Genomic DNA, 57671 nt, shown 5'->3' on the forward strand with positions numbered 1-57671 from the left:
GTTATGTTAGAGCTTGGACAGCCAATGCACGCCTTTGATTTTGAAAATATAGAAGATAAAAAATAGTTGTAAAGATGGCGGAAAATGAAAAGTTTACTACATTAGACGGTGTTGAAAGACAGCTTGATAATTCGATGATAGCAATAAATGATGGAAAAAGACTGTTGCAATTGCTGGTGTAATGGGAGGACAAAATTCTGAGGTTACAGAATCAACAAAGACAATTGTTCTTGAGTGTGCAAATTTTGATGGTGTTACAACAAGATTAACATCTAAAAAGCTGGGACTTAGAACAGAAGCATCATCAAGATTTGAAAAGGATTTAGATCCAAATCTTGTTGATATTGCTCTAAAGAGGGCGTGTCACCTATTTGAAGCTTTAAAGGTTGGTGAGGTTGTAGGCGGTGTTATAGATTGCTACCAACAAAAATTAGAACCCCATTATGTTAAGGTAAGCCCAAATTGGATAAACGACTTTTTAGGAACAGATATTGAAGTTAATGAAATGGTAAAAATGCTTCAAAGGCTTGAAATGGAAGTTGAAGTAAAGGATGAGCTTATAATAAAGGTTCCAACCTTTAGACAGGATGTAAAAATAAAAGAAGATGTTGCAGAAGAAATAGCAAGACTTTATGGATATGATATAATACCAAATCAAAAATTATAGGTGAAGCAGTTGAGGCAGAGATAACAAAGGAACAAAAATTAATTGAGACTGTAAAAAGACAATGGTTTCTTCTGGATTGTATGAAACATTAACCTATTCCTTCTTTAGTCCAAAGGTGTTTGATAAGATTAACCTACCTTTAGACAGTGATCTTAGAAACGTAATAACTATATCCAATCCCTTAGGTGAGGATTTTAGTGTTATGAGAACAACCCTAATTCCATCAATGCTTGAGGTTATGCAAAGAAACATATTAAGGGATAATAAGGAAGTTGGTTTGTTTGACATAGGTAAAGTTTATTTAAATTTAGGCAAAGAACTTCCTGATGAAAGAATAAAGCTTTGCATTGGTATTGCAGGAGAAGTTGATTTCTTTAACCTAAAGGGAATAATAGAAAATCTAATAAATGCTCTATCAGTAGATAAGGTAGAATTTGAAAGAGAAACAGAAAATAATGTTTTCCATCCAGGAAGATGTGCAAAGCTATTAGTAAGGAAAAGATATGCTGGAGTTTTAGGAGAAGTTCATCCAGATGTTTTAGAAAACTATGATTTAGAAACAAGAGTTTATATAGCAGAAATTGACTTAGCTACATTATTTGAAGCTTCAAAGACTGAAAAGAAGTATAAGCCACTACCAAAGTATCCAGCAGTTTTAAGAGATATAGCTCTTTTAGTTAAGGATGAAGTTGAAGTTAAAAAGATTGAGGACATTATGTTAAAACAGGGTAAGGGAATAATTGAGGAGATAAAATTATTTGACGTGTACAAGGGTAAACAGATTCCAGAGGGCTTTAAGAGTGTTGCTTACTCAATTGTTTATAGAGCAGAAGATAAAACTTTGACAGATGAGGAAATAAATAAGGTTCACGATGCAATAGTTAAGGAACTTGAGGAAAAATTAGAGGCAAAACTTAGATAGGGTATCCTATCTAAGTTTTTTATAGAAAATAAAAAAGGTATAGTAATGTAAAATAAATTAATGTAAAATATAAGTAATTAAGTCTATTTAAACTTGAAAGGGTGCTTGGTATGGTTAATAAGGTTGTTGTTAAGATAAATGGCGTTGAATATACTTTAATGGGAGAAGACACAGAAGATTATTTATTCTCTATTGCTAACTTTGTTGATAAGAAGATTAAAGAAATACTTTCAAGCAATCAAAGCACAATACCACTTCTTCTGCGGTTTTAACTGCTTTGACGGTTACGGATGAAATGTTTAAATTGAAAAGGAAATGGAAAAACTAAGACAGAGTACTGTTGTTCCAAATGAAAAGCTAAGAGAAGCAGAGGAAAAATATAGGACACTATATGAAGAATTTAAAAGAGTAATTGAAGAAAACAATTCTGTTAAGTCAAAACTTCAAGAGGTAAGTTTAAAGGAAAAGGAGTATAGTGAAAGCATAGATAGGTTAAAGGCAGAATTTGAGGAAAAAATAAGGGAATATGAAGCAATCTTAAAGGAAAATGCATATCTTAGCGAAAGAAACGAAGAGGTAGAAAAGGAGCTTAGGGAGACTAAAGAAATTTTAGGCAGTGTAAAGGAACAACTCTTAGAAAGCCAGATGGAACTTGTAAGAGTAAAAAGGATTTAAAGGACTTCAAGGAACTTCAGAGCAAAAAGAGGAGTATATAGGGGCATTAGGCCCTTTTTAGTACATAAAATTAATTAATTGTGAATATATATTAGACATAGCAAGTATTATGGTTTTTTATGAATTTAGTACAATCTAAAATTATAAAATCACGTTACAATAAAAATCATTTGATTTTGGACAAGAAAATAATTTTTGAAGACGGACTGAAGGTTAGAAATATAATCTCACATAATGAATTTATTAATGTTAAAAGAGTAAAAAGAAATACAAAGTATTTTGATGTTGAGTTGTCTATAGAATGTATTTTAATGGTTGAGGTGTTAAAGGGTAATTTAGTAGAAAAGTATAATTTAACCTACAGCTTTGAAAGTAGTGTTAAGGTATTTAAGGAATATTTTGAACCTGTTGTATCCTTTTCGGATTTTCTTGAACTTGATTATATTATTAAATTTAAAAAAATTAATTTTAAATATGATATAAATTTAGAGTATAATACCTTATTTGTCTTAGGAGAATGTTCTATTATTATCAATCTTTTGGTGGAGAGGTGCCTTATGCTAAAGGAAGTAGAGGAAATGCAGGCATATTTACAGGTTGCTGCAGGATTAGATGATATGAATATAAAGGATGTTATAGGTAATTTAGACAATATAGTGAAAACATTATCAAATAGATTAAATGAAATAGAAGAAGAAAATCATTTTTTAAAAGAGAGATAGAAAGACATAAGGCAGAAATTGGAGTATTAAATTCTGAGCTTCAAAATGAGAAGTTAAAAAATATGAATTTGTCTTTAGAGTGTACAAGACTTACAGAAAAAATAAAGGACATTGAAGAAAAATTAGATAAGGAAAGAAAAAATGTTCTTTATTGGAAGTGGAAAATGCCAGAGCACTTGATGAGATAAAAAGATTAAAGAAGGAAAAAACAGAGATAACAAATGAGATTAAAAGGGATAAAATAAGTATAGGTAAAAAAATAGTTGAGTTTTTAAAAAATAGGGCAATTGCCCTATTTTTTGTGTCAAATAAATTAGAAACTGAATAATATATAATAGACTATTCTTGGGAGGATGAAATTTTGGTACGCAAAGAACAAAAACAGATTCAGTATGAATACAATACTGGTTGGCAAAAGGTTATCAAATCTGATAGTGAGAGCATATTTGATGATATAAATAGTAAAATACAAAGGCTAAACTTAGATGTTGATGAACTAAAAAACAGATAGACAATTTAAAGAAGGTTACTGTACAGAATTTAAATAGAAATCAGAGTGATGAGGCAATTGATAATCTAAAGGATGATATAAACAAGATAAATAGTATTGTTGATGATTTAAAATTGAACATAGAAGATGCAATAAAGGAAATTAATAAAAGTATAGATGATCAAAAAAGTTTGTTGAATCACAGATTTTGATATTAAATGAAACAATAAAACTTGCCCTTGATAAAATTAATAATTTAGAAGAGAAAATGCAGGTATTTTAAGATTTTTTAAAAGATAAAATCACATAAAATATATAAGTTGCATAGTATAAATTAGAATTTGAATTTATGGAATAATTTAGGGAGGGAAATATAATGGAAGACCTCTTAAGGAATGGAACCCCGCAGCAACTTGACATTTATGTAAAGAGGATATTAGCAAAATATGCAAATGAGGAACAAATACTATTTGCAGAAGAAATAGCTGGAACTCCACCAGCACCAAATGATACAAAAGTACCACTTCACTTCTGTATTGACAAAAGACTATAGGAGAAGAAGCATATGGAATTAAATGCATCAATGAAGTAAAAATAACTGATTGGACAGCAACACAAGAGATAATTTGTAATCACAAGGCAAGACTAACTATAACCTTTAAGGTTGTACTATGGGTAAAATACGAAGATAACAGCTTTGGTATAGTTGTTCTTCCAGACGATGTATATAAGCCAAATCCAACAGCTTGTTTTATTTCTGCAATGAATGTACCTCAGACTATTGGTCATACTGAATCTTTAGAAATTATAGGCATTGGAACAAATCCAAAGTTTAAGTGGGTTAAGGATGTACCATTAACCGAATTTGATGCTCCTATTCCACCAGAGTGCTTCGATGACCCAACTATTCAATCACATCTATTAATAAAGGCTGTAAAACCAGAATATGATATATTAAATGACTGCCCATACACTGTTCACGCAGTAGGTCACGACGAGACAGGAACAACTTGGCAACTTCAAGGTTACCACGCACCACAGGGAGCAACAGAAGTATATCTCAGCTTGTTTGTAGATGTTCTTGATAAATTAGGGGTAGATCAAGATATATTAATTGAAGGAATTCCTCTTGATTGCTAAAAAGGCTGCCAAGGCAGCCTTTTTATATATGGCTTTCTTGATTTTAAATATAATTGTAAAATAAGATAAATGGTGTATAATTAATTTGTTACAAATGTTAAGGGAGAGATATTTATGTTGGAACTTTTAGCACCGGCGGGTAATATGGAAAGTTTAAAGGCGGCTGTTTTAAATGGAGCAGATGCTGTATATTTAGGTGGAAAAGAGTTTTCTGCAAGACAAAGTGCTGCAAATTTTGATAGAGAAGAGCTTGTTGAGGCAGTAAGATTTTGTCACGCATATAATGTAAAGGTTTATGTAACTATAAATACACTTTTAAAAGATATAGAACTTAGAGGAGCACTCGAATATGCTTCCTTTTTATATTCAATAGGTGTTGATGCTGTTATAGTGCAGGATTTAGGTTTTTACACCTTCTAAGAAGATATCTTCCCGATTTTGAGGTACACGCAAGTACACAGATGACAGCTCACAATTTAGATTCAGTAGAGATGTTATATGATTTAGGAGTCAAAAGAGTAGTTTTATCAAGGGAACTTTCTCTTGAGGAAATCAAACATATATCTAAAAATACAAGGGCAGAGCTTGAGATGTTTGTACACGGAGCATTATGCATAAGCTTTTCAGGGCAATGCCTAATGAGCAGTATAATAGGAGGAAGAAGCGGAAATCGAGGACGATGTGCACAACCCTGCAGATTAGAATACAGGTTAAATGATAAAAAAGCATATCATTTAAGTCCAAAGGATTTATCTACATTAGAGTTTATAGATAAAATAAAGGAACTTGGTGTTTATTCTCTAAAAATAGAAGGACGAATGAAAAGGCCAGAATATGTTGCAACAGTAGTTTCGGCCTATAGGGCGGCTATTGATGGAAAACTTGAAAAATCACATATCAAGGATGTAACACAAATATTTAATAGAGGAGGCTTTACATCTGCCTTTATGTTTAGTAGACAAGGCAGTGAAATGATGAGCTATAAAAAGCCAAGAAATTGGGGTACATATTTAGGTAAAGTTATTAATGTTAAAGGTGATTTTGTAAAAGTTAAGCTTGATGCTATATTAAATGAGGGAGATGGGGTTGAAGTTTTTGATAGAGGTATTGGTGTTGTTGTCTCTAATATGAAAAAGGATGGCAAAGTAGTAGAGAGTGCCTCCTATAAGGAGGAGGTTGAGTTTTATTTTAAGGGAGCAAAAAGGAGATATAGTTTATAAAACATCTGACGTGGAGCTTATAAACAGAGCAAAGGAGAGCTTTGAAGGAAAGGATATTAAAAGAGTACCTATTGATGCTTATGTAAAAATAAAAAGAATCAGGAAGTAGTTTTAAGAATAAGGGATATATATGGAGATGAAGTTGAAGTTATATCAGAACCACCAGAGATAGCGGTAAATAAGCCTATTACCTTGGAAAAATTAAAGGATAGTCTATCAAAAACAAAGGATACACCTTATATATTAGCAAATTTACAGTCAGATTTAGATAATGATGTTATAATACCTGTTTCAAGGATAAATTCTTTAAGAAGAGAAGCAATTGAAAAACTTTTAGATAAGAAACAAAATAAAAAAGAAGAAGTTAAAATAGAATTTGATTTAGAAAAACATATAGACAGGATAAAAAGAAGTTAATACTTATTACAGGAAGACAGGATATAGTTAGAGAGGTACATAAATATTTTGATGAAGTTTATTTTGGAGGAGATAGCTTAAGAATAAATAACGGAGATATAGAATCCTTAATTGAAGAAGGGTTAGATGTTAATTTGTGGATACCTGAAATTGTTTTAGAGGAAGAAGAACAACTTAAGAAAAAATAAAGAACATCAAAGGAAAAGGTGTAAAATCTGCTCTTTGTGGAAACTTAGGTATGTATAAATATTTAATAGAAAATGATTTTGATGTAAAATTGGATAAGGGCTTTAATATTTTTAATTCAGTATCTACAAAAGTATTAAAAAATACAGGAACTTTAATTTCAAATGAATTAAACCTTAAGGAAATAAAGAATTTAATAGATTGCACAAATATAGATACAATGCTTTTGGTATATGGTAGAATAAAAATGATGGTTTCAAGGCAATGCTTTATTGGAAGTTCAGAGGGTGAAGGAAAAAAGATTGTAAATTAATTTGCCAAAATAAAATACATTATCTTAAGGATAGAATGAAGGAGGAATTTTTGATAGTACCTGATAGGTACTGCAGAAATCACATATATAATTCAAAGGTTTTAAGTATGCTCGACGACATAAAGGAAGTATATAAAACAGGTGCAAAATATTTTGTTATACAGTTTTTAGATGAAGATGTTGAAGAAGCAAAGCTGATATCAAAGGCCTTTAGGGAGGCTGTTGATATGTTAAATTGTGGTGATTTTAGCCAAACAAATAACATAAAGGAAGCCTTAGATATGTTAAAGGGAAAAACAACAAAGGGACATTATTATAGAGGTGTTTTATAAGGAAGGATGGGTAAATATGAATGAGAAAACATTAAGGTTACTTGAGTATAATAAAATTTTAGATATGCTTGAAAAAAGGGCATCAACTGAAATAGCAAAAAAATGATAAGAGAGTTAAAACCTTCGTGTAATATAAATGAGGTTAGAGAAAGGCTTGAGGAAACAAAGGAAGGTTTTGAGGTTGTTTTAAAATGGGGTAGTTTACCAATTAGCATTACCTATGATTTGCAGGGTACTCTAAAGAGGGCAAAGATGGGATATACCCTTCAACCTATAGAACTTTTGAGAATAAGTGCCCTATTAAAATGTACAAGACAGCTTAAGGAGTTTATGAAGGATGGTAATAAACAGGAAATATGTCCTATTATTTATGAAATAATAGAATCTTTGGTTGTAATTAAGGGGCTTGAAAATGAGATTGAAACTAAAATAATAAGTGAATCGGAGATATCCGATAGAGCAAGTGAGAAATTATATTCCATAAGAAGAGCCATAAGGGATAAAAATGCAAAGGTTAAGGAAAAACTTCAATCAATGCTTCAAAGTTACTCTAAGTATCTTCAGGATCCAATAATAACACTAAGAGGAGATAGATATGTTCTTCCTGTAAAGGCTGAATTTAAAGGTAACGTCCCTGGGCTTGTTCACGACCAATCTTCAAGCGGTTCAACTCTTTTTATAGAACCAATGGCTGTAGTTGAGCTTAATAATGAAATAAAGGAACTTATGTTAAAGGAAAAACAAGAAATAGAGAGAATACTAAGTGAATTAAGCGGTAAGGTTGCTGAAAATGCAGATATGTTAGAATACAATAATTTAAATATAGGCTATATAGATTTTATTTTAGCAAAGGGCAGATTTGGGCTTGATTTAGATGCTTCAATACCAGAAATAAACCAAAGAGGTCTTATTAATTTAAAAAGGGCAAGGCATCCTTTAATAGATAAAGAGGTTGTTGTGCCAATAGATATTAAATTAGGAGATACCTATAAAGCACTTGTTATAACAGGTCCTAATACGGGTGGGAAGACAGTTACATTAAAGACAACAGGACTTTTAACCCTTATGGCAATGACAGGACTTGCAATTCCAGCAAATTCTGGTTCGCAGGTATCTGTGTTTAAAAAGGTATTTGCTGATATTGGGGATGAACAAAGTATTGAACAAAGTTTATCAACCTTCTCTTCACATATGAAAAATATAGTAAATATACTAAAGGAAGTGGATGATTCATCTTTAGTTTTGGTAGATGAACTTGGAGCAGGAACAGATCCAACAGAGGGTGCTGCCCTTGCAATGGCAATACTTGAACATATTTTTGAGAAGGGTGCAAAGATAGTTGCAACTACACACTATAGCGAACTTAAAGTCTTTGCAATGGAGAAGGAAGGATTTGAAAATGCAAGTGTTGAATTTGATGTGGAAACTTTAAGGCCTACATATAGACTTTTAATTGGAATTCCGGGAAAGTCTAATGCCTTTGAAATATCAAAAGGCTTGGCTTAGATGGTGGAATAATTGAAAATGCAAAATCAAAAATTTCAAAGGATGCAGCCAGATTTGAGGATGTTATACAGGCTCTTCAAAACAAGACAATACAACTTGAAAGGGAATTTGAGGAGATTGAAGCAATTAAGAGGGAATCTCTTCAAATAAAAAGAGAGCTTTCGGAAAAGAAGTTTAAGCTTGATAATCAAAGAGAAAATATTATAAAGAAGGCTCAAGAGGATGCAAGAAGAATATTACAGCAGGCAAAATACGAGGTTGATACAATTGTTAAGGAACTTGTAGAACTTAAGAAAAACAGCGAAGCAATATCATTAAAGCAGGCAGAAGAGGCAAGAAGAAGACTAAAAGAAAATATTGATGAATTAAACAAAAAGACTATTGAAAAAAGGAAGAGGATTTTGAAGTATTAGAGGATGTAAATATAGGAGAAGAGGTATATGTAACAACTGTATCTCAGAAGGGTGTTGTTCTTGCAAAACCAGATTCAAAGGGAGAAGTACAAGTACAAATTGGAATTATAAAGATGAATGTCCCATTAAACAAATTAAAGAGGGTAGAAAAGGACAAAAAGGAAGTTAAAAAATCTGGAGTTTCTAATATAATAAAGCAAAAGGCACAAAACATATCAACAGAAATTGATTTAAGAGGTCAAACGGTAGATGAGGCACTTTATAATTTAGATAAATATTTAGATGATGCATATCTTGCGGGTTTAAATTCTGTTAGAATAATTCACGGTAAAGGAACAGGAGCTTTAAGAGAAGGAATAAAGCAGGCCTTAAGAAAGCATCAATATGTAAAATCAATGCGAATGGGTGATTTAAGTGAAGGAGGAAGTGGGGTAACAATTGTTGAATTAAAATAATATATTTTTAGGCTGTCTTGAAACTAACATTAAGACAGCTTTTTATGTAAGTTAAAAATTAAATTAATATTAAAAAACATTAAGGAAAATTTATATTAAATTTTTGAATAATTTATTGAAAAGTGTCGAAATTTAATATAAATTGTTAATTATTAAGGAGGTATTTTATGATTTTAGTTAGTGCCTGTCTATTAGGTGTATGTTGTAAATATAATGGTGATGACAATAAAAATAATAATCTTATAGAACTAATGAAAAAATGCACACTAATTCCAGTATGTCCAGAACAGTTAGGAGGATTACCTACACCAAGAAAACCTGCTGAGATACAGGCGGAAAATGCAGGGGATGTCTTAGAAGGAAGAGGAAAAATATTAAATATAAATGGAGAGGATGTTACAGAAAATTTTGTAAAAGGTGCCTATGAGACATTAAAGGTGGCAGAGTTATTTAGTGTTAACTATGCAATTTTAAAATCAAAAAGCCCCTCCTGTGGATGTGGTTTTGTATATGATGGAAGTTTTTCAGGAAAGCTTAAGGAAGGAAATGGCATAACAGCTGAGCTTTTAATACGTAACGGTATAAAGGTTTATACAGAAGATGATACAAAAGAATTACAAAAATTCTGAATAATGATTATTAAAAAATTTTTATAAAAACTTTCTTGAAATAAATCATTCTTTTTAGTACAATAATAAAGTCGAAAAAAGCAAAAATATATCGAAAATCGTAGGAAGGAAGGGTAGAATGCAAGCTTTAAAGGAACAAAAATATGAAGTACAACAAAAAAGAGTTTAGGACTTATTGAAGCAATCGCTGTAGTAATTGGTGTTGTTATTGGTTCAGGAATTTTCTTCAAACCTGCGAAGGTTTTTACTGATGCAGGAGCACCAGGACTTGGAATCCTTGCTTGGGTAGTTGGTGGAATTATAACAATGGCAGCAGGGCTTACCGTAGCAGAAATAGCGGCAGCAATTCCAAAAACAGGTGGATTGTTTGCATACCTTAAGGAATTATACGGAGAAAAATGGGCCTTTTTATTAGGATGGGTACAAACATTAGTTTACATACCAGGTTCAATGGCTGCACTTGGTATAGTATTTGCAACTCAAGCAACTGCCTTTGTAAACTTAACAGATTTACAACAAAAATATTGGCAGTTGCAGTAATAGGATTTTTAATGGTTGTAAATATGCTTTCAACAAAGTTTGGTGGAAAGCTTCAATCCGTAGCAACAGTAGCAAAGTTATTACCAATATTCGTATTAGTAATATTTGGATTAATTAAAGGTCAAGCTCATAATTTTACTCCAATAGTTTCAAATGCAAGTACAACTGCTGGGTTTGGAGCAGCTATACTTGGAACACTTTGGGCTTATGACGGTTGGATAAATGTGGGAAATATTGCTGGAGAAATAGAGAATCCAGGTAAGAACCTACCAAGAGCAATAATAGGTGGTTTATTACTTGTAATGGTTGCTTATATAACCTTAAATGTTGCATTGATAAATGTGCTTCCAGTTGAACAAATAATGGCATCAAAGAAGGCGGCATCAGATGTAGCAAAGGTTCTATTTGGTGAAGGTGGAGCTGCATTTATTTCAGCTGGTATATTAATATCAATATTTGGTGCATTAAATGGTTATATATTAACAGGTACAAGAGTACCCTATGCTATGGCTAAGGAAAAGCTTCTTCCTTACCACGAAGTTTTATCAAAGGAAAACGAAAAGTATGGAACACCTGTTAATTCAATGATTTTAACTTTAGTAATGACAACAATTTATGTTGCTACAGGTTCCTTTGATATATTAACAGAGCTTGTAGTATTTGTGCTCTGGATATTCTTTACTATGGCTGTTGCAGGTGTATTTATACTAAGAAAGAATTTTCCACATTTACACAGACCATATGAAGTACCGCTATTCCCAATAATACCTCTTATTGGTATAGCAGGAGGAGTATTTATACTAATAAATACACTTCTTACAAATACAACTTACGCACTATATGGTGTGGTTGTTACATTAGTTGGACTTCCTGTTTATAAATATCTTAGAAAGAACTAATTAAGTTTAAAGAACTGCCTTTTAGGGAAAACCTAAGGCAGTTTTTGCTTTTGTGGTATAATTATGCTAATGGTAAAGGAGGTGTTATATTGATTTCAGGAAAAAAGGTTTTTTAAGAGCAGTTGAACTTGAGGATTCAAGAATTATATCAGCGTGGCTTAATGATAGGGAGACAAATTTAAATTTAGATATAATTTATCCTTTATCAAAGCGATATGCAGATACTTATGTTTTATCTTCTGAGGAGGAGAGTAATAAAAGAATTTTTGTTATAGATAATCAGGATAGAAGGCCAATTGGACTTTTTATAATAGATAAAATTAAGTGGGAATACAGAAATTGTGAAATTGGCATTGTAATTTATGATAAAAACCAAAGGGGAAGGGACTTGGTGAAGATGCGTTAAGAACGGGATTGAATTTTATATTCAATGAGATGAATATGAATCTTGTATATCTTAATGTCCTTAGCGATAATAAAGTAGCATTGAACTTATATAGAAAACTTGGCTTTGAATTTGAAGGCGAACTTAGAGAAAGGATTTATAAAAATGGAAAATATCACAATTTAATTGTTATGAGTAAAAAAGGGAGGAAGATACAGTATGAAAATTGGTTTTATAAGTGACCTTCACGGTTATCCTAACAGGTTTAAAAGGGCAATGGAACTTTTAGGGGATGCAGATGCTATTCTTTGTGCAGGCGATGTTTTGTATCACGGACCAAGAAATCCAATATTAGATGGATATAATCCTCAGGGGCTGATAGAGGAATTAAAAAATAACAAAAAAGAACTTATAATAGCAAGAGGAAATTGTGATGCAGAAGTAGATTTAATGGTTTTAGATTTTCCAGTATTTACCCCTGTTGTTTTTTATGAAAAAGACGGAGTAAGGTTTATGGTCAATCACGGACACGAGTACAGTGATGATGAAATAAAAATGATGATTGATAGATTTAAAATTGATGTTATGCTGTTAGGACACACTCATATAAGAAGATTTGAGAGATATAAAAATTCAGTCATTGTAAATCCAGGAAGCATATCGGTTCCAAAGGGAGATGGAATTCCTTCTCTTGCATATTATGAAGATGGTTACATAGTGTTTGTTAATTTAGATAGTGGTGAAATAATAGAAAAAAATAAAATATGAATGGGGGTATATATGGATTACAAAGAGGTTTTAAAGAAGGCAAAGGAAAATTTAAATGGAAGCTGTAGGGTGTGTAGTGTTTGTAATGGTAAGGCCTGTGCTGGGGAAGTTCCAGGAATGGGTGGCACTGGTACAGGAAGTGCCTTTTAGCAAATTATGAGGCCCTTGATAGGGTAAAAGTAAATATGAGGGTTATACATAATGCTAAGGATCCTGATACATCAATAGAACTATTTGGTAAAAGCTGAGAATTCCTGTTATGGCAGCACCGGTATCTGGAACAACTTTAAATATGGGTGGTAAATTTACAGAAAGAGAGTATATTTCCTGGGTAATAAAAGGATGTTTAGATGGTGGAATCTATCCTATAGTTGGAGACACGGCTGTTGATGCCTTTCTTCCAACTAATTTAGAGGAGCTTAAAAAGTAGGAGGACAAGGAGTTGCAATAATAAAACCCTGGGAAAATAAAAATATAATATCTAAAATTAAAATGGCAGAGGATGCAGGTGTATTTGCAGTTGGTGTAGATATAGATGCAGCAGGACTTATAACATTGGCACTTTATGGAAAACCAGTAGGTCCTAAAACAGTTGAAGAGATTAAGGAGTTAGTTCAATCAACTAAACTACCATTTATATTAAAGGGAGTTATGACTGTTGAGGATGCAATGCTTGCTGTTGAAACAGGAGCAAATGCAATAGTTGTTTCAAATCACGGAGGAAGAGTATTAGACCATACACCAGGTGTTGCAGAAGTTCTCCCAGAAATTGCAAAGGCTGTAAAGGGGAAAATTACAATACTTGCAGATGGTGGTGTTAGAACAGGTGTTGATGTACTAAAAATGATTGCACTCGGTGCGGATGCAGTTTTAATTGGAAGACCGTTTGTAACAGCATCCTTTGGTGGAGCAGAAGAGGGAGTAAAGGCATATATCGATAAAATAGCAGGTGAATTAAAATCTGCGATGATATTAACAGGTTGTAGTAGTATAAAGGATATTGATGAGAGAGTAGTTAGATACTAAGGGGATAGTAATGATTACTATCCCCTTTTAATAGAAGTCAAATAATAATTATTATTGTCAGAAACTTAACAATATTATCTATATTTTATCAATATAACAGATTGATTTATGTACTATAACAGATTTAAAATAACACATAAAAATATTGAAAAATAAGCAAAAAAGGTATTGATACAGTTATCAAAAAGATATATAATAGACTCAAGAAGATGGTTCTACATAAGGAGGTAATGACAATGAGATTTAATGAATGGCAAGGTTTTGTTGAAGGTCGTTGGACTGAAGAAATAGATGTTAGGGACTTTATTCAAAAGAATTACACGCCATACGAAGGAGATGCGTCATTCTTAGCACCTATATCAGAAAAAACTGCAAAGCTATGGGATGAAGCAAAGGCTCTTATCATAGAAGAAATTAAAAAGGTGTAATAGACGTTGATACTGAAACTGTATCAGAAATAAATGCATATAAGCCAGGATATCTTGATAAAGAAAATGAAGTAATTGTTGGATTCCAAACTGATGCTCCATTAAAGAGAATTGTTAATCCTTGGGGCGGAATCAGAATGGCAACTCAAGCTGCTGAAGCGTATGGTTATAAAGTAAACCAAGAAATAGTTGACATTTTTACAAAATATAGAAAAACACACAACCAAGGTGTATTTGATGCTTATACAGATGAAATGAAGCTTGCAAGAAAGTCAGGGGTTATAACAGGTCTTCCAGATGCATATGGTAGAGGAAGAATAATAGGTGACTATAGAAGATTAGCACTATATGGTGCAGACTACTTAATAGAAAAGAAACAAGAGGACAAGAAAAAGCTTGTTGGTGCTATGACAGAAGAAGTTATCAGACTTAGAGAAGAATTAACAGAGCAAATAAAGGCACTTGAAGAATTAAAGAAGATGGCAGCTTCCTATGGATATGATGTTTCAAAACCAGCAAAGGATGCTAAAGAAGCAGTTCAATGGGTTTATTTTGCATACCTTGCTGCAATTAAACAACAAAATGGTGCTGCGATGTCACTTGGAAGAGTAAGTACATTCCTTGATATATATATAGAAAGAGATTTAAGAAATGGTATTATAACAGAACTTGAAGCACAAGAACTTATAGATCAATTTGTAATGAAGCTTAGAATGGCAAGACATCTTAGAACACCAGAATATAATGAATTATTTGCAGGTGACCCAACTTGGATAACAGAAGCAATTGGTGGTATGGGTGTAGATGGAAGAACGCTTGTTACTAAGAATAGCTTTAGATTCCTACACACTCTTGTAAATCTTGGACCTGCACCAGAACCAAATATGACAGTTCTTTGGTCAACTAAGCTTCCAGAAAACTTTAAGAAATTCTGTGCTGAAATGTCAATAAAAACTGACTCAATACAATATGAAAATGATGATGTTATGAGACCAATATTTGGTGATGACTATGCAATAGCTTGCTGTGTATCAGCTATGAAGGTTGGTAAGCAAATGCAGTTCTTTGGTGCAAGAGCAAACCTTGCAAAGGCACTACTATATTCAATAAATGGTGGTGTTGATGAAAAACTTGGAATGCAAATAGGGCCAAAGACAGATATACCACAAGGTGAATATCTTGATTATGAAGATGTAATGAGAAGATTTGATGAAACTATGGAATGGTTAGCAGGCCTATATGTAAATACTATGAATGTAATTCACTATATGCACGATAAATATGCTTATGAATCACTACAAATGGCACTACACGATACAGAAGTTGAAAGATTAATGGCCTTTGGTATAGCTGGTTTATCAGTTGCAGCAGACTCACTAAGTGCAATAAAGTATGCAAAGGTTAAGCCAATTAGAGTAGATGGAATAGCTGTTGATTTCGAAGTTGAAGGCGAATATCCAAAATATGGTAATGATGATGATAGAGTAGACCAAATAGCAGTTGAACTTGCTCAAAGATTTATAGAAAAGCTAAAGAAGCACGCAACATATAGAAATGCAATACACACATTATCAGTATTAACAATAACATCAAACGTTGTATACGGTAAGAAGACTGGATCTACTCAGATGGAAGAAAGAAGGGTGAGCCATTTGCACCAGGTGCAAATCAATGCACGGAAGAGATATACAAGGTGCACTTGCATCACTTAACTCAGTAGCAAAAATACCATATACAAGCTGTATGGATGGTGTATCAAATACCTTCTCAATACTTCCAGATGCACTTGGTAAGGATATGGAAGAAAGAGTAAATAATCTGGTTGCTATAATGGATGGTTATTTTGCACAAAATGCACACCACTTAAATGTTAATGTTCTTAACAGAGAAACTCTAATGGATGCTATGGAACATCCAGAAAAATATCCAACACTTACTATAAGAGTTCTCAGGATATGCAGTAAACTTTACAAGACTTACAAAGGAACAACAACTTGACGTTATAAAGAGAACATTCCACGAAAGAATATAAAGGGAGTATATAATGGTAAAGGCAAGAGTTCATTCCATTGAAACGATGGGACTTGTTGATGGACCTGGAATAAGAGTAGTAGTTTTTATGCAGGGCTGTAAGTTAAGATGTGCCTACTGCCATAACCCAGATACTTGGGATAAAAATGGTGGATTTGAAATAACTGTTGATGAGCTTTTGCAAAAAGTTAAGAGATATAGTATATACTTTAAGCATTCGGGCGGAGGTGTTACACTTTCAGGCGGAGACCCCCTCCTCCAGCCTGAATTTGTAATAGAATTTTTTAAAAGATGTAAAGAGGAAGGAATACACACAACCCTTGATACATCAGGCTATGGTATTGGGATGTATGATGAAATATTAAAGTATACAGATTTAGTGCTTCTTGATATAAAACATATAGAAGAATTAGAACATAAAAAACTAACAGGTTATGATAGACACGGTTTTTTAGAATTTTTGGATGCGTTAAAGAGAAACAACACAAAGCTTTGGATAAGACACGTGGTTGTTCCAGGTATAACGGATGGAGAAGAACATATAAGTGCTCTTGCTGAATATATAAATACCATCCCAAATGTTGAGAAAATAGAACTTTTGCCATATCACGTTCACGGAGTAAATAAATATAAAGAGCTGGGTATAAAGTATAGACTCGAAGGTGTAGAACCTCTATCTAAGGAGAGATTAGAGGAGTTAAAAAGAATAATGAATACTAAACTAAAGGATGTCCTTGTAAAATAGGGCATCCTTTTTCATAGGGGACGGTTACTTAATTTATCTAATTTTATTTAATACAAGTATAGGTATCATCAAACATTTTACCTTTTGTCATTTTTGTAGTCAGGACGTTTAAGAAGTTAAGTAAATTTTAAAGAGATAAATAAACAAAACCATATAGGGACGGTTACTTATTTTATTACATACATTTATGCTTGGGGGTAGGGATTACAGAATATTTTATTCTTAGAAATAAATTATAATAAGAAAAAAGGTGGTATATTAATTAAAATTATACGACTTGGTGAAGTAGCTTTATATTTTGTTTAGATAGATATAAATAATTTAGTTAGAAAATAATAATCAAAATAGACAATAAATAAGTAACCGTCCCCATCATAATTTAGATAAAATTAATGAGTAATTAACATACAAACAACATCACATTAATGTAAATTAAAGCGATTTTAACAATAATATCCTAAAATACTTATGAAAAAGTTATTTTGGGAGGTATTTGATATGAATCAAAAATTCAAAAGGCTACTAAGTGTAACGCTTTGTGGTGCTGCATTAGTTGGTTCATTAATGACAGCAAGTATAAGAAGTGTTATTAGTGTTAAGGCTGAAAGCCCCAGGAAAGTAAAAATGTTATTATGTTAATTGGGGATGGAATGAGTACGGAAGCAATAACACTTGCTAGATGGTACAATAATGGACAACCCCTAACTATGGATGAAATTTCTGTAGGTGCAGTAAAAACTTATTGGGCTGATGGACCTATTTCTGATTCCGCACCAGCTGGTACTGCTTATGCTGTTGGAGAAAAAACAAAGAACAAATATGTTGGTATATCAAAGGATAAAAAGCCGTTGACGACAATATTAGAAGCAGCTAAAGTGGATGGAAAGTCAACAGGTCTTGTGTTTACTTGTGAGGTTCCACACGCAACACCTGCAGATTTTTCAGCACATATAGACTCAAGAAGTAATTATGATGCAATTATAAAGCAACAGGTTTACAATAATTTAGATGTTGTTTTAGGTGGTGGAGATAAATATGCACAAACATATAGAAATGAATTAATTGCAAAAGGGTACGACTATGTTACAACTAAACAGGAAATGATTAGTTCAACTTCAAATAAAATATGGGGTATGTTTGCAGAAGTGGATTTGGCTTATGATATTGATAGATCAAAAATAGACCAGAAGAACCAACACTTGAAGAAATGACGAAAAAAGCAATTGAAGTTTTATCAAAGAATGATAAAGGATTTTTCTAATGGTTGAAGGAAGTAAAATTGACTGGGCGGCACACGCAAATGATCCAGCAGGAATTGTTTCAGATATAATGGCTTTTGATAGGGCTGTTAAAGTAGCACTTGATTTTGCTAAAAAGATGGAGATACAGTAGTGATAGTTACCACAGATCACGGTAATAGTGGAATAAGTATAGGAAATTATGAAACAGGATCAACAAAAGATAAGAGATTTACCTATGACAATGTTACTTTTAATGATAGTGTAAATAAGATTAAAAATGTAAAGATGACAGCACAAACATTCAATAAGATCATAACAGGTAAGACGGATTTAGAAATAAAGAATTTAGTAGAAGAAAATTATGGTATAAATGATTTAACAGACGAGGAAATTGTTAAAATAAAATCTAATAAAATAAATGAAGTAGTAAGTGCAAGAGTTAAAATAGGATTTACAACAGGTGGACATACAGGGGAAGATGTGTATTTAGGAATATATGCACCATTTGGAGTTGAAAAACTAAAAGGGGTTGTTGAAAATACAGAAGTTAATAAATATATGCAAAGAATTTTATTAGGAGAAGAAAAGTTAAATTCATTAACACAACAAATGTTTATTAATGGAAAAGAAGCCTTTGAGGCAAAGGGTGCAACAGTAACTATTACAATACCTAAAATTGCTGATCCAAAGGATCCTAATAAAGAAATTGATGATTTTAAAAATGCATATGTAACAGTTACAAAGGGAACAGACGAATTAAAACTATATCTATATACAAATATTTATGAACTAAATGGTTTAAAAGGAGAAATAAATTCAGTAATGCCTTATATTTCAGACAACTTCTATGTACCAAAACAAGTACTTGATTTAATTAAGTAAGGGGCTTTATTAATGAAGTTAAATATATTAACTAAAAAGATAACAAGTATAGCTATAGCAACGGCTATATCAGTTTCAGTTATTTCAACTTCACTATTAGAGAATTATAATAAGGTTGAAGCATCACAACCAAGAAAAGCAAAAATGTTATAATGCTTATTCCAGATGGAATGAGTATAGCAACAACAACTCTTGCAAGATGGTACAAAGATGCACAAGACGGTATAGTAGGAAATGATAAACTAGCATTAGATGAGATAGCAGCGGGATATGTAAAAACATATTGGGCAAATGGTCCTATAACAGATTCTGCACCAACTGCAACTGCTTTAGCTTTAGGTATTAAGTCAAATAATAAATTTGTAGGAGTAGATATAAATAAAAACCCAAAGGCTTCAATATTAGAAGCTGCAAAGTTAAGTGGTAAGGCAACTGGTGTTGTAGCTACAAGTGAAATAATGCACGCAACTCCTGCAGGTTTTACAGCACATTACCCAGATAGAAGTAATTATAATGCTTTATCGAAGCAACAAATATATAATAATGTAGATGTCGTTTTAGGTGGTGGTGATAGCTTTTTGCAAAAGAAGGTGGAGGCAAAAGAACAGATAACAAAGATTTAAAGGAAGAGATAAAGAGATTAGGATATGATTATGTTACTACTAAAAATGAAATGATGAATTCAAAGTCAAGTAAAATTTGGGGAGCATTTGCACCAAAGGATTTAGCTTACGATATAGATAGAGCTGAAACAAGACCAGAGGAACCTACTCTTGCAGATATGACAAAAAAGCTATTGAAATGTTATCAAAGGATAACGATGGTTTCTTTTAATGGTTGAAGGAAGTAAGATCGACTGGGCGGCCCACGCAAATGATCCTGTTGGAATGGTTACAGACACGCTTGCTTTTGATGAGGCTGTTAAGGAAGCACTTGAATTTGCTAAAAAGATAATAATACAGTAGTAATTGTATGTGCTGATCACGGGAATAGTGGTATTAGCATAGGAAATTTTGAAACAGGTTCAACATCAGATAAGAGATATAAATATGATGATATCTCATTTGTAGACAGTGTATTTAATATAAAAAATGCTAAGGCTACAGCAGAAAGATTTAATAAGATGATAGAAGGAAAAGATGATGCGACTATTTTAAGCTTAGTTGCAAATTATTATGGATATAATGATATAAATTCAGAGGAATTAGCAAAAGTAAAGGCAGGAAAAATTAATGAAGTTGTAAGTGCAAGAACAAGAATAGGTTTTACAACTGGTGGACATACAGGTGGGGATGTAATGTTGTATTGTTATGTACCGTTTGATATAGAAAGATTAACAGGTACAGTAGATAATACAGAAATTAATAGATATATGGTAAAAGTATTAGGATTAAATATAGATGAGGCAACAAATAAATTGTTCGTTGATGCTAAGGCAGAATATGAAAAAATAGGTGCGGAATATGAATTGGATTTAAAAGATAACGACAATCCAAAAGCAATAATTAAAAAAGATGATGTTAAGATGATTGTTAATGGCTATACAAATATTGTTGAAGTAAATGGTGAAGAGCAATATTTAAATGGTGTAACTGTTTTTAATGGAGAAAAATGTTTGTGCCAAAGCAGGCTGTTGAGCTGTTTGTTAAACAATATAACAATGCTAAACAAATAAAGGATAATTCAACGAATAATAATGAAGAAAGAAATAATCCAGATAACACTCAAAAGAATAAAAATACAATGTCACAAAATGGCAAGTTACCTAAGACAGGTTCTGCCTTTGACTTTGTAATAATTATGACTGGAGCGGTATTAATTATATTATTAGGTTCAATAATGATAGTTATTAGTGAAAGAAAATAAGGATAGTTAATTATATTTTATATTAAAAATTTAGTGTACAAATTGTAAAAACATCTTCAATTAGGTAAAATAAGATAATCTAATTGAAGATGTTTTATTTTTTATATAGGGACGGTTACTTATTTTATTACATAGGTTTGCATTTAGGGGATACGGAAAGGGATAGGCAATATTTTGTATTATGAGTATTTATATAACAATTAAATTATAAAAGGTATCAATAACGAAGTGGTTACTTCAAAATACGATCTTTAGTTTATTGTAAAGTATATTTTTATAACTGTGAAATAATAAGTAACCGTCCCCATTAAAAATAAGTGTTACTGTACAATAACAAAAATATAATTTAATATAAATAAAAAACAAAGGAGTGGTTGTATGGAAAGATATATTATTATAGTTTTTAAATTGATATTATCCTTTATATTAGGAGGAGTTGTTGGATATGAAAGAGAATTTAAAAATAGACCTGCAGGGCTTAGGACACACGTTTTGGTATGTCTTGGAGCAACTTTAGTTCAAATAATCTCTATTGATTATTATAGATTAAATTCTATTTATAGCTATGATCCTATGAGACTTGGAGCACAGGTAATAAGTGGTATAGGTTTTTAGGTGCTGGTACAATTTTGAAGGAGGGTGTGAATGTTAAGGGACTAACTACTGCAGCAAGTATTTGGTCTGTTGCCTGTATTGGTCTTGCTGTTGGTTCTTCACTATATTTTGAAGGCATACTTACAACTTTGTTTATTTACTTTTGTTTGAGATGGTTTAAAGGTATTGAAAAAGAATTATTCAAGGGAAAAGATATATAGTTTTTAAAATGATTGTAAAGGATGAACCAGGTGTTATAGGTGAAATAGCAAGTATACTTGGTAAGAAAAAAATTAATATAACTAATATAGAATTACAGAAAATAGATGACTATTATGTTGAAATAGAAATTGCAACAAACCTATTATATATGCAAAAACAACCGAAATAATTGAAATGATAGGCAATTTAAAAGGTGTAGAAACCATAAAGATGAAAGAAGAATGAACAAAATATTTTAAATATAAAAAATATTTGATAAAATAAAATTAGGTAAATTTATAGGGGTGAATGGCAGTGATAAAAAATTTTGATGAATTAATTGAAATTGTGAAACAACAACAAAGATGAAGCTTGCAGTAGCTGCTGCAGAAGATGAAGAGGTTCTTTTAGCGGTGGATGAAGCTACAAAACTTGGAATAATTGATGCTATTCTTGTAGGCAATAGGGAAAAGATAATAAAAATAGCAAACCAGTTAAATGTAGATATTAGTTCATATGAAATAATACATACAGATGTTTTAAAAGATGCAGCAAGAATAGCAGTTTCTCTTGTTGCTGATAATATAGCAGACTTTTTAATGAAGGGATTAATTGGAACAGCAGACCTTTTAAAGGCAGTTTTAGATAAGGAGAAGGGGTTAAGAGGAAGTGGACTTTTAAGTCACGTGATGGTATATAGTGTCCCAACATACCATAAATTATTATTTTTAACCGATGGAGGAATGGTTACATATCCAGATCTTTATCAGAAGGTTCAAATAGTAAACAATGCTGTTAAGGTGGCAAAGGCATTTGGAATAAATCCAATTCACGTTGCACCTTTATGTGCAGTTGAAGTGGTAAACCCTGATATGCAAGCAACATTAGATGCAGCAGCCTTATCAAAAATGAATCAAAGGGGACAAATTAAAGATTGTGTTATTGATGGGCCGCTGGCACTTGATAATGCAATTTCTTTAGAAGCAGCAAAACATAAGGGAATAGTAAGTCCTGTTGCAGGTCAAGCAGATATATTGCTTGTTCCTAATATTGAATCAGGAAATATTTTAGGAAAATCATTGACTTATTTTGCAAAGGCAAAATCAGCAGGGGTTATTATGGGAGCAAAATGTCCTATTGTTTTAGTTTCAAGAGCAGATACACACGAAGCAAAACTAAATTCCATAGCACTTGGAAGTTTAGTTGCAAATAATAAATAGCCTATATGGGGGATGAGGATGAAAAAAATAATGTCAGGAAATGAAGCCATTGCAAGAGGGGCTTGGGAGGCAGGATGTACGTTTGCAGCAGCATATCCAGGTACTCCAAGTACAGAGATATTAGAAAATATAGCACAGTATGATGAAATTTATTCAGAATGGTCTCCTAATGAGAAGGTGGCAGTAGAAGTTGCTTGTGGTGCATCTATTGCAGGGGCAAGAGCACTCTGTGCTATGAAACACGTTGGATTAAATGTAGCAGCTGATCCTCTTTTTACAATAGCTTATGAAGGTGCAAATGGAGGATTAGTTATTATATCAACTGATGATCCTGGTATGCACAGTTCGCAAAATGAGCAGGATAATAGATTATATGCACCTCACGCTAAGGTTGCAATGATTGAACCTTCGGATAGTCAAGAATGTAAAGATTACATAAAGTATGCGTTTGAAATAAGTGAAAAATATGATACTCCTGTTTTATTTAGAATTACAACAAGAATTGCACATAGTAAAGGGGTAGTTGAAGTTTCTGAAAGAGAAGAAGTTGAATTTAAACCATATGAAAAGAATGTTAAAAAGTATGTTATGATTCCTGGGCACGCAAGAATAAAACACGTTGAGGTTGAGGAGAGATTAAAAAGACTTAAGGAGTTATCTAATAATACTCCATTAAATAGAATAGAGTGGGGTGACAAAAAATAGGAATTATAACAAGTGGGATATCCTATCAATATGCTAAAGAAGTATTTGGGGATAATGCATCATATCTAAAGATAGGGTTTAGTTATCCTCTACCAGATGAATTAATAAGAAACTTTGCTAAAGAAGTTGATAAATTATATATTATAGAAGAAAATGAGCCATATCTTGAAAACTATATAAAGAGTATGGGAATTGATTGTGTAGGAAAGGATATAATACCAATCTGTGGTGAGTTAAATCCAGATATCATAAAAGAGGCCTTCTTTGGAAAAGAGGAAAAAGAAAAGTATAAATTAGATGTAAATGTACCATCAAGACCACCTGTATTATGTCCAGGTTGTCCACATAGAGGTATTTTCTATGTAGTAAGCAAATATAAAGATATTGTAGCTACAGGAGATATAGGATGTTATACTTTAGGAATGATGCCTCCGCTTAATGTGACAGATACAGTTATTTGTATGGGGGCAGGAATATCTGCTGCAATAGGATTTGAAAAGGTATATAAAATGGCAAATAGGAAGGGAAAGATATTTGGGTTTGTTGGAGATTCAACCTTCTTTCATTCAGGAATTACAGGTTTAATTGATGCAGTATATAATCAGAGCCCTATAGTTGCTGTTATATTGGATAATAGTATTACAGCTATGACAGGACATCAAGCAAATCCAGGAACAGGTAAAACAATAAAGGGAGAAATAACGCAGGTTGTTGATATATATAGTATTGTAAAAGCAGTTGGTGTTAAAGAAGAAAATATAAGAGTTGTTGATCCTTACGATTTAAAGGCCACTGAAGAGGCTGTAAAGGATGCATATAATTCAATAGAACCATTTGTAATTATAACAAAACAGCCTTGTGCTTTAATTAAAGAAGTGCAAAAAAGAGGGCAGGTAAATACTTAGTAATAAATCAAGAAAAATGTAAGATGTGTAAGGCTTGCTTAAGAACAGGTTGTCCTGCTATTTCAATAAGAAATAACAATGTAGTTATAGATAAGAATATGTGTAATGCTTGCACAGTATGTCAACAGGTATGTAAGTTTGATGCAATTGAAAAAGGGGAATTTTTAATGGTTAAAAGTATATTGTTTGTTGGTGTTGGTGGACAAGGAATTATTTTGGCATCAAAGATATTAACAGAGGGATTGCTAAAGTTCGGGTATGATGTTAAAATGTCTGAAGTTCACGGAATGGCACAACGTGGAGGAAGTGTTACAACACAAGTAAGATTTGGAGACAAAGTATATTCCCCTTAATTGGTGAAGGTGATGCTGATGTTGTTGTTTCTTTTGAAAAGGTTGAGGCAGTCAGGTGGATTAACTATTTAAAAAGGATGGTAAATTAATTGTAAATGATTATGAGATATATTCCTTACCTGTTCTTATAGGTAAGGAGGAGTATCCAGCAAATATTGAAAAAGAGCTTGAAAAGTCAAGAATACAATATAAATTGTTCAATGCTGCAAAAATAGCAGAGGATGTTGGCAATATTAAAACTCAGAATATGGTTATATTAGGTGCATTAGTTAAATCACTTGGACTTGAAAACTTAGATTGGGATGGAGTTATAAAAGATGTTTTGCCTGAAAAGTTAGTTGATATTAATATTAAAGCATTTAAAATAGGTCTCTCAATTTAGGGACGGTTACTTATTTATTTATAAAAGTAATCAACTTATGTTTAACTTAATCTATTATAGAAGATACCTACTTTTATAAGTTGATGATAAAATTTTTCTTTGACATAATTAGCAGTGGAAGAATATAAATAAAGCAAAAATAAGCTAAAATATTTAATGCAGTAAAACTTGGGAAACAATGTTGCTTTAGATATGGATAATCGAGTAACAGAAGTTACCTTGATCACGAAGTTGACTCTTCTTTAAGTGGTAGTAGTTCACAATTTAACTTTATTGATAAAGGTGTGGTTTTTACCACATCTTTTTATATATAAAAATTGTGATATTTGATCAACATAGGATAAACATACAATATTATTTATTAATTGATATTATAAACATAGTTTCAAATATAATGGTTATTATGGAATAAAGTAGACTCTACATTGGAAAAATAAGTATATAAAACAATGTGGAGGTGTTTTTATGCCAAGAATGGCAAGAGAAAAATCCTATGATTCTATATACCATATAATGGTAAAAAGCATTTCTGAGGTAAACCTTTTTAAAGATGATGATGATAAAATAAATTATATAAATTTTATTAAAAAGCACAGGAACAATTTGAATTTATTGTTTATTCATATTGTTTAATGGATAATCACGCTCATTTTATTATTGATGCAAATGGAGCAGATATTTCCAAAATAATGCATTTTATTAACTATAAATATGCAATGTGGTTTAATAAAAGGTATAGCAGACACGGACATCTTTTTCAAGATAGATTTAAAAGCAAAATTGTTAAGGATGAAAGATATCTTTTGCCTTAACGGCTTACGTACATTTTAATGCTACTGCAATTAAGGGGTATGAGGAACATCCAGAAGAATATCCTTTCTCTTCTTTAGGAATTTATTTAGGATTAAAGAAAGATGAATTTGACTTAATAGATGATAGGTTTGTTTTATCAATGTTTGGTTTAAATGATGTTAGTGCAAGGGCTCAATATAAAGACTTTATTTTTAAAGTTAAAAAAATTATTGATATACAAAAAGAAGAGTTTTTACAGGAACCTACAGAATATAGAAGTATGAGAAAGATTCTTGTAAGAGATTTTTCACCTGAGAAGATAATTATGATTATGATGCAAAGGCTTAATTTAAATAAGTATTCATTATTAAAGTATAGAAGGGATGGAGTTGAGGCTAAGGCTGTTTTGTGTTTTATATTAAGAAAGTTATGTGATTTAAAGTGTGCAGAGATATGCAGAATTTTTGGTAATATAGGTCAAGCCAGAGTTTCAAAATTATGTAGAATAGGAGCAGAATTAGTGCACAATCCAAAATATGAAAATATTATAAATGAAATATTCCAACAATCTATATAACTTAAATTATTATAAGGTATATGTATATTTTTATAAGCACATAGATTTTGAAAAATATAATAATAAATATAAAAATTTATCTAAGTAGAATGGACAAGCTATAATTAAAACAAACTCATATAATAATGGATTTATGTTAATTGTGCTTTAGGTTAAATGGATAATTTATGTGAATTAAATTGTTAGTATATTTTTCAATAGAATCAGATATTATTTGAATTTTATTAAAATGTTTTGTTTATTATTAAATATTATGTAGTGTTTTGGGGATTATATTAAATTTAAAATACAAGAAAAATAATAGATTTAATTATTTAAAAGTTTATAATGCAAATACATTTTTGTTTAAATAATAAGTAACCGTCCCTAATTTGAATAATTTGGTGATAAAAATGTGCTTAATAAATAAATTGAAATTTTGATATGACATTTATGATAAAAAGGATAATATTAAGTAGAAATTATAAAGATTAATAAATAAGTAACCGTCCCTTGATAAAACCTGGTCTTCTGCTAATATAAATAATAATAATGTTTCAAAAATAAGTAACCGTCCCTATGTTAATATAAATAATAATGTTTGAAAAATAAGTAACCGTCCCTATGTTAATAATGCTATAATAAAAATTATATGATAAAATAATTTAAAAACCCAAATCAAGGAGTGGTATATATGATAAAGATAATAGGTGACTATCATACACATACAATATACAGCCACGGTAAAGGAACAATAGAAGATAATGTTAAGGCAGCAATAAATAAAGGGTTAAAGGAGATCGTAATATCGGATCACGGTCCTGGTCATATGTTTTTGGTGTTAATTATAAAAAATTAAAGAAGATGAGGCAAGAAATAGATAAGCTTAATGAAAAATATAGAGATAAAATTAAAATTTATTTAGGAGTTGAGGCTAATATAATAAGTACTGAAGGAGATATTGATGTAACTGAAAGAGAATTAAAGTTAATTGATAAACTTTTAGTTGGCTTTCATAATGGAGCAAAACCTAAATCCTTCAAGGATTTTTACATACTTTATATTAAAAACAAAATGGCAAAGTACAACAAAATTTTACGAGAAGAATGTAGAAGAACAAATACAGAAGCTTTAATAAAGGCTATAAATAAGTATAAGATAGATATAATAACACATCCTGGTGCTAAGGTGGATATAGATACAAGAGAACTTGCAAAGGCGGCAGCAAAAGAGGAACTGCACTTGAAATTAATTCAAGTCATAGATTTTTAACATTAGATTATGTTAAAATAGCAATGGAAGAGGGTGTTATGTTTTCAATAGATAGTGATGCCCACAAGCCTCAAGATGTAGGGAACTTTGACTGGGCATTAAATGTTGCAAAACAGGCAAATCTTCCACCTACAAGAATAATAAATGCAGAAAAATAGTTAAGGAGGTCACTTATGCAATTTGTTATTGTTACAGGTCTATCAGGTGCTGGTAAAACTCAAACTATTAGGTGTTTAGAAGACATAGGATTCTTCTGTATAGATAACCTACCACCTGCATTAATTCCAAAATTTGCAGAACTATGTTATCAATCAAAGGGTAAAATAGATAGAATAGCAATTGTTGTTGATATAAGGGGTAGAAACTTCTTTGACAACATATTTACAGGGTTAAAGTCCCTTGAGGATATGGGATTAAAATATGAAATATTGTTCCTTGATGCACAGGACGATGTTTTAATAAAAAGATTTAAAGAATCAAGAAGAAACCATCCTCTATCATCAGGAAAAAGAATTGAGGATGCAATTTTAGAAGAAAGAAAACGACTTGAGGATATAAAATCAAAGGCGAGCCACATTATTGATACTTCAAGGCTTACAGTAAGACAGCTTAAGGAAGAAATAAATAAGATTTATATAATGGGTGAAAAATTTGAAAGTCTAATTATAACAGTTACATCCTTTGGCTTTAAATATGGAATTCCACTTGACTGTGACCTTGTTTTTGATGTAAGATTTATTCCTAATCCCTATTATATAGATGAATTAAAAAGACAGTCAGGAATAGATAAAGAAGTTTATGATTATGTCTTTAAATGGGATGAAACAAATAAATTTGTTGAGAAGACTACAGATCTATTAGAATTTTTAATACCTAACTACATAAAAGAAGGAAAGTCTCAACTTGTAATAGGAATAGGATGTACAGGTGGAAGACACCGCTCTGTTGCAATTGCAAATAGGATTTATGAAAATCTAAAAAACAATAATCATACTGTACTTATATCGCATAGAGATATAACAAAGGATTTAGCGGGAGATGGAAAGTGATGATAATATTCGAATGGTTTAGACCGGGTCTTAACATCAAAAGATGGATTTTGATGGGATTTTGTGGTCTATTGATATTTATTTTAGGTGTTTCAAAACTATTATTTAGAGGACTTATATACGACTCTTATTTTCTTTTGTTTTTATATATATCATTTATTGGAATAATACTAATGTATGCATCGATAAAACTTGCCTTTAAAAACCTAATGGAAATTATAACAGGTGTATCTGTAAATAAAGAGACAGTTTCAAATAAATTTTTGAGCAGAAAATGCAGATAAGAGGGCCTAAAATAGTTGCAATAGGTGGTGGAACAGGGCTGTCAACAATGCTAAGAGGACTTAAGGAATATACAACCAATATAACTGCTATAGTTACAGTTGCAGATGATGGTGGAGGTTCAGGTAAATTAAGAAGAACTTTAGGAATGCTTCCACCTGGTGACATAAGAAACTGTCTTGTAGCACTTGCACACACAGAACCCCTAATGGAAGAGCTTATGCAATATAGGTTTACAGAGGGAGAGTTAAAGGGACAAAGTTTTGGTAACCTTTTATAGCAGCAATGAATGGAATTTCTAATAATTTTGAGGATGCCATAAAAAGATGAGTGACGTCCTTGCAGTTCAGGGTAAGGTTTATCCTGTCACATTAACAGATGTTACTCTATGTGCAAAATTAAAAAATGGAGAAATAGTAAAGGGTGAATCTGTGATTCCTGAGGTTTGCTACGAAAAGAAGGAAAGAATAGATTACATTTATCTTGAACCTTGTGATGCAAAGCCACTGGATGAAGCAATTGCAGCCATTGAAGATGCAGATTGTATAATAATAGGTCCAGGAAGTCTTTATACAAGTATAATGCCTAATCTTGTAATAAAAGAGGTTGCAGAGGCTGTAAAAAAATCAAAGGCTATTAAGGTTTATATTTCAAATATAATGACACAGCTTGGAGAAACAGAAGGGTATAAGTTATCAGATCATCTAAATGCAATAGAAAAACACTGTGGAGGAAAATTTATTAACTTTATAATAGCGAATAATGGCAAAATACCAGAGGAACATTTCAAAAATATAAAGAAGATGGGCAAGAAGTTGTAGAAAATGATGTTGAGAATATTAGAGATACAGTTGATATAATATTTAAAGACCTTGTTTATATAAATGAAAATGGTCTTTTAAGACACAATACAAAGGTGCTTGCAAAAACAATAATGGAACTTATAATTAAATATGTTTTCCCTAATGATAGAAGAAGAGTGTTAGATTATTATTATTTAAGCGAAAGATTAAAGACAAAAGGTAGGTGATATAATGTCCTTTTCGTCTGTAGCAAAAAGCGAACTTTGCAGAATTCAGGACGAAAAGAGTTGCTGTCAGTTGGCGGAACTTTCTGCAATAATGAAGATGAGTGGAACAATTCAGATAAATGGTAAAAATGGATTAGGTTTAAGGGTTACAACTGAAAATCCAGCTATTGCAAGAAGGATTTTTTCATTGTTAAAAAATATATTTGGTGTGCATACGGATATAATGGTAAAAAGAATAGTACCTTTAAAAAGAATAATATCTATATGCTTTTGATTACACCAGAGATGGGTGCAAAGGATATATTATTAAAAACAGGAATACTAAAACAGCACTCAGATGGAACTTTAGGAATTTACCATAAAATTCATCCTGAAATTATTAAAAAATCCTGCTGTAGGAGAGCTTATGTTAGAGGAGCATTTTTAGGTGGAGGTTCTATTAGCAACCCAGAAAAGACCTACCACCTTGAGTTTGTAACAAACTCCCTTGAATATGCAGAAGATTTAATGAAACTTATAAATTCATATAACTTAACATCAAAGGTAATACAGAGAAAGAGCAATTTTGTTGTTTATTTAAAAGAAGGAGAACAAATTATAGACCTTTTAAATATAATAGGTGCCCATAATGCACTTTTAGAACTTGAAAATGTTAGAATTTATAAGGAAATGAGAAACAATGTTAATAGACTTGTAAATTGTGAAACAGCAAATTTAAATAAGACTGTTGATGCTGCAGTTAGACAGATAGAATCCATTAATTTTATTAAGGAAAAGGTTGGATTAAAAAAGCTTCCAGCAAATTTAAGAGAGATTGCAGAACTTAGACTAAACTTTCCAGATGTATCTTTAAAGGAGCTTGGGCAGATGTTAAATCCGCCTATTGGAAAGTCAGGTGTAAATCATAGATTAAGAAAAATAGAAAAAATTGCAGAAGAACTAAGAGATTCATAAGGGCTATGTTAAAAGCCCTTTTTTGATATAATTAATAGGCTCTTTGTCAATAGTTGGGGCGGGCATTAGATTAGAATGCCTGTCCTTTCTTATTTGATAATGATTTTAGCAAGATAGATAGGATGAGGGGAGTTTACCCTTAAAAAATTGCACGACAAAAAGACCAACGATAGTTGGATTTCCTAAAATACAATATTTAACAGATTATTTATTACAACAATGAAGAATTCTATTCCTGAATCTATCAAAATTTCTATAGCCGAAGGCTATTCTTTTAATAACTTTGATTTTATTATTAAATCCTTCTATACAAGCATTTGTATAAGGAATATCAAAAGAATTACAAATCTCATTAAAATATCTGATATAGGTATTTGCACATCTTTTCAATTCATTGATACCACTATTTTGTGCAAGTTTAATCCAATCTTTTAAGAGGACACGAGCTTCGTTAGAAGAAGGTGAAGCATCAATAATACTCAATAACTTTTCCTTTAAAGTGTGGGCAATTGCTAATTCACTATTATAAGAAAACATAACTTGTAAAGCTAACTTTGAATCTGTATCAAGTAAGCCATATCTTTTTAAAATAAGCTTTTTACTTCTTTTAAAGTATTTTCTTAATTTAATTGATAGTTCTCTTTGGATACGTTTTCTTACCGCTTCTACTGCCCATATGACTTGTCTAATATAGTGAAATTTATCTATAACAATTACAGCATTTTTGAAATAAGTTTTAGCTAAATCAATATAGGGTTGCCACATATCACAAATAAAGTGTGTAACGCTATCGCGATTTTTAATTTTTCTAAAATAATCTATAAGAATATGCTCTTTTCTATCTTTAATAATGTCTAGTATTTTATGATTAACAGGATCGACTATTGCACAATGATATTTAGAACCACCAGAGTTACCTTTAAATTCATCTATAGATATTATTTTAGGTAAATTAGTAGGAGAAGAGTAAGATACATTATCAAAAATACGTTTTATAGTATCGATAGATAGATTAGTTTTTCTAGCAACTGATGTCATACTATATTCATTAGATAATTCATAAATTACAAACATAGCTAATCTATTAGTTATTCTATGATAACGAGGTAAAAATTCTATATGTTCATAAAATTTTTGCCGCAGGCATTACAACGATATCTACGTTTTTTAAGAATGATAAAAGTATGTTTAAAGAATAAGGGTATGTCTTTAATACGCTGAATTCTATAATCGTGAACTCTTGTAACTTTGGAATTACAATTAGGGCAAGTACAAATTTTTTCTTAGTTTCTAAGTATATCTCAATGTACGTGTCATTATGAATAATCTTTTTATAATAACATCTTTAAAACCTAATAAATTTTTGATAGAATTATTAGTGTGCACTTGATGGATGCCTCCTTTCAGGTAAGGTTTTTGTTTGGTTATTTTAATTTTACCAGGTGTCTAATCAGGTGCACATATTTTTTGTAAAAAATATGCTGGGTCTACGCCCCAACATTTATTATAGAACCAATTAATATTAAGACTTAAGTTAAGGTTAGGGAGTGGAGCTATGTCAAAACACGAGGAGATTATAAAATATATTCAAAGTCTTAAGGTGGGTACAAAAATTTCTGTTAGGTCAATTGCAAATGCTTTAGATGTAAGTGACGGAACTGCATATAGAGCAATAAAGGATGCAGAAACATTAGGTATAGTAAGTACAATTCCAAGGGTAGGAACGGTTAGAATTGAAAAGGTAGAAAAAAGAATATAGAAAATTTAACCTATGCAGAGGTTGTAAATATAGTTGAAGGTTCAGTACTTGGGGGAAAAGATGGTCTTCACAAAACTCTAAATAAATTTGTTATAGGTGCTATGACTTTGGAAATAATGAAAAAATATATTTCACCTGGTAATCTTTTGATTGTAGGTAACAGAGAAGAGGCACAAAGGCTTGCCCTTGAAAGAGATTGTGCTGTTTTGATTACAGGTGGATTTACTTGTTCAGATGAAATAAAGCAACTTGCAAATAAAAGGGATTGCCAATAATATCATCAACCTACGATACTTTTACAACGGCTTCAATGATAAACAAGGCAATCTCAGAAAACTTAATAAAGAAGGATATAATATTAGTTGAAGATATAATGAAAACAGAAATATCCTATATTAATGTTAATTGTACAATAAAAGAACTTAAGGATAAGATGTTAAGTACAAAGCACGGTAAGTTCCCAGTAGTAGATGATTTTAACAAAGTTGTAGGTATAATTACAATTAAGGATATAAAACTTGATGCATTAGATGATGAACCAGTTGGAAGGTATATGACAAAGGATCCTATTACAGTAACACCAAAGACATCAGTTGCCTATGTTGCACATATTATTGTTTGGGAGGGCATTGAGCTTATTCCTGTTGTTGAAAATAAACAGTTAGTAGGTGTTGTAAGTAGACACGATGTTATTAAGGCACTTCAGTATGTAAATAGACAACCACAGGTTGGACAAACTATTGATGATTTAGTACTTAAAAACTTTACTTGTATAAATACAGAAAAAGGAATGAAGTTTACGGGTAAAATAATACCTGAGATGTTAAATCCAATAGGAACAGCAAGTTGGAATGCTCTTACTTTAGTTATGTCTACTGTTGGAACAATTGCACTAAGACAGAGAAATCACCTAAATATTGCGGTTGATTCCTTTTCGGTTTTTTATGTAAAACCAGTACAGGTGGATTCTGTTGTTACAATAAATACTTCTATAATTGATATGGGAAGACATTATTCAAAGGTTGAGATTGAGATGTATAATGAAAATGAAAGGGAACTTATAGGTAAGGCTATTCTTAGTGCAAAAATACTTAAGAAAAATTGATGGAGGTTAATATGTCAGGTTTTGTTCACCTACACGTCCATACAGAATACAGCCTGCTTGATGGTTCGGCGAAAATTGGTAAATTAGTAAAAAAGGCAAGGGAACTTAATATGAAGGCCCTTGCCATTACTGACCACGGCAGTATGTATGGAGTAATTGAATTTTACAAAAAGTGTAAAGAGAATAATATAAAACCTATTATAGGTTGTGAAGTATACATTGCACCAAGGGGACGCTTTAGAAAAGAAGGTAGTATTGACGCAGAAAATTACCACTTAGTTCTTCTTGCCAAAACAAATGAAGGATACAAGAACTTAATGAAGATAGTTTCTTCTGCTTTTATTGATGGATTTTACTACAAACCAAGGGCAGATTATGACCTTTTAAAAGAGAACAATAAAGACCTAATTGCCTTAAGTGCTTGTTTAGGTGGAGAAGTTCAGTTCCTTCTTTTAAAGGATGAGTATGAAAAAGCAAAAGAAAAGGCCCTTTTATACAATGAAATTTTTGGACAGGGTAATTTTTATCTTGAACTTCAAAACCACGGCTTTGATGAACAGAAAAAAGTAAACGATCTTCTTGTTAAATTATCAAGGGAGACAGGAATTCCTTTGGTTGCAACTAATGATGTGCATTATGTTGAAAGAGAAGATGCAAAGGCCCACGAGATACTTCTTTGCATACAAACAGGTAAAACAATTGATGATGAAGAAAGGATGAGCTTTGAAGTAGATGAGTTTTATCTAAAATCTATAGAAGAGATGAAGGAAATATTTAGGGGCTATGAAGAGGCTCTTTCAAATACACTAAAGATTGCAGAAGAATGTAATGTTGAATTTGAATTTAATGTGACAAAGCTTCCAAAGTTTGAAACCCCAGATGGAATACCATCAAATGAGTATTTAAGAAGGCTCTGTTTTGAAGGCCTATATGAAAGATATAAAAATGTGACTAAGGAAATAACTGATAGATTAGAATATGAGCTTTCAATAATTGAAAAAATGGGGTATGTAGACTATTTCTTGATAGTTTGGGATTTTATAAAATTTGCAAAGGATAACAATATAATTACAGGACCTGGACGTGGTTCTGCAGCAGGTTCAATTGTAGCATATACATTAGGTATAACCAAAATAGATCCAATAAAGTATAATTTACTTTTTGAAAGGTTTCTGAATCCTGAAAGAGTAAGTATGCCAGATATTGATTCAGATTTTTGCTATGAAAGAAGGCAAGAGGTTATTGATTATGTTGTAAAAAAATATGGTCAGGATAGGGTTGCACAAATAATAACCTTTGGTACAATGGCGGCAAGGGCCGTTATAAGGGATGTAGGAAGAGCACTTAATTATCCATATGCAGAAGTTGATAGAATAGCTAAAATGATTCCTATGGAATTAAATATAACTATAGATAGAGCCCTTGAACTAAATCCTGAACTTAGACAGGAGTATGAAAATAATGAAAGAATAAAGTATTTAATAGATATATCAAAATCACTTGAGGGACTGCCAAGACACTCATCAACCCACGCAGCAGGAGTTGTTATTGCATCAGCTCCACTGGTTGAGTTTGTTCCTCTCTCTAAAAATGATGAAGCAGTTGTAACTCAGTTTCCTATGACAATTCTTGAGGAACTTGGGCTTTTAAAGATGGACTTTTAGGGCTTAGAACTTTAACAGTAATCAGGGATACAATTGACCTTATTAAGAAAAATAGAGGCATTGATGTAGATTTAGATAAACTAACCTATGATGACAAGGAAGTTTTTGAACTTATAAGCCAAGGTAATACAGAGGGTGTATTCCAGCTTGAATCTACAGGTATGACAAACTTTATGAAGGAACTTAAGCCAAACTCCCTTGAAGATATAATTGCGGGTATATCCTTATATCGACCAGGTCCAATGGACCAGATACCTACTTATATAAAAATAAAAATAACCCAGAAGATATTGAATACCTTGATGAAAAATTAAAACCTATACTTGATGTAACATATGGCTGTATGGTTTATCAAGAGCAGGTAATGCAGATAGTAAGAGACATTGCAGGCTATTCTTTAGGCAGATCCGACCTTGTTCGTCGTGCTATGGCCAAAAAAGCACGATGTTATGCTTAAGGAAAGACAAAATTTCATTTATGGACTTGATGATGAAAACGGAAATATACTTGTTAAGGGTGCTGTAAGAAACGGTGTAAGTGAAGAGGTAGCTAATAAAATTTTTGACCTTATGATTGACTTTGCAAGTTATGCCTTCAATAAATCCCACGCTGCTGCTTATGCGGTAGTAGCATATCAAACTGCATATTTGAAAAAGTATTATCCAGTTGAGTTTATGACAGCACTTATTACAAGTGTGGTTGGAAATAATGATAAAGTTGCTTTTTATATTCACGCCTGCAAGAAGATGGGGATTGAGGTTCTTCCTCCAGATGTAAATGAAAGTGAATATTCCTTTACTGTAATAGGAAATAAAATAAGGTTTGGACTTGGAGCAATAAAGAATGTGGGACGTGGTGCAGTTGAGGCAATTAAGGAAGCAAGAATTAAAAAGGTGCTTTTACAGGTTTTGTTGATTTCTGTTATAAAGTAAACCTATCTGAAGTTAATAAAAAGGCTGTTGAAAGTATGATAAAGGCGGGTGCCTTTGATTCATTAAAAATAAGAAGATCACAGCTTATGGCTTCCTATGAACGAATAATGGATGCAGTGGCAAATGAAAAAGAAAAACATTAGATGGACAGATGTCTTTATTTGGTCTTGATGCACAAAATCAAAATAGTGTAAAGGAAGAATACGAAGATATTAAGGAGTTTGATAAAAAACATCTTCTTGCAATGGAAAAGGAGATGATGGGGCTTTATATAAGCGGCCATCCTCTTGATGAATATAAAAGGAATTAGAACTACTTTCTACAACCAAAATAACAGATATAGTTAGTGTAGAGGAAACAGAAATAGCAGTTGAACATAAGGTGAAAGATGGAGAAAAGGTTGTTATTGCAGGAATAATAACATCTGTGAATATAAAAGCTACAAGAAACAATGATATGATGGCCTTTATAACAGTTCAGGATTTATATGGTAGTATAGAAGTTTTAGTTTTCCCTAAGATTTATCATAAATCAAATAAAAATATTTTAGAGGATAATATAGTATTGATTAAGGGAAGAATAAGTATAAAGGAAGATGAGCAGCCAAAGGTAATTGCAGAGGAGATAGAACCTCTAAGGAGTTCAGAATTTAAAATTAATAAGGTATATATAAGATTAAATGAAGACAGTTGGAATAAAGATATAGAAGAACTAAAGCCTATATTTAAAAAATATACTGGAAACAATCCTGTATATGTAGTTTTAAGCAATTCTAAAAAAATGTTTCAAGCATCAAGAGAACTATGGGTTGATATGTCAAAGGAACTAATAGATGAGCTTACAGATAAAATTGGTGCTGAAAATATAAAAATATCTTAAATTTCTTTGACAAAAGTATAGGGACAAGGTAAAATTTAATTTGTCCCTTTAATTTTTAAATAAAATCAATAAAAAAATTAACGATTTTTATATTGATTTTATTTGACAAATTTTTTAAAATTAACTTGTTAGCATTTTGGTGACAATTGAATAATTATTAAATTTTAGTTGCATTTCAGGTTAAATTTTACAATGAATAAATTAAGTAAATGCGAATAAGAGGGTTGGACAAGATACATATTAATATTAAGAATTAGAATTATCCTTTTACCAAATTTCTATGTGGTAAATTGTAAGATAATATTTTTATAACAAAAGTGGGACATAGCTTGTCCCTATGGACAAAAAGGAGGTAATAAAATGAGAACAATAGGAGTATTAACAAGCGGCGGAGACGCACCAGGTATGAATGCGGCAATTCGTGCAGTTGTTAGAACAGGTATTGCAAATGGTTTAAGAGTTATGGGTATACAAAGAGGATACAGCGGACTTATGAATGGAGAAATATTTGAAATGACAAGATCAAGCGTTTCAGATATTATCCAAAGAGGTGGAACAATCCTTAAGTCTGCAAGAAGTGCAGAATTCAGAACACCAGAGGGAAGAAAGAAGGCATACAATGTACTTAAGGTATTTGGTATAGAAGGATTAGTTGTTATAGGTGGAGATGGTTCCTTCACTGGTGCAAAGCTTTTATCCGATGAGTGGGATATAAAGACAGTAGGAATTCCAGGAACAATCGATAACGACCTTGCATATACAGATTATACAATAGGATTTGATACAGCAGTAAATACTGTACTTGATGCAATAAATAAGCTAAGAGATACATCATCTTCCCACGAAAGAGTAAGTGTTGTTGAAGTTATGGGAAGAAACTGTGGAGATATTGCACTTTATGCAGGACTTGCAGGTGGAGCAGAGAGCATAATAATTCCTGAAGAAGATTATAATTTTGATGAACTTTGTAAAACTATAATTGAAGGCAAAGTTAAGGGTAAGCTTCACAATCTAATTCTTCTTGCAGAAGGTATAGGTGGAGCAGAAGAACTTGCTAAGAAGATAGAAGAAGTTACAGGAATTGAATCAAGAGCAACAGTTCTTGGACATATTCAAAGAGGTGGAAGCCCATCAGCCTTTGATAGAATATTAGCTTCAAGACTTGGTGCAAGAGCAGTTGAACTTTTACTTGAAGGTAAATCAAAGAGAGTTGTTGGTATGAGAGACAACAAGATCGTTGATTTTGACATAACTGAAGCTCTTGAAATGGAAAAGAGAAGAGATGATCACAAGAAGCTTTATGAACTATCTAAGATATTAGGATATTAATTAAAAGGAGTGAAATTATGAGAAAGACAAAAATAGTATGTACAATAGGACCTGCAAGTGAAAAGGAAGAAGTTTTAAGAAAACTTATTGAAAGTGGAATGAACGTTGCAAGACTTAACTTCTCACACGGTTCTCACGAAGAACACGGTGCAAGAATTGAATCTATAAAGAAGTTAAGAAAAGAACTAAATAAGCCTGTTGCAATCCTACTTGATACAAAGGGACCAGAAATAAGAACAGGTACATTTAAGGATAAGAAGGTTGAACTTGTTGAAGGACAAAGCTTTATAATTACAACAAGACAAGTTGAAGGAGATAATACAATCTGTTCAGTTTCATACGACAAACTACACGAAGATGTTAAACCTGGAGATACAATACTTATAGATGATGGTCTTGTAGGGCTTAAGGTTGAAAAGATAGAAGGACAAGACATTCACTGTATAGTACAAAACAGTGGACCTGTTAGTAACTACAAGGGAGTTAACGTACCAAACGTTAAGATAAACCTTCCAGCTTTAACAGAAAAGGATATAGCAGACCTTAAGTTTGGTATAAGAACAAGGTGTAGACATAATAGCTGCATCCTTTGTAAGAAAGCCACAAGACGTTATAGCTATAAGAAAGGTTCTTGAAAAGAACGGTGGAGAAGGAATTTTAATAATATCTAAGATAGAAAACCAAGAAGGTGTTGACAACATAGATGAAATTCTAAAGCTATCAGATGGTATAATGGTTGCAAGAGGAGACCTTGGTGTTGAAATTCCAACAGAAGAAGTTCCACTTGTTCAAAAGATGATAATAGAAAAGTGTAATAAGGCTGGAAAGCCAGTTATAACTGCAACTCAAATGCTTGACTCAATGATGAGAAATCCAAGACCAACAAGAGCAGAAGCAAGTGACGTAGCAAATGCTATATTCGATGGAACTGATGCAATAATGCTAAGTGGTGAAACTGCAAATGGTAAGTATCCAATCGAAGCTGTTACTACAATGGCAAGAATAGCTGAAAAGGCAGAAAGTGCTCTAAACTATCAAGCTGTACTTGAAAAGAGAAGAGCATATCACAAAAATTCAGTACCAGATGCAATAAGCCTTGCTACTGTTACAGCAGCTACTGAACTTAGTGCTTCAGCAGTTATAACAGCAACTCAATCAGGAAGTACAGCAAAGATGGTATCAAAATATAGACCAAAGTGTCCAATTATTGCAGTTACTCCTTATGAAGAAGTAGCAAGAAAGCTTGCAGTTTCTTGGGGTGTTTATCCAGTTGTTACAGAAAAGGTTGAAACTACTGATGAATTAATAGATAAGTCAGTACAAGAAGCTCTAAATCACGGATATGTTAAGAAGGGTGACCTTGTTGTTGTAGCAGCTGGTGTGCCAGTTGGATTTACAGGAACAACTAACTTAATGAAGGTACATATAGTTGGAGATGTTCTTGTAAAGGGAAAAGGTATGGGTAATTCAACATATGGAACAGCTTGTGTTGTAACAGATATGTCAAAGTTAGAAGAACAACTAAATGAAGGAGATATATTAGTTGTTAGAAATATAGAAAAGGAACAACTTCCAGTTATTATGGATAGAGTAAGTGGTGTAGTTGCAGAAGAAGGAGGACTTACATCACACGTTGCAGTAGAATGTATTAATGCAGGAATTCCTGTTATAGTTGGTGCAGAAGGTGCAACAGAAATAATAAAATCAGGTACTCTTGTAACAATTGACCCAAGAAATGGTATGGTTTACAGTGGAAAAGCTAATGTAATGTAATAAAGTTAGGCCTTTTGGCCTAACTTTATCATATAAGTTTACCTCCTTAAGCCCTTTCAATAGGGCTTATTTTAATATATAATAAATTTAAAGGGGTACGCTTAATGAAAAAAGAAGATTAGGAAAAACAAATATAATGGTCTCAGAGGTAGGTTTTGGCGGAATACCAATTCAAAGAATTACAAAGGAGGAAGCAAAATCAGTAATAAAATATGCAGTTGAAAATGGAGTAAATTTCATTGATACAGCAAGAGGGTATGGAGTAAGTGAAGAATATATAGGGGATGCTCTTTGCGGTATAAGAAAAGAAGTGTATATTGCAACAAAGTCAATGGCAAGAACTAAGGATTCAATGATGGATGATATAGAAAAGAGCCTTAGGAATTTAAAAACAGACTATATAGACCTTTATCAATTACATAATATAAAAGATGAAGAAGCACTAAAACAGGTAATGGCAGAGGGAGGAGCTCTTGAGGCACTACTTCAGGCTAAAATGGAGGGAAAGGTTCTTCATATAGGAGTTACTTCCCATAGTTTAGATTTATTAAAAAGATATTGCAATATGATGTGTTTGAAACAATAATGTATCCGTACAACATTGTAGAAGACCAGGCCGAGGAATTATTTATGGAGGCAAATATAAGGGATATAGGAATAATTGCAATGAAACCCTTAGCTGGTGGTGCACTTGAGGATGCAGAGCTTGCTATTTCCTATATATTAAATAACAAAAATATATCGACTGTTATACCGGGTATGGATAAAATTGAACAGGTAAAACAAAACATTTTAGCTGCTGATTTAAATTTTAATGATGAAATGATAAAGAAGTGTATGGAAATAAAGAAAAAATATAGTGACAGCTTTTGCAGAAGGTGTGGATACTGTATGCCCTGTCCTCAAGGAATAGACATACCCTTTTCATTTATTTTAAAAGGGTATTATGACAGATATGACTTAAAAGAATGGGCTACAGAAAGATATACTGCTATGAAAAGGCACGCCTCAGATTGTATAGAGTGTGGTTTGTGCGAATCAAAGTGCCCTTATAATTTAAAAATAAGGGATATGCTAAAAGGGGTAGTTGAAAGTTTTGGATTTTAATGTATAATAATAAAATTAATTGTAAATAATTAAAATAGAAATTTAGCGGGGCTTAATTCTACACAGTTTCACACCTTTAAGGTGTGATTTTTTATAGTATAATATTGTATTAGTATCAAAATAAAAAGGATAGGTGATGAAATTGAAAAATATACCTGTTGAAAAAACAAGGATTATATAGTTAATATAACAGGAATGGGTTTTCAGGGAGAGGGTGTTGGAAGAGTTGATGATTATACACTTTTTATTGAGGGTGCAATAGAGGGAGAAGAGGTTAAGGTAAAGGCAGTAAAAACACAAAAAATTATGGATTTGGTAAGTTATTAGAGGTTATAAAACCTTCAGAATATAGAACTGAACCAATATGCCCAGTTTATAAAAGATGTGGAGGGTGTCAGATACAACATCTTACCTATGAGGGCCAACTAAGCTTCAAGAGAAAAAGAGTTGAGGACTGTATTGAAAGGATAGGAAAACTTGAGGGAGTTAAGATACATAATACTTTAGGAATGAAAAATCCATATAGATATCGAAACAAAGTACAGCTTCCAGTTGGAGAGAAAAATGGGGAGGTAGTAATAGGTTTTTGCACCAAGAACCCACGATATAATAGATATTAATACCTGTTTTATTCAAGATGAAGTGGCTGACAAGGTTGTTAAAATAACAAAAGAATGGATAAAGAAGTATAATGTTAAGCCCTACAATGAACAAACAAAAGAAGGTTTAATACGACACATTATGGTAAGACAGGGCTTTAAGACTGGTGATGTTATGGTAGTTCTTGTTTCAAGGAAAAAACAAGTTCCACATTTAAAGGAGTTTGTAGATAGTATAAAAGAAAATATAGATAACGTAAAGAGTATTGTTTTAAACATAAATCCTAAGGATACAAATGTAATATTAGGAGAAGAGTGTGTAACGATTTTTGGACAGGACTTTATTACTGATTATATAGGTCAATTTAGATTTAATATTTCTCCACTTTCATTTTTCAAGTAAATCCAGTTCAAACTGAAGTTTTATACAATAAGGCCTTAGAGTACGCAAATTTGACAGGGAGGAAACTGTATTTGATGCATACTGCGGAACAGGTACAATATCACTGTTTTTAGCAAAGAAGGCAAAAAGGTATACGGTGTTGAAATTGTTCCGCAGGCTATAGAAAATGCTTGGGAAAATGCTAAACAAAATGGTGTAAGCAATGTTGAGTTTATTGTTGGTGAATCTGAAACGATAATACCTAAACTAATTGAAGAGGGTGTTAAGGCAGATGTTATTGTAGTAGATCCTCCAAGGAAAGGATGCGAAAAATCCCTTCTTGAGGCAATTGCAAAAAGTAGCCCAAACAGGATTGTTTATGTTTCCTGTGATCCTGCAACACTTGCCAGGGATTTAGCAATACTTGATGAATTAGGCTATAAAACCAAGGAAGTGCAACCAGTTGATATGTTTCCACAAACAGCACATGTTGAGTGCGTAGCACTTATAGAGAAGAAATAGCTTAAAATATCAGGGGACGGAGAGCTTATGCTTACCGTCCTCTCTTCTACTGAAAGTATTTCATTACCTAAAACAAGTTTAGCATGGACAATAATTATAATATTAAGTTTGTTTTGTACAGCATTTGGATATGTGGCACAAACTTATGCCCAAAAGTATGTATCGGCAAGTCAAACAAGGTGCAAACATTCATAGGATGATTCAAAAAATCAAATGAAAATTATCAGGCTGAAGTAAATATTAGTTATACTTATGAAAATTTAGATTATTATATAAAATTATTGTATGAAAACAATGAATCAAACAAAATAAAGTTAAAATTACCGTTTGTTTAGTATAAACTAATACTAGGCCAAAAATATAATTGAAAATTAGGCCACCTAGAATAGATACTTTCTCTTATGGAAAGGATAACATAATAACATAAGAGGAAGTGTTGAAGGTGATAAAGTTGAAGGATAAACAAGAAATTATTCTAGAATATATTAGAAATGGTAAGTCCCAAAGACAGATAAGTAGAGAGACAGGTATTTCAAGGGAAACTATCAGAAAATATATTAATGAATATGAGAAAAACCTCGTAGAACTAGGAAGTATTAAAGAAGGTGATGAATTAATTAAGGTTGATTTGATTGATGAAATTGTTAAGACTCCTAAGTATAAAACAGGGAAGAGACAGAAAAGAGTATTAACCGATGAAGTTATCGACAGAATAAAATTTTACTTAAAAGAAAATGAAAACAAACGATTAAATGGCTTATCGAAACAGCAAAAAAGAAAAAGGATATACATGAAGCTTTGATAAATGAAGGGTTTAATATAAGTTATCCCAGCGTAGCACAAGCAGTTTCTAAAATAGAAAGAAAGGAAAAGGAGGCATATATAAGACAGGAATATACTTTAGGAGATGTGGTTGAATTTGATTGGGGAACAGTTAAAATTTATACAGAAGGAGATGTTTTAAGAGAATATCAAATGGCTGTATTTACATCTGCTTATGGTAATTTTAGATGGGCACGACTATTTCCTAAGCAAGATACACATTGTTTTCTTGAAGCACATGCTCTGTTCTTTGAAAGTATAAAAGGAGTATATAAAACAGTAGTATATGATAATACAAGAGTTGTAATTAAAAGATTTATCGGTAGATATGAAAAAGAACCTACTGAGGCACTTTTAAAGTTATCTCTTTACTACAAGTTTAATTTTAGATTTTGCAATATATATTCTGGTAATGAAAAAGGGCATGTAGAAAGAAGTATAGAATTCGTAAGGCGAAAAGCCTTTGCTAATAAAGATCATTTTAGTTCAATGAACGAAGCAAATGATTATCTTCAACAAGTTTGTACAAACTTAAATAGCTTACCACAAGCATCCCATAATAATAGAACTGCATTACAAATGCTTGAAGAAGAGAGGGCATATTTATTACCTAAAATGCCTATATATGAAACAGCAAGGATTGAAGATTTAAGAGTAGACAAATATTCTACAATATCAATTGATTCATGCCATTATTCAGTACCAGATGCTTATGTGGATTGCATTGTAAGATGTAAAATATATTCAAGTAAAATTGTAGTATTTTATGAAAAGAAAAAATAACAGAACACATAAAAAGACAAGGGAACAATCAATGGGAAATAAAAATAGAACATTATCTAAAGACATTGTTTAGAAAGCCTGCGGCTTTAATTAACAACACTGCTTTAAAACAAGCAGATAATAGTCTTAAAGAAATATATGATAATTATTATAAATCAAGAGAAAAAGACTTTATAGAACTAATACAACTTGTTGGAGAAATAGGAATAGATGAAGTAAAAGAGGTATTGAAATATTAAGAAACATCTGTCCTACAGATATATCTACAAATAAAATAAAATATATTTGCAACAGAAGTAATGACATTGAATTTTATAGAGAATATTTTAAACAAAAGCAAAATGACATAATAGACTACTCAAAAGATATGCTTAATATATATTCTAAAATGTTGTCAGAATATAATAGTTAAAAATAAGGATATAAATGGAGGTAATAAATATAAATAATATGGACAAAAATAAGAAACTATTAATGAATGGAATTTTAGAATATACTAACTATCTCAAATTAACATTTGTAAAAAGTAAAATTAATGAACTTTTAAAAGAAGCTACTTTAAATGATATGAGTTATGAAGAATTTTTATATAAGCTTTTACAAGGTGAATATGATAGGAGGCTTGATAATCTTAAAAGAATAGAATTAGAATGGCTGAATTTCCATATAAAAATATCTCGAAGATTTAGTTGTTGAAGAGCTACCAGAAGATGCACAAAAGAAACTAAAACTATTAGAGAGCCTAGAATTCATAAAAGAAGGGCAAAATGTTATACTATCAGGTAATCCTGGTACAGGTAAAACACATTTGGCGATTAGCCTTGGAATAAAAGCATGCATGGAGGGATACAAAGTACTTTTTAACACGGTTCCCATTTTCATAAACAAATTAAAAGAATGTAAGTCTAATAGGACATTAAGAGCGTATCAAAATAAGTTTGAAAAATATGACCTTGTAATACTTGATGAATTTGGTTACATATCTTCAGATAAGGAAGGAGCAGAACTATTGTTTACAAATCTGTCCTTACGGACAGGAAGAAAATCTACAATAGTTACAACTAATCTTTCTTTTGATAGATGGGGCGAAGTATTTATTGACCCTGTAATGACAGCAGCTATGACCGATAGATTGGCACATAAATCATATTTAGTTAATATGAATGGTAATTCATATAGATTAAAAGAAACTCAAGAATGGCTTAAAGAAAAGATAAAATAGTGCAAATTACATACCATATAATGGAAAGAAATGGCCTGCTTTTCGTTTATAATTTGGCTTTAAAATAATGTATAAAATACATCAAAACTTTATCAGGGGATGGAGAGCTTATGCTAACCGTCCTCTCTTCTTTGCCCAGGAAGAAAGCAAAAACGTCAACGACAACTTAAAATGGAGGATAAAGAAGAAGTTTGAACGAGGAGAGCTGATTATAAATACCACAAGATTTTTAGGTTATGACAAGGATGAATACGGCGATTTAGTTATAAATCCTAAAGAAGCAGAAATAGTTAGAAGAATATTTGAAGACTACTTAAAAGGCAAAGGAACATTTACCATAGCCAAAGAATTGAATGAAGAAAATATTCCTACTGTTGCAGGTGGCAGATGGCAGGAAAGTACAATTTTAAATATCTTAAAGAATGAAAAATACAAGGGAGATGCCATACTTCAAAAGTATTACACACCAGACCATCTGAGAAAAGTAAGTGTTAGAAATGAAGGCGTAATTGACAGCTATTATATTGAAGATAATCACTCTCCCATAGTTTCAAGAGAAATGTGGGAGCAGGTTCAAATAGAAATTGTAAAAAGAGCAAAAGCAAAGGGAAATAAAGCAGGAGATACAAAAAATATACAAACAGATATCCATTAACAGGAATGCTTTATTGCAGTAAGTGTGGCTCCTCTTTAAGGAGAAGAACTTGGAACAGTAAATTAAATTGCAGAAAGATTGTATGGCAGTGCAGTAATTATATTAAAAACGGAAAAGACGCCTGCAGTGGAACATCAATTGATGATGAGGTTATAAGCAGGCTTAATATAAAGGAAGAAACTATTGTAAAGGAGAGCATTAAAGATGGCAAGAAACATTACAGTTATACCAGCAAGAGCAAACAGGAGCAATCTGGCAGAGCAGATACAGCCGCAGAAAAAGAGAATGGCAGCTTATTGCAGGGTATCAACAGAACAATTAGAACAGTTATCAAGCTATGAAGCTCAGGTAGCTTATTATACAACCTATATAACAAATCATTCAGATTATGAATTCGGAGGAATTTACGCAGATGAAGGGATTTCAGGAACAAACACTAAAAGAGAGAACAGTTCAATAAAATGATAGAAGACTGCAAAGCAGGGAAAATAGATATGATAATAACCAAGTCTATATCAAGGTTTGCAAGAAATACACTTGATACATTAAACTACGTAAGACAGCTTAAAGAATTAGGTATTGGAGTAATATTTGAAAAGGAAAATATTAATACTTTAGATTCAAAGGGAGAAGTTCTATTAACAATCCTCAGCTCTCTTGCCCAAGATGAATCAAGAAGTATAAGTGAAAACTCCACATGGGGCATAAGGAGAAGATTTGAACAGGGCAAGCTTCATATAAATCATACAAAGTTTTTAGGCTATGATAAAGATGAAGAAGGAAATCTTGTGATAAATGAAAAGCAGGCTAAAATTGTAAGAAGGATTTACAAGGATTACCTTGATGGTAAAGGTCCAAACAGAATTGCAAGAGAGCTTGAAGAAGAAGGTGTTCCTAACTGGAATGGAAAACCTAAGTGGTATGAAAGCAGTATAAGAAAGATTTTAAGTAATGAAAAATATAAAGGTGATGCACTTCTTCAAAAACGTACACAGTTGATTTTTAACCAAAAAGAGAGCAGTTAATAATGGAGAAGTTCCAATGTATTATGTAGAAGAAAGTCATCCTGCTATTATAGAAAAAGAAATGTGGGAAGCAGTACAGCTTGAAATGGAGAGAAGAAGAGCGTTTGCAGAAAAATATAACATTAGTAAGCTTGATTATGCCACAGTTGATAATCCTTTTGCAGGAAGAGTTATCTGTGGACACTGCGGCAGTGCCTTTGGAAGAAAGGTGTGGAATTCTACTGATGAAAGGTTAAGAAGGGTTGTTTGGAGATGTAATAAAAAATATAAGGTAAAGGGAAAAAAGAGCTGTGAAAATAAGCACATAGATGATAAGGTTTTATATCAAGCTTTTGTAAATACCTTTAATGCTATGGTGGAGAATAAGGAATACTTTATGGAGAAGTGGAAGGAAGGACTTAAGAGTGAAAATACTCTAGTAAGGTATAAGTCAAAGCAGTTTATAGAAATTCTAAAAATGCAAAGCCAATAGAAAAATTTGATATGGATTTATTCTTTAGTATTGCCCAGAAGATGACTGTGTTTGATGGAGATAAGATAATAGTAAGTTTACTTGATGGAACAGAGGTTGAAGTTGTAATTGAATAAAGGATTTAAGAGGAGTCAGTTAGAGTGATGTATGGTCACTTTGACTGGTTTTTGTTTGAAACAATAATATTCTGTCAATTTGTGTCGGAAAATATTTACAATGAAATTATTGACAAATTTGTAACAGGGGGTAGAATTATATTTGTAGACAAGCTTGTTTATGTAGTTGATAGAACTATTTGATGGGGTAAATGTCATACCTTTACAAAGAAAATAGAAGGAGGATGAAACAATATGAAAAAATTCATATTTAAATTAATAAGTATATTAAGTATATTTACTATATTAATTGGAGCTAATTCCATTGATGTAGCAAATGCAGAGAGTAATGTAGAAAAACAAGAGTTAGTTAGATATGTACAGGGATATGAGGATGAAATTTTGGGTAAAGCAAATAATAATACTGAAATTGAAATTAATAAAACCCAATCTTCTAAAAGCGACCTAATAACCCCCAAAAACATACTACCTAATAAAGTGGTGTTAGATTGGGTTGCAACAGAAAATTCAATTATTCTAAAAATAACCAACTGGGGACTAGATTCAGTAGATTTAGTATATGGCACTATTGATACTGGAAACATGAAGAAAAACTTTAATGTAGCTATTGTTAGGCCAGGAACTAGCACTCATACTATTACAGGAGTACCTTTATTAACTTGTAAAGAAAATATAAAAATAACATGGTCAGCTAAAGATGGAGAAAATGTTTTTGCATCTAGCGTTGTATCCACTGGAAGTCGAGAAATTCCATCAGACTTATTAAATCTTTGGTCACCAGGAAGCAAGGGTTCAAGAAGTGCTTGTTTAGATTATCATTTTAATAAACATGGTAAGGAAGTATCAGCTTCAAATATTTGCCAATATGTAAGAATGGCAGATAATGTTAGAAAAGATGTAATCAAAAAGAATTTAAAACCAATAAGGTCAGTCCCTGGAGCAACAGCAAATTGTTATCGATACGAATATGGAATATATTATCTGCATGTAGTATGTGTAAATGATGTACCATCTGGCGATTTAGTAAGCTTTGGCAAAAAGTATTAATTCTAATATTTTCATAATATAGAGTTAATAAATACAATAAACTAAAAAGGAGGTGATAGATTGACTCCTATTGAATTTGGAATTATTGACAAGATAGATAATGATAAGGAATATATCAAATATGAACCAGAAAAATATAATTGTGTAACAATTGATGATGATATTTATATTGATGATTGGTGGGAAGATTTAAGCAAAATGAGAACATATTTTGGTGATTTGAATACCCCTAATGTATCTTTAGATCGACATGGAGTTACATTAATACCACCGGAATCATTATCAATATTTGAAACTATAGTTTCTAATGATCCTAGAATTAAACAAGATTATAGCCTTATGGAGTTGTTGAAACTAATCAGAAAAGCAAAACAAGAGAATAAATATATGATTCATTTTGGTGTCTAGTACTAACTAGATTTATGTCAGTAATTAGACAAAAACTAGCTTATTATATTTATTACTTATTGCTGATTAGAAACAAAAAATATTACGAATATGATATATTAGTATGATTAAGACGGTAAATAGATATTATAAAGTTTTAAATGATGTATACGAAGAAATTACAAAACACTTTTGAATATAACCTCTTTGTAAGTTATAAAGAGCAGGCTATTATGTCCAATGTCATCAACTTAATATGTAAGTAATTAGGGAAACAAAAAACAATTATTAAAAAAAACACTTAACTTATTTGTAGTATGAAGTTAGTAATATTATTCTATACTCATATGAAAACATATAAGGTATGTTCCATTTGAGAAAAAATAGACAAACCTTCAAATAGAGAGAGGGTAAAAGGGGTAAAACTCTTTTTTGCGAAATACTATCATTATTCTATCAAAACACACGTTGAGTGCGTAGCACTGATAGAGAAGAGATAGCTTGAAATTAAGGTCTAAAGTATCATTTTTAGTGTTTAGGTTATTTTTGTTATGTAATCTGGATTTCAGATTTATATACTGTCTATAAAGCATAAATTGGCTTAACTTATGGAACAATTTAATATTGTATAAAATAAACCATTGTTATATAATGATAACTAAAAATTAAAAACATAAAAATATAAAAGTCCCTTAAAATGATTGTTCATTTTAAGGGACTTTTCCTTACAAATTTATGAATTATTTGTTAAATTAAAGTTGAACAAAATGTTTGGTAATTAAGATAAAAAATTAAAATCTAATTTGCAATCAATAATAATAAGGGACAGTTACTTATTTTTTAACTTCTACACTATGTGAATTTAGGTATTTAATTTGTTTTTCCGTTGGGTTTCCATTTTTTAATATTATTTCAACTGCCTGCTTTGGAAGGTAGGCTTCTTCAAATAGATTAATTTCTATTCCTTTATAAAATGCAACAAATGCTCTAACTGCACCTGTACCTATATCTTTTCCTTGTGTATCAGAAAAATTAGATTCTACGTCTTTACATTTAAATGAATCAATCTGATCTACATCTATTAAAAATGCATAAGCTATGTCTTCTGCAGGTATATCAAAATTGCGAATAACATCTCTAAATGTATAGGAACCCTTTATATCATTAGGATTTAGCTGGCCTGTTGATCTACCTTCGGTAATTCTTCTTGGTACTTTTGTTGAAGTTGTTTTCCAAGTACCCGACAACTTGGCTAATCCCACACCTCCAAATATTATTATAAATATACTTACTGCTATTATTTTGCTATTTAATTTCATTTATTTCACCTACCTTTGTTCCTATATATACAGTATTTTCAATTGGACATCCAACTTCTGATGTGCATTTTAAACATCTTATACATTGGTGATTTTTAATTACATTTTTATCAGATATAACTATATTCATAGGGCATAATTTATCGCAAGCTTTGCAAGATATACATATACTTTTGTTTCTTCTAATTTTAAATATACTTATAAAGTTAAATACTCCTAAAAATGCACCTAACGGACATAAATATTTGCACCAAGGTCTTTCAATTAAGAGTGATGATACTAATACAACTATCAATAAAATTATTGCTTGTATTTTTACTTCACCTGTCCAAAAATTGAACAATGCATAATAGGGGTCTATATCATTAAACAATAGCTTACCTGTCTTTGCAATGATATATACTATCCAAGTTAATGTAAAATATCTTAAGTATCTAAATTTTTGTCTAAATTATTAGGTATAAAAGTATTGTATTTTTACCTAATAATTTATTTCCAAGTCTTCCTATCCACTCTTGGACTGATCCTAACGGACATATCCATCCACAAAATATAGGTCCAAATAATATCGATAGAAAAACTACTATTCCAAGCATAACAAACGAAGATTCGTGTATTTTTGAACAAAACTTCCTTCTGTTACAAACTTATATATAGATACTACACCACCAAATGGACATAATCCGTGCAAGGAGGCCTTTGAAATTAAAGGTAGGGTTATATTAATTTTAGAAAGAAACTGATTTATTGCAGTTAGTAAAATAGTAATAAAAAGAATACCTGAATAAATAATCTAATATTTTTATTTTTTCTTATTTGAAAAGATTTCGTTTTCATTATAAATCCCTCCATCTTTCATATTATACTTTGATTATAAATTAAAATTGTGGTTATTTTATGTAAGTTTTATGTAGATTTTGTGAAGTCAATTGAGGTTTAAATGAAATTAGAAAAGATATAACAGAGTATTTATTTTCATAGGATAGACCAATAGATATAATTTAAGTAGTACATAAATGAAGGGTCTCTTTGTAATTATTTTTGTACAAAGAAACCCTTTGTTTTTATATTAATGAAATATCAAATTTAAGAGATGGGATAGTACTTAGGATAAGATTAGATTAAGTATTACAATACTGAAAAAACTTTATACTTAATTAAACAGTTTTTTATATTTTTAGGCTTAAAAAGAGCAAGTTCATCATCGGTAATTTCTTCGAAAATCTCTGAGATTTCTTCATCGAGTTCATATATATCAGAAGCAGACATTTTATAATCTACTAAAAGTTCAGAGGCCTCTTCAAAGGGTATTGAAATTAGTTCAAATATTTCCAAGCAATCACTAAAAATTTGCAAGTTGCTGGAGATAATTCTAATTAAACTTTCAATTTCTTCTAAAAACTCAAATAAGTAGAATCAAATGTTTTAATTACCAATTGAATTTCATCTAACTTTTCTATTTTTGAAAAAATACAAAGGAAGATCTACTGCTCAAGAAGAAAAAATAACAATCTTTATTTCAAGTCACCTGCTCCACGAGATTGAGCAGTTGTGTAACAAAGTAGCTATTATATCTAATGGGAAGTTATTGATACAGGGAAAAGTTGAAGATTTATTGTTAAAAGATTATCAAAGGGCGATTATTGAAGTAGATGATATTGAAAAAGCATTAGGAATACTTAAAACAATTTCTTTTATACAAGAAATAACTGTAGTAGATAATAAGATAAATGTTAAATATACAGGAGATTCTATTGAAAAAATAAATAAACACTTGGTATTTGGTGATGTGGCTGTTAGAAGTTTAGTAAAAGAAAATGGTAATTTAGAAGAGTTTTTCTTAAAATTAACAGGAGGTGAACAAATTGCCTAAACTAACGACATTAATAGGATTAGAAATTTCTAAAATGTTTCATAAAAAACGTATATTATTTGGTTTGTCTTTTTTGGTCTTTATATATTTTATGATGGTAATTGGATTATCTAAAGTTTCTATATATCAAAATACTAATGATCCTAAATATAAAGCTATGCTTGAGGATGAGCTAAGACATAATAAAGAACGATTGAATAGCTCTGATATATCAAATGAAGAAAAGGAAGCTATAACAAGGAGAATTGAAGATATAAATTTAGAATTAGAGTTAGGATATGAAAAAGCAAGAGAAATACAACTTAAAAGGGAATTAGAAGAAGTAAATAAATTGCTTTCTAAAGAGGATTTACCACCTGATGTTAGAGAATCTCAAAATTTATATAAACAAATAATAGAAGCAAAAATCAAATATGGAGAAAATTCCATAGAAGCCAGAAAATTAGAGTACAAGCTAAAATTAAATAGTATAGAAACTTCTTTAAAAAATAAGAACTTAACACCTGTCGAGAAAAAACAATTAGAATCACAAAAAGGGAAATGCAACTTAGACTTGAGCAATCCAATTTAGAAGATAATAGAAGTGCCTTTTCCCTTCTCTTAACTTATATTATAGATACAAGTAGTTTCTTAATACCATTAATTATAATACTGGTAGCGTCAGAAGCAATTTCAGGGAATATAGCTTAGGAACCATTAAATTGCTATTAGTAAAACCTGTAAGCAGAGTGAAACTATATATTTCTAAATATATTGCATTAATGACATATGCTATATTTGTTTTATTGTTTATTAGTATAGTAGGTTATATTATTGGTGGCTTCTTTGTTGGGTTTGGTGGTTTGTTTGATGATAGAATAGTTGGTATGAAAAGGTTAGGACAAGAATATGGATATATGACAGATTATTCATCGGCATATTTAATTACTAATTTCAAATATTATCTTCAGATTTTACTTTTACTGATTCTTTTATTTGCAGTATTTATAGCCTTTAGTATGCTAATTTCAGTGTTTACAAAAAGTGCTACTGTTAGTTTAGTAGCAACTATGGGATTAATAATTTTTGGAAATATAATAAGTGGTATTTTTAGTCAATATACTTGGACTAAGTTCCTTTTAATGCCTCATTTTAATTTACTTAGACATCTTGAAGGAGGATTTTTATATTCTGGAGTTAGTTTAAGTTTTTCAATATTTACTATAACTATTTATACTATTATTTTTATGATTATTGGAATATTTAGCTTTAAACAAAAGGACATTATATAATAATAATCTGGGCCTAATGAATAAAAATTCATTAGGCCGTTTTTAATCATTTGAACTTACTTTATATTATTTTATCTTCAATATATTCTCTATACTCATCACCAAACTTTTTAATAGATATTCTTCTTCTTTTTTATTCTAATATTAATAAGAAACAGTGCAGTGACAATCGTCATTGAAGTTACAACAACATTTCCTATAAAAATATTTATGGATATCCAATTTAAAACCAATCCTATATATAGTGGATGCTTTAAGTATTTATATACTCCACTTTTAACTATTTCCTTTGGTTTTTTATATATACAGAAAAATTACTGCCAAGTTGACGCAATGCTGATTTTCTAATTAAAATGCCAACAGCATAAGTTAATAAAAAATATTTTTTAACCTAATCAGCGACAGAAGTCACCTACTTCTATAAGTGGGTGATGAATGTCAGTTGACAAATTCATCGTTCAGATACAAAATAAGCATTAGAAAAATGAGGTTATATAGATACATAGATTTAGATAATAATGATCATTCAGTATTTTTGCTATATTATCATCTTGTTTTAGTAACGAGATATAGAAGAAAGCTTATAAATGATAATATTGTGAAGGCCAATTGAAGTTATTAAAAAATATATAGAAAAGCAAGGTGAATAGGTGTGACTTTGCTAAAAGCCTATAAATATAGAATATACCCAACAAAAGAACAAAAGGAATATTTATCAAAAGTATTTGGTTGTGTAAGGTTCATATATAACAAAATGCTTAATGATAAGATAGAGCATTACAAACAAACAGGGAAAATGCTAAAAACAACGCCTGCACAATATAAAAAGAATATCCTTTTCTAAAAGAAGTAGATAGCCTTGCTCTTGCTAATTCACAGCTTAATTTAGAGAAGGCATACAAGAGCTTTTTAGAGATAATAGCATAGGGTTTCCTAAATTCAAAAAGAAAAAAGGATATCAATCCTATACAACAAATAATCAAAATGGGACAGTTGATATTATAGATGGTTACTTAAAAATACCAAAGTTAAAAACAAAGATAAAAATAAAACAGCATAGGCAATTTGAAGGAATTATTAAATCAGTAACAATATCTAAAACACCAACAGAAAAATATTATGCTTCTATATTAGTAGAAACAGAGATAAAGGAGTTACCAAAAGTAGATAAAAAATTGGAATAGATTTAGGGTTAAAGGAATTTGCAATATTATCAGATGGAGCAAAAATAGAAAATCCTAAATGGCTAAAAAGAAGTGAAAAAGAATAAAGAAACTACAAAGAGATTTATCAAGAAAACAAAAGGGCAGTAAAAATTATAATAAAAACAGGCAAAAACTTGCTAAATTACACGAAAAAATAACTAATCAAAGAAGAGATTTTCTTCATAAATTGTCCTCTAAAATTATAAACGAAAACCAAGTTATAGTTTTAGAGGACTTAAAAGTAAAGAATATGCAACAAAATCATAAGTTAGCAAAAGCAATTTCAGAAGTTAGTTGGTCAGAATTCAGAAGAATGTTAGAATATAAAGCAAAATGGTATGGAAGAGAAATAATAATAGCACCACAAAACTATGCATCAAGTCAAATATGTTCAGAGTGTGGATATAAAAACCCTGATGTAAAAAATTTAGCATTAAGAGAATGGAAATGTCCTAATTGTGGTGTAATACATGACAGAGATATAAATGCGTCAAAAACTTGCTAAAATTAGCCATGTAGATGGTAAAACTGGGGATGGAACAGCCCTTTGAGCGTGGGTAATCTGGTAGCAGAAGCTACCTTGACCACGAAGCCACCACCTCTATAGGTGGGGGTAGTTCACAAAAATAAGTTTTTAGGAGGAAATTAGAAATGGAATATGAAAAAATGGTACAGGCTTTAAAAAAGAAGGGTTATAGGGTTTCATATTTTGAGTCATTTAAGTCCAGACAGAATTTGTAATGCTCTTAATATATATTTTAAAAAATGAATGGTTCTGAAGCTGAAATTATAATAATAAATGAAATATTGGGTATATAGAGTAAGTGTTTTTAGGAGAATTAATTGTGTTATAATTAAGCAGTAAATTAGGGTTATATGTTTTATAGTAAATAATATACTTGATTATTTGCAAGGAGGACATAGGATGAAGATTTCAAAAAGGATGCATTAATGTGGTTTGAATTTTTGCACAATTACCTGAGGATGAGGAGCTAAGCCCAAGACAAGAAGAAATAGTTTATGCTACCTTTGCACAAATAGAAGCTGCAGTTGACAAAAGAAATGAAGCATTAATGGCTGAAATTAAAAATTTAAAAACATTAGATAATAGAACTTATTATGTTGGAAACGAAGAAAAATTCTCAAAAGGATGCCGTTCTTGTTTGTTAGGAGATGGATTAGGTGCAATTAGAAAAACAAATAAATGTAATTTAGAATGTAAATTCTGCTATAATTATGGTCAATTTGATTATATGCCTCCAGTAGGGGAAGGATTATGGGAGATTGGAGGTACTAAGTTTTATGAAAAGGATATTGATTTACTACTATCAATCCAAAAGAAACCATCAGGTATTGCTTATGTATATTTAGAGCCTTTTATGGAAATTGAAAAATATTATCCGGTTATTAAAAAATTCAACAATGCCAAAATTCATCAGCATATGTATACCAACGGGACTTTAGCTACAGAAGAAACTTTAAAGGCATTAGGTGAAGCTGGGCTTGATGAGATACGTTTTAACTTGGGTGCTTCAAATTGTTCAGACAAGGTAATAGAAAATATCGCGATAGCTAAAAAATATATTAAAAGTGTTGGTATTGAAACACCAATGACACCTGAGTTTTTGAAACCTTCTTAAAGAAAAAACAAGCTATATTAGATACAAAATTAGATTTTATAAACTGTGCAGAGCTACATTTAAATGAAAACAACATATATAACTACTATGGAGAAAATATGTATATTTCAAGATGTGGATATATTTCACCAATTTGGAGTAGGGAATTAACTTTAAAATTTATGAAAATTGCAGACGATGAAAAATGGGACTTAGTAGTTCACGATTGTTCTAATTATACAAAGTTTACAAGGGGATTAAATTTAGGGAGTAAAGAAGGTAAATGGTTTGGTGCAAGTAATTATGCTTGTGAGTTTTCAAAGATTCCCTATGAAGTGTTTTTACCAATTCTAAAAGATGATAGCTTTAAATTTATAAGTGAAGAACAATTGCCTTATGGTTACAACCCAGGTGAGTTATATTTTTAAAAATTAGATTTAAATTGGAGGTACATTAGAAAATGATAAAGGTTGTTGCATTTAATGGAAGCCCAAGAAAAGAAGGGAACACATATCAAGCAATCAAAATAGTTTCAGAAGAATTACAAAAGGAAGGAATAGATGTAGATATAGTTCAAGTAGGAAATAAGATTATAAGAGGTTGTTTAGCCT

Annotated in this window: 43 protein-coding genes and 27 pseudogenes (2 of these 70 running past the window's edge); 63 read left to right on the forward strand and 7 right to left on the reverse strand. The window is 31.2% G+C overall.

What is annotated here, in order from left to right; genetic code table 11:
* From pheT to whiA, 41 genes and pseudogenes are all read left to right on the forward strand, one after another.
* Positions 1 to 1589: pseudogene (pheT, locus tag PL321_RS12865) on the forward strand (phenylalanine--tRNA ligase subunit beta); it begins 767 nt to the left of the window's first position.
* A gap of 110 nt (positions 1590 to 1699) precedes the next feature.
* Positions 1700 to 1861: a cell division protein ZapA gene (locus PL321_RS12870; protein ID WP_273962316.1), complete on the forward strand. Its 162-nt coding sequence runs from the start codon at positions 1700 to 1702 to the stop codon at positions 1859 to 1861.
* 43 nt (positions 1862 to 1904) lie between these two features.
* On the forward strand, positions 1905 to 2264 hold the full coding sequence (locus PL321_RS12875; RefSeq protein WP_273962317.1) for a hypothetical protein: 360 nt from the start codon (positions 1905 to 1907) through the stop codon (positions 2262 to 2264).
* A 119-nt stretch (positions 2265 to 2383) separates the two neighbouring features.
* Entirely contained in the window at positions 2384 to 2986 is a 603-nt protein-coding gene (locus PL321_RS12880) for a hypothetical protein (RefSeq protein ID WP_273962318.1), read from the forward strand.
* Between the two features lie 62 nt (positions 2987 to 3048).
* Positions 3049 to 3174, forward strand: coding sequence for a hypothetical protein (locus PL321_RS12885; RefSeq protein ID WP_273962319.1), 126 nt, complete (start codon positions 3049 to 3051; stop codon positions 3172 to 3174).
* Positions 3144 to 3314 carry a hypothetical protein gene (locus PL321_RS12890; protein WP_273962320.1) on the forward strand — a complete coding sequence of 57 codons (171 nt, stop codon included), beginning with the start codon at positions 3144 to 3146 and terminating at the stop codon, positions 3312 to 3314. The genes PL321_RS12885 and PL321_RS12890 overlap by 31 nt, the downstream gene beginning before the upstream one ends.
* Positions 3315 to 3347: 33 nt before the next feature.
* The gene (locus PL321_RS12895; protein ID WP_273962321.1) at positions 3348 to 3497 is read left to right on the forward strand and encodes a hypothetical protein; all 150 of its coding nucleotides are present in this window, start codon (positions 3348 to 3350) and stop codon (positions 3495 to 3497) included.
* A 355-nt stretch (positions 3498 to 3852) separates the two neighbouring features.
* A complete protein-coding gene (locus PL321_RS12900; protein WP_273962322.1) occupies positions 3853 to 4029 on the forward strand; it encodes a hypothetical protein in 177 nt (58 codons plus the stop codon).
* A 209-nt stretch (positions 4030 to 4238) separates the two neighbouring features.
* Positions 4239 to 4616 (forward strand): hypothetical protein, encoded by a 378-nt coding sequence (locus PL321_RS12905; protein WP_273962323.1) that lies wholly within the window; start codon positions 4239 to 4241, stop codon positions 4614 to 4616.
* A 114-nt stretch (positions 4617 to 4730) separates the two neighbouring features.
* Positions 4731 to 5551, forward strand: a pseudogene (locus tag PL321_RS21525) (peptidase U32 family protein); the annotation flags it as partial.
* 411 nt (positions 5552 to 5962) lie between these two features.
* Positions 5963 to 6253: a DUF3656 domain-containing protein gene (locus PL321_RS12920; RefSeq protein ID WP_337961168.1), complete on the forward strand. Its 291-nt coding sequence runs from the start codon at positions 5963 to 5965 to the stop codon at positions 6251 to 6253.
* A gap of 193 nt (positions 6254 to 6446) precedes the next feature.
* Positions 6447 to 6752, forward strand: coding sequence for a U32 family peptidase (locus PL321_RS12925; protein WP_273964559.1), 306 nt, complete (start codon positions 6447 to 6449; stop codon positions 6750 to 6752).
* A 35-nt stretch (positions 6753 to 6787) separates the two neighbouring features.
* Positions 6788 to 7084, forward strand: a complete 297-nt coding sequence (locus PL321_RS12930; protein WP_273962326.1) for a U32 family peptidase — start codon at positions 6788 to 6790, stop codon at positions 7082 to 7084.
* A gap of 16 nt (positions 7085 to 7100) precedes the next feature.
* A pseudogene (locus PL321_RS12935) lies at positions 7101 to 9458 on the forward strand (endonuclease MutS2).
* Positions 9459 to 9625: 167 nt separating this feature from the next.
* The gene (locus PL321_RS12940) at positions 9626 to 10087 is read left to right on the forward strand and encodes a DUF523 domain-containing protein (protein ID WP_273962327.1); all 462 of its coding nucleotides are present in this window, start codon (positions 9626 to 9628) and stop codon (positions 10085 to 10087) included.
* Positions 10088 to 10261: 174 nt separating this feature from the next.
* Positions 10262 to 11526 (forward strand): annotated as a pseudogene (locus tag PL321_RS12945) (APC family permease).
* A 390-nt stretch (positions 11527 to 11916) separates the two neighbouring features.
* Positions 11917 to 12153, forward strand: a pseudogene (locus PL321_RS12950) (GNAT family N-acetyltransferase); the annotation flags it as partial.
* Positions 12131 to 12679: a phosphodiesterase gene (gene yfcE / locus PL321_RS12955; protein WP_273962328.1), complete on the forward strand. Its 549-nt coding sequence runs from the start codon at positions 12131 to 12133 to the stop codon at positions 12677 to 12679. The pseudogene PL321_RS12950 and the gene yfcE, both read left to right, overlap by 23 nt.
* Before the next feature lie 12 nt (positions 12680 to 12691).
* Positions 12692 to 13705: pseudogene (locus PL321_RS12960) on the forward strand (alpha-hydroxy-acid oxidizing protein).
* A 236-nt stretch (positions 13706 to 13941) separates the two neighbouring features.
* A pseudogene (gene pflB / locus PL321_RS12965) lies at positions 13942 to 16165 on the forward strand (formate C-acetyltransferase).
* A gap of 12 nt (positions 16166 to 16177) precedes the next feature.
* Positions 16178 to 16909: a pyruvate formate-lyase-activating protein gene (gene pflA, locus PL321_RS12970; RefSeq protein WP_273962329.1), complete on the forward strand. Its 732-nt coding sequence runs from the start codon at positions 16178 to 16180 to the stop codon at positions 16907 to 16909.
* Positions 16910 to 17407: 498 nt separating this feature from the next.
* Complete coding sequence (locus PL321_RS12975; protein WP_273962330.1) at positions 17408 to 17548, forward strand: hypothetical protein; 141 nt, start codon at positions 17408 to 17410, stop codon at positions 17546 to 17548.
* 11 nt (positions 17549 to 17559) lie between these two features.
* Positions 17560 to 18120, forward strand: a complete 561-nt coding sequence (locus PL321_RS12980) for an alkaline phosphatase (protein WP_273962331.1) — start codon at positions 17560 to 17562, stop codon at positions 18118 to 18120.
* Positions 18117 to 19032: pseudogene (locus PL321_RS12985) on the forward strand (alkaline phosphatase). Before PL321_RS12980 ends, PL321_RS12985 begins: the two are co-directional and overlap by 4 nt.
* Before the next feature lie 12 nt (positions 19033 to 19044).
* Positions 19045 to 19185 (forward strand): hypothetical protein, encoded by a 141-nt coding sequence (locus PL321_RS12990; protein WP_273962332.1) that lies wholly within the window; start codon positions 19045 to 19047, stop codon positions 19183 to 19185.
* A gap of 17 nt (positions 19186 to 19202) precedes the next feature.
* Positions 19203 to 19873: pseudogene (locus tag PL321_RS12995) on the forward strand (alkaline phosphatase).
* Positions 19866 to 20707: pseudogene (locus tag PL321_RS13005) on the forward strand (alkaline phosphatase). Before PL321_RS12995 ends, PL321_RS13005 begins: the two co-directional pseudogenes overlap by 8 nt.
* The gene (locus PL321_RS13010; RefSeq protein WP_273962334.1) at positions 20650 to 20898 is read left to right on the forward strand and encodes an LPXTG cell wall anchor domain-containing protein; all 249 of its coding nucleotides are present in this window, start codon (positions 20650 to 20652) and stop codon (positions 20896 to 20898) included. Before PL321_RS13005 ends, PL321_RS13010 begins: the two are co-directional and overlap by 58 nt.
* A 378-nt stretch (positions 20899 to 21276) precedes the next feature.
* A pseudogene (locus tag PL321_RS13015) lies at positions 21277 to 21713 on the forward strand (MgtC/SapB family protein).
* 8 nt (positions 21714 to 21721) lie between these two features.
* Positions 21722 to 21883, forward strand: a complete 162-nt coding sequence (locus PL321_RS13020) for an ACT domain-containing protein (protein WP_273962335.1) — start codon at positions 21722 to 21724, stop codon at positions 21881 to 21883.
* Positions 21884 to 22008: 125 nt separating this feature from the next.
* Positions 22009 to 22913: pseudogene (locus PL321_RS13025) on the forward strand (phosphate butyryltransferase).
* 18 nt (positions 22914 to 22931) lie between these two features.
* Positions 22932 to 24678, forward strand: a pseudogene (iorA, locus tag PL321_RS21530) (indolepyruvate ferredoxin oxidoreductase subunit alpha); the annotation flags it as partial.
* 12 nt (positions 24679 to 24690) lie between these two features.
* Positions 24691 to 25258: pseudogene (locus PL321_RS13035) on the forward strand (indolepyruvate oxidoreductase subunit beta).
* Between the two features lie 465 nt (positions 25259 to 25723).
* Positions 25724 to 25891: a hypothetical protein gene (locus tag PL321_RS13040; protein WP_273962336.1), complete on the forward strand. Its 168-nt coding sequence runs from the start codon at positions 25724 to 25726 to the stop codon at positions 25889 to 25891.
* Complete coding sequence (locus PL321_RS13045; protein WP_273962337.1) at positions 25891 to 26070, forward strand: transposase; 180 nt, start codon at positions 25891 to 25893, stop codon at positions 26068 to 26070. The genes PL321_RS13040 and PL321_RS13045 overlap by 1 nt, the downstream gene beginning before the upstream one ends.
* 140 nt (positions 26071 to 26210) lie before the next feature.
* Positions 26211 to 26627, forward strand: a complete 417-nt coding sequence (locus PL321_RS13050; RefSeq protein WP_273962338.1) for a hypothetical protein — start codon at positions 26211 to 26213, stop codon at positions 26625 to 26627.
* 673 nt (positions 26628 to 27300) lie between these two features.
* Complete coding sequence (locus PL321_RS13055; RefSeq protein WP_273962339.1) at positions 27301 to 27465, forward strand: PHP domain-containing protein; 165 nt, start codon at positions 27301 to 27303, stop codon at positions 27463 to 27465.
* 5 nt (positions 27466 to 27470) lie between these two features.
* Positions 27471 to 27878 carry a hypothetical protein gene (locus tag PL321_RS13060; RefSeq protein ID WP_273962340.1) on the forward strand — a complete coding sequence of 136 codons (408 nt, stop codon included), beginning with the start codon at positions 27471 to 27473 and terminating at the stop codon, positions 27876 to 27878.
* 173 nt (positions 27879 to 28051) lie between these two features.
* Complete coding sequence (gene rapZ, locus PL321_RS13065; RefSeq protein ID WP_273962341.1) at positions 28052 to 28927, forward strand: RNase adapter RapZ; 876 nt, start codon at positions 28052 to 28054, stop codon at positions 28925 to 28927.
* Positions 28927 to 30239: pseudogene (locus PL321_RS13070) on the forward strand (gluconeogenesis factor YvcK family protein). The gene rapZ and the pseudogene PL321_RS13070 overlap by 1 nt, the downstream one beginning before the upstream one ends.
* Positions 30240 to 30243: 4 nt before the next feature.
* Positions 30244 to 31193: pseudogene (whiA, locus tag PL321_RS13075) on the forward strand (DNA-binding protein WhiA).
* Between the two features lie 204 nt (positions 31194 to 31397).
* Here whiA and PL321_RS13080 read toward each other — a convergent pair.
* Both PL321_RS13080 and PL321_RS21535 read right to left on the reverse strand, forming a co-directional pair.
* Positions 31398 to 32336, reverse strand: a complete 939-nt coding sequence (locus tag PL321_RS13080; protein ID WP_337961026.1) for an ISL3 family transposase — start codon at positions 32334 to 32336, stop codon at positions 31398 to 31400.
* Positions 32309 to 32470 carry a transposase family protein gene (locus PL321_RS21535; protein ID WP_443110716.1) on the reverse strand — a complete coding sequence of 54 codons (162 nt, stop codon included), beginning with the start codon at positions 32468 to 32470 and terminating at the stop codon, positions 32309 to 32311. Before PL321_RS21535 ends, PL321_RS13080 begins: the two co-directional genes overlap by 28 nt.
* Positions 32471 to 32748: 278 nt before the next feature.
* Here PL321_RS21535 and PL321_RS13090 point away from each other — a divergent pair.
* The 15 genes and pseudogenes from PL321_RS13090 to PL321_RS13170 all read left to right on the forward strand — a co-directional run bounded on the left by PL321_RS13090 (position 32749) and on the right by PL321_RS13170 (position 49794).
* Positions 32749 to 34057 (forward strand): annotated as a pseudogene (locus tag PL321_RS13090) (DRTGG domain-containing protein).
* A pseudogene (locus tag PL321_RS13095) lies at positions 34057 to 37532 on the forward strand (DNA polymerase III subunit alpha). The pseudogenes PL321_RS13090 and PL321_RS13095 overlap by 1 nt, the downstream one beginning before the upstream one ends.
* A gap of 360 nt (positions 37533 to 37892) precedes the next feature.
* A complete protein-coding gene (gene pfkA, locus PL321_RS13100; protein ID WP_273962342.1) occupies positions 37893 to 38861 on the forward strand; it encodes a 6-phosphofructokinase in 969 nt (322 codons plus the stop codon).
* A 17-nt stretch (positions 38862 to 38878) separates the two neighbouring features.
* A pseudogene (gene pyk / locus PL321_RS13105) lies at positions 38879 to 40634 on the forward strand (pyruvate kinase).
* Positions 40635 to 40770: 136 nt separating this feature from the next.
* Positions 40771 to 41741, forward strand: a pseudogene (locus PL321_RS13110) (aldo/keto reductase).
* Positions 41742 to 41877: 136 nt separating this feature from the next.
* Positions 41878 to 43244: pseudogene (rlmD, locus tag PL321_RS13115) on the forward strand (23S rRNA (uracil(1939)-C(5))-methyltransferase RlmD).
* Positions 43245 to 43686: 442 nt separating this feature from the next.
* Positions 43687 to 45261: pseudogene (gene istA / locus PL321_RS21540) on the forward strand (IS21 family transposase).
* A gap of 14 nt (positions 45262 to 45275) precedes the next feature.
* Positions 45276 to 45545, forward strand: a complete 270-nt coding sequence (locus PL321_RS13135) for a hypothetical protein (RefSeq protein ID WP_273962148.1) — start codon at positions 45276 to 45278, stop codon at positions 45543 to 45545.
* 55 nt (positions 45546 to 45600) lie between these two features.
* On the forward strand, positions 45601 to 46071 hold the full coding sequence (locus PL321_RS13140) for an ATP-binding protein (protein ID WP_273964339.1): 471 nt from the start codon (positions 45601 to 45603) through the stop codon (positions 46069 to 46071).
* Between the two features lie 67 nt (positions 46072 to 46138).
* Positions 46139 to 46726, forward strand: coding sequence for a recombinase family protein (locus PL321_RS13145; protein WP_273962345.1), 588 nt, complete (start codon positions 46139 to 46141; stop codon positions 46724 to 46726).
* A 5-nt stretch (positions 46727 to 46731) separates the two neighbouring features.
* A complete protein-coding gene (locus PL321_RS21545) occupies positions 46732 to 47067 on the forward strand; it encodes a zinc ribbon domain-containing protein (RefSeq protein WP_273962346.1) in 336 nt (111 codons plus the stop codon).
* Positions 47012 to 48214, forward strand: a pseudogene (locus tag PL321_RS21550) (recombinase family protein); the annotation flags it as partial. The gene PL321_RS21545 and the pseudogene PL321_RS21550, both read left to right, overlap by 56 nt.
* A 149-nt stretch (positions 48215 to 48363) precedes the next feature.
* The gene (locus tag PL321_RS13160) at positions 48364 to 48522 is read left to right on the forward strand and encodes a hypothetical protein (protein ID WP_273964715.1); all 159 of its coding nucleotides are present in this window, start codon (positions 48364 to 48366) and stop codon (positions 48520 to 48522) included.
* A gap of 51 nt (positions 48523 to 48573) precedes the next feature.
* Positions 48574 to 49386, forward strand: a complete 813-nt coding sequence (locus PL321_RS13165) for a hypothetical protein (RefSeq protein ID WP_273962347.1) — start codon at positions 48574 to 48576, stop codon at positions 49384 to 49386.
* A gap of 60 nt (positions 49387 to 49446) precedes the next feature.
* Positions 49447 to 49794 (forward strand): hypothetical protein, encoded by a 348-nt coding sequence (locus PL321_RS13170; RefSeq protein WP_058258295.1) that lies wholly within the window; start codon positions 49447 to 49449, stop codon positions 49792 to 49794.
* A gap of 812 nt (positions 49795 to 50606) precedes the next feature.
* On the opposite strand, the gene PL321_RS13175 is transcribed toward PL321_RS13170, so the two are convergent.
* The 4 genes from PL321_RS13175 to PL321_RS13190 form a co-directional block, all read right to left on the reverse strand.
* Positions 50607 to 51035, reverse strand: coding sequence for a hypothetical protein (locus PL321_RS13175; RefSeq protein ID WP_273962348.1), 429 nt, complete (start codon positions 51033 to 51035; stop codon positions 50607 to 50609).
* Positions 51036 to 51078: 43 nt separating this feature from the next.
* Positions 51079 to 51465, reverse strand: coding sequence for a 4Fe-4S binding protein (locus PL321_RS13180; RefSeq protein ID WP_273962349.1), 387 nt, complete (start codon positions 51463 to 51465; stop codon positions 51079 to 51081).
* Between the two features lie 73 nt (positions 51466 to 51538).
* Entirely contained in the window at positions 51539 to 51688 is a 150-nt protein-coding gene (locus tag PL321_RS13185) for a 4Fe-4S binding protein (protein ID WP_273962350.1), read from the reverse strand.
* Between the two features lie 532 nt (positions 51689 to 52220).
* Complete coding sequence (locus PL321_RS13190; RefSeq protein WP_273962351.1) at positions 52221 to 52427, reverse strand: hypothetical protein; 207 nt, start codon at positions 52425 to 52427, stop codon at positions 52221 to 52223.
* Positions 52428 to 52554: 127 nt separating this feature from the next.
* Here PL321_RS13190 and PL321_RS13195 point away from each other — a divergent pair, with 127 nt between their 5' ends.
* From PL321_RS13195 to PL321_RS13205, 3 genes are all read left to right on the forward strand, one after another.
* Positions 52555 to 52965, forward strand: coding sequence for a hypothetical protein (locus PL321_RS13195; RefSeq protein WP_273962352.1), 411 nt, complete (start codon positions 52555 to 52557; stop codon positions 52963 to 52965).
* Entirely contained in the window at positions 52958 to 53536 is a 579-nt protein-coding gene (locus PL321_RS13200; RefSeq protein ID WP_273962353.1) for a hypothetical protein, read from the forward strand. The genes PL321_RS13195 and PL321_RS13200 overlap by 8 nt, the downstream gene beginning before the upstream one ends.
* Before the next feature lie 67 nt (positions 53537 to 53603).
* Complete coding sequence (locus PL321_RS13205; RefSeq protein WP_273964561.1) at positions 53604 to 54236, forward strand: ABC transporter permease subunit; 633 nt, start codon at positions 53604 to 53606, stop codon at positions 54234 to 54236.
* Between the two features lie 110 nt (positions 54237 to 54346).
* Here the strand turns inward: PL321_RS13205 and PL321_RS21555 are convergent, their stop codons facing one another.
* A complete protein-coding gene (locus PL321_RS21555) occupies positions 54347 to 54541 on the reverse strand; it encodes an isoprenylcysteine carboxylmethyltransferase family protein (RefSeq protein WP_443110789.1) in 195 nt (64 codons plus the stop codon).
* 197 nt (positions 54542 to 54738) lie between these two features.
* Here PL321_RS21555 and PL321_RS13210 point away from each other — a divergent pair.
* The 4 pseudogenes from PL321_RS13210 to PL321_RS13225 form a co-directional block, all read left to right on the forward strand.
* Positions 54739 to 54834: pseudogene (locus PL321_RS13210) on the forward strand (IS200/IS605 family transposase); the annotation flags it as partial.
* Positions 54835 to 54894: 60 nt separating this feature from the next.
* Positions 54895 to 55960 (forward strand): annotated as a pseudogene (gene tnpB, locus PL321_RS13215) (IS200/IS605 family element RNA-guided endonuclease TnpB).
* Positions 55961 to 56392: 432 nt separating this feature from the next.
* Positions 56393 to 57488 (forward strand): annotated as a pseudogene (locus PL321_RS13220) (radical SAM protein).
* A gap of 35 nt (positions 57489 to 57523) precedes the next feature.
* Positions 57524 to 57671, forward strand: a pseudogene (locus tag PL321_RS13225) (flavodoxin family protein) (it continues 483 nt past the right edge of the window).

The sequence above is a fragment of the Caloramator sp. mosi_1 genome (genome assembly GCF_028622835.1).
Lineage (GTDB): Bacteria > Bacillota > Clostridia > Clostridiales > Caloramatoraceae > Thermobrachium.

Bases quoted from the DNA above. Each gene is read 5' to 3' on its own strand.
- PL321_RS12870 (WP_273962316.1), top strand. From the start codon at position 1,700: ATGGTTAATAAGGTTGTTGTTAAGATAAATGGCGTTGAATATACTTTA.
- PL321_RS12875 (WP_273962317.1), top strand. From the start codon at position 1,905: ATGGAAAAACTAAGACAGAGTACTGTTGTTCCAAATGAAAAGCTAAGA.
- PL321_RS12880 (WP_273962318.1), top strand. From the start codon at position 2,384: ATGAATTTAGTACAATCTAAAATTATAAAATCACGTTACAATAAAAAT.
- PL321_RS12885 (WP_273962319.1), top strand. From the start codon at position 3,049: ATGAATTTGTCTTTAGAGTGTACAAGACTTACAGAAAAAATAAAGGAC.
- PL321_RS12900 (WP_273962322.1), top strand. From the start codon at position 3,853: ATGGAAGACCTCTTAAGGAATGGAACCCCGCAGCAACTTGACATTTAT.
- PL321_RS12905 (WP_273962323.1), top strand. From the start codon at position 4,239: ATGAATGTACCTCAGACTATTGGTCATACTGAATCTTTAGAAATTATA.
- PL321_RS12930 (WP_273962326.1), top strand. From the start codon at position 6,788: ATGAAGGAGGAATTTTTGATAGTACCTGATAGGTACTGCAGAAATCAC.
- PL321_RS12940 (WP_273962327.1), top strand. From the start codon at position 9,626: ATGATTTTAGTTAGTGCCTGTCTATTAGGTGTATGTTGTAAATATAAT.
- yfcE (WP_273962328.1), top strand. From the start codon at position 12,131: ATGAAAATTGGTTTTATAAGTGACCTTCACGGTTATCCTAACAGGTTT.
- pflA (WP_273962329.1), top strand. From the start codon at position 16,178: ATGGTAAAGGCAAGAGTTCATTCCATTGAAACGATGGGACTTGTTGAT.
- PL321_RS12975 (WP_273962330.1), top strand. From the start codon at position 17,408: ATGAATCAAAAATTCAAAAGGCTACTAAGTGTAACGCTTTGTGGTGCT.
- PL321_RS12980 (WP_273962331.1), top strand. From the start codon at position 17,560: ATGAGTACGGAAGCAATAACACTTGCTAGATGGTACAATAATGGACAA.
- PL321_RS12990 (WP_273962332.1), top strand. From the start codon at position 19,045: ATGAAGTTAAATATATTAACTAAAAAGATAACAAGTATAGCTATAGCA.
- PL321_RS13020 (WP_273962335.1), top strand. From the start codon at position 21,722: ATGATTGTAAAGGATGAACCAGGTGTTATAGGTGAAATAGCAAGTATA.
- PL321_RS13040 (WP_273962336.1), top strand. From the start codon at position 25,724: ATGCCAAGAATGGCAAGAGAAAAATCCTATGATTCTATATACCATATA.
- PL321_RS13045 (WP_273962337.1), top strand. From the start codon at position 25,891: ATGGATAATCACGCTCATTTTATTATTGATGCAAATGGAGCAGATATT.
- PL321_RS13050 (WP_273962338.1), top strand. From the start codon at position 26,211: ATGTTTGGTTTAAATGATGTTAGTGCAAGGGCTCAATATAAAGACTTT.
- PL321_RS13055 (WP_273962339.1), top strand. From the start codon at position 27,301: ATGATAAAGATAATAGGTGACTATCATACACATACAATATACAGCCAC.
- PL321_RS13060 (WP_273962340.1), top strand. From the start codon at position 27,471: ATGAGGCAAGAAATAGATAAGCTTAATGAAAAATATAGAGATAAAATT.
- rapZ (WP_273962341.1), top strand. From the start codon at position 28,052: ATGCAATTTGTTATTGTTACAGGTCTATCAGGTGCTGGTAAAACTCAA.
- pfkA (WP_273962342.1), top strand. From the start codon at position 37,893: ATGAGAACAATAGGAGTATTAACAAGCGGCGGAGACGCACCAGGTATG.
- PL321_RS13135 (WP_273962148.1), top strand. From the start codon at position 45,276: ATGGAGGTAATAAATATAAATAATATGGACAAAAATAAGAAACTATTA.
- PL321_RS13145 (WP_273962345.1), top strand. From the start codon at position 46,139: ATGTATAAAATACATCAAAACTTTATCAGGGGATGGAGAGCTTATGCT.
- PL321_RS21545 (WP_273962346.1), top strand. From the start codon at position 46,732: ATGCTTTATTGCAGTAAGTGTGGCTCCTCTTTAAGGAGAAGAACTTGG.
- PL321_RS13165 (WP_273962347.1), top strand. From the start codon at position 48,574: ATGAAAAAATTCATATTTAAATTAATAAGTATATTAAGTATATTTACT.
- PL321_RS13185 (WP_273962350.1), bottom strand. From the start codon at position 51,688: ATGCTTGGAATAGTAGTTTTTCTATCGATATTATTTGGACCTATATTT.